53 protein-coding genes (1 of these 53 running past the window's edge) are annotated in these 57,671 nt (G+C 52.9%); 30 read left to right on the top strand and 23 right to left on the bottom strand.

The window, feature by feature from the left end; genetic code table 11:
• The 20 genes from ACYVRB_RS07290 to ACYVRB_RS07195 all read left to right on the top strand — a co-directional run.
• Nucleotides 1-700 carry the 3' portion of a DegV family protein gene (locus tag ACYVRB_RS07290; RefSeq protein WP_461214479.1) on the top strand. It extends 164 nt beyond the left edge of the window, so the window shows 700 of its 864 coding nt (coding positions 165-864); the start codon falls outside the window, past its left edge; it ends in the stop codon at nucleotides 698-700.
• Between the two features lie 59 nt (nucleotides 701-759).
• Nucleotides 760-1,320 (top strand): NUDIX hydrolase, encoded by a 561-nt coding sequence (locus ACYVRB_RS07285; protein ID WP_461214477.1) that lies wholly within the window; start codon nucleotides 760-762, stop codon nucleotides 1,318-1,320.
• 394 nt (nucleotides 1,321-1,714) lie between these two features.
• Entirely contained in the window at nucleotides 1,715-2,845 is a 1,131-nt protein-coding gene (locus ACYVRB_RS07280) for an ATP phosphoribosyltransferase regulatory subunit (RefSeq protein ID WP_461214475.1), read from the top strand.
• Entirely contained in the window at nucleotides 2,842-3,474 is a 633-nt protein-coding gene (gene hisG / locus ACYVRB_RS07275) for an ATP phosphoribosyltransferase (RefSeq protein WP_461214474.1), read from the top strand. Before ACYVRB_RS07280 ends, hisG begins: the two co-directional genes overlap by 4 nt.
• Nucleotides 3,471-4,748 carry a histidinol dehydrogenase gene (gene hisD / locus ACYVRB_RS07270; protein WP_461214472.1) on the top strand — a complete coding sequence of 426 codons (1,278 nt, stop codon included), beginning with the start codon at nucleotides 3,471-3,473 and terminating at the stop codon, nucleotides 4,746-4,748. The genes hisG and hisD overlap by 4 nt, the downstream gene beginning before the upstream one ends.
• 198 nt (nucleotides 4,749-4,946) lie before the next feature.
• Nucleotides 4,947-5,531, top strand: coding sequence for an imidazoleglycerol-phosphate dehydratase HisB (hisB, locus tag ACYVRB_RS07265; protein ID WP_461214471.1), 585 nt, complete (start codon nucleotides 4,947-4,949; stop codon nucleotides 5,529-5,531).
• Entirely contained in the window at nucleotides 5,531-6,157 is a 627-nt protein-coding gene (gene hisH / locus ACYVRB_RS07260; RefSeq protein ID WP_461214470.1) for an imidazole glycerol phosphate synthase subunit HisH, read from the top strand. The genes hisB and hisH overlap by 1 nt, the downstream gene beginning before the upstream one ends.
• On the top strand, nucleotides 6,135-6,854 hold the full coding sequence (gene hisA, locus ACYVRB_RS07255; protein WP_461214468.1) for a 1-(5-phosphoribosyl)-5-[(5-phosphoribosylamino)methylideneamino]imidazole-4-carboxamide isomerase: 720 nt from the start codon (nucleotides 6,135-6,137) through the stop codon (nucleotides 6,852-6,854). Before hisH ends, hisA begins: the two co-directional genes overlap by 23 nt.
• Nucleotide 6,855: 1 nt before the next feature.
• Nucleotides 6,856-7,614, top strand: coding sequence for an imidazole glycerol phosphate synthase subunit HisF (hisF, locus tag ACYVRB_RS07250; RefSeq protein ID WP_461214467.1), 759 nt, complete (start codon nucleotides 6,856-6,858; stop codon nucleotides 7,612-7,614).
• On the top strand, nucleotides 7,611-7,943 hold the full coding sequence (hisI, locus tag ACYVRB_RS07245; protein ID WP_461214465.1) for a phosphoribosyl-AMP cyclohydrolase: 333 nt from the start codon (nucleotides 7,611-7,613) through the stop codon (nucleotides 7,941-7,943). Before hisF ends, hisI begins: the two co-directional genes overlap by 4 nt.
• On the top strand, nucleotides 7,936-8,271 hold the full coding sequence (gene hisE / locus ACYVRB_RS07240) for a phosphoribosyl-ATP diphosphatase (protein ID WP_461214464.1): 336 nt from the start codon (nucleotides 7,936-7,938) through the stop codon (nucleotides 8,269-8,271). The genes hisI and hisE overlap by 8 nt, the downstream gene beginning before the upstream one ends.
• 8 nt (nucleotides 8,272-8,279) lie before the next feature.
• Nucleotides 8,280-9,368, top strand: a complete 1,089-nt coding sequence (hisC, locus tag ACYVRB_RS07235) for a histidinol-phosphate transaminase (protein ID WP_461214463.1) — start codon at nucleotides 8,280-8,282, stop codon at nucleotides 9,366-9,368.
• Nucleotides 9,369-9,417: 49 nt separating this feature from the next.
• Nucleotides 9,418-10,218: an HAD family hydrolase gene (locus ACYVRB_RS07230; protein ID WP_461214461.1), complete on the top strand. Its 801-nt coding sequence runs from the start codon at nucleotides 9,418-9,420 to the stop codon at nucleotides 10,216-10,218.
• Nucleotides 10,219-10,354: 136 nt separating this feature from the next.
• Complete coding sequence (locus ACYVRB_RS07225) at nucleotides 10,355-10,879, top strand: hypothetical protein (protein WP_461214460.1); 525 nt, start codon at nucleotides 10,355-10,357, stop codon at nucleotides 10,877-10,879.
• A 104-nt stretch (nucleotides 10,880-10,983) separates the two neighbouring features.
• Nucleotides 10,984-11,388 carry an SRPBCC family protein gene (locus tag ACYVRB_RS07220; RefSeq protein ID WP_461214459.1) on the top strand — a complete coding sequence of 135 codons (405 nt, stop codon included), beginning with the start codon at nucleotides 10,984-10,986 and terminating at the stop codon, nucleotides 11,386-11,388.
• Nucleotides 11,389-11,851: 463 nt separating this feature from the next.
• Complete coding sequence (locus tag ACYVRB_RS07215) at nucleotides 11,852-12,214, top strand: hypothetical protein (protein ID WP_461214458.1); 363 nt, start codon at nucleotides 11,852-11,854, stop codon at nucleotides 12,212-12,214.
• A gap of 32 nt (nucleotides 12,215-12,246) precedes the next feature.
• Nucleotides 12,247-12,813, top strand: a complete 567-nt coding sequence (locus tag ACYVRB_RS07210) for a hypothetical protein (RefSeq protein WP_461214457.1) — start codon at nucleotides 12,247-12,249, stop codon at nucleotides 12,811-12,813.
• 181 nt (nucleotides 12,814-12,994) lie between these two features.
• A complete protein-coding gene (locus tag ACYVRB_RS07205; RefSeq protein ID WP_461214456.1) occupies nucleotides 12,995-13,510 on the top strand; it encodes a hypothetical protein in 516 nt (171 codons plus the stop codon).
• A gap of 271 nt (nucleotides 13,511-13,781) precedes the next feature.
• Nucleotides 13,782-14,540: a lysostaphin resistance A-like protein gene (locus tag ACYVRB_RS07200; RefSeq protein WP_461214455.1), complete on the top strand. Its 759-nt coding sequence runs from the start codon at nucleotides 13,782-13,784 to the stop codon at nucleotides 14,538-14,540.
• Nucleotides 14,541-14,572: 32 nt separating this feature from the next.
• A complete protein-coding gene (locus ACYVRB_RS07195; RefSeq protein WP_461214454.1) occupies nucleotides 14,573-14,863 on the top strand; it encodes an LPXTG cell wall anchor domain-containing protein in 291 nt (96 codons plus the stop codon).
• A gap of 291 nt (nucleotides 14,864-15,154) precedes the next feature.
• Here the strand turns inward: ACYVRB_RS07195 and ACYVRB_RS07190 are convergent, their stop codons facing one another.
• Nucleotides 15,155-16,366, bottom strand: coding sequence for an RNA-guided endonuclease TnpB family protein (locus tag ACYVRB_RS07190; protein WP_461214453.1), 1,212 nt, complete (start codon nucleotides 16,364-16,366; stop codon nucleotides 15,155-15,157).
• A gap of 1,062 nt (nucleotides 16,367-17,428) precedes the next feature.
• The gene (locus ACYVRB_RS07185; protein WP_461214452.1) at nucleotides 17,429-18,196 is read right to left on the bottom strand and encodes a DeoR/GlpR family DNA-binding transcription regulator; all 768 of its coding nucleotides are present in this window, start codon (nucleotides 18,194-18,196) and stop codon (nucleotides 17,429-17,431) included.
• Nucleotides 18,197-18,406: 210 nt separating this feature from the next.
• Between ACYVRB_RS07185 and ACYVRB_RS07180 the strand changes: the two genes are divergently transcribed.
• Genes ACYVRB_RS07180 through ACYVRB_RS07140 form a run of 9 tightly spaced genes read left to right on the top strand, consistent with a single transcriptional unit; the run spans nucleotide 18,407 to nucleotide 28,438 of the window.
• Nucleotides 18,407-19,843: a sugar porter family MFS transporter gene (locus tag ACYVRB_RS07180; RefSeq protein ID WP_461214450.1), complete on the top strand. Its 1,437-nt coding sequence runs from the start codon at nucleotides 18,407-18,409 to the stop codon at nucleotides 19,841-19,843.
• A gap of 36 nt (nucleotides 19,844-19,879) precedes the next feature.
• Nucleotides 19,880-21,346 (top strand): CoA-acylating methylmalonate-semialdehyde dehydrogenase, encoded by a 1,467-nt coding sequence (locus ACYVRB_RS07175; protein WP_461214448.1) that lies wholly within the window; start codon nucleotides 19,880-19,882, stop codon nucleotides 21,344-21,346.
• A 5-nt stretch (nucleotides 21,347-21,351) separates the two neighbouring features.
• Complete coding sequence (gene iolB, locus ACYVRB_RS07170) at nucleotides 21,352-22,167, top strand: 5-deoxy-glucuronate isomerase (RefSeq protein ID WP_461214446.1); 816 nt, start codon at nucleotides 21,352-21,354, stop codon at nucleotides 22,165-22,167.
• 13 nt (nucleotides 22,168-22,180) lie between these two features.
• Complete coding sequence (gene iolC / locus ACYVRB_RS07165) at nucleotides 22,181-23,158, top strand: 5-dehydro-2-deoxygluconokinase (protein ID WP_461214445.1); 978 nt, start codon at nucleotides 22,181-22,183, stop codon at nucleotides 23,156-23,158.
• The gene (iolD, locus tag ACYVRB_RS07160) at nucleotides 23,155-25,074 is read left to right on the top strand and encodes a 3D-(3,5/4)-trihydroxycyclohexane-1,2-dione acylhydrolase (decyclizing) (RefSeq protein WP_461214444.1); all 1,920 of its coding nucleotides are present in this window, start codon (nucleotides 23,155-23,157) and stop codon (nucleotides 25,072-25,074) included. The genes iolC and iolD overlap by 4 nt, the downstream gene beginning before the upstream one ends.
• 11 nt (nucleotides 25,075-25,085) lie before the next feature.
• Nucleotides 25,086-26,117 (top strand): Gfo/Idh/MocA family protein, encoded by a 1,032-nt coding sequence (locus ACYVRB_RS07155; RefSeq protein WP_461214443.1) that lies wholly within the window; start codon nucleotides 25,086-25,088, stop codon nucleotides 26,115-26,117.
• A 2-nt stretch (nucleotides 26,118-26,119) separates the two neighbouring features.
• Entirely contained in the window at nucleotides 26,120-27,160 is a 1,041-nt protein-coding gene (iolG, locus tag ACYVRB_RS07150; RefSeq protein ID WP_461214442.1) for an inositol 2-dehydrogenase, read from the top strand.
• Nucleotides 27,160-28,047, top strand: a complete 888-nt coding sequence (iolE, locus tag ACYVRB_RS07145) for a myo-inosose-2 dehydratase (RefSeq protein ID WP_461214441.1) — start codon at nucleotides 27,160-27,162, stop codon at nucleotides 28,045-28,047. Before iolG ends, iolE begins: the two co-directional genes overlap by 1 nt.
• A gap of 1 nt (nucleotide 28,048) precedes the next feature.
• Nucleotides 28,049-28,438 carry a tautomerase family protein gene (locus ACYVRB_RS07140; RefSeq protein WP_461214440.1) on the top strand — a complete coding sequence of 130 codons (390 nt, stop codon included), beginning with the start codon at nucleotides 28,049-28,051 and terminating at the stop codon, nucleotides 28,436-28,438.
• Nucleotides 28,439-29,779: 1,341 nt separating this feature from the next.
• Here ACYVRB_RS07140 and ACYVRB_RS07135 read toward each other — a convergent pair.
• From ACYVRB_RS07135 to parE, 8 genes are all read right to left on the bottom strand, one after another.
• The gene (locus ACYVRB_RS07135) at nucleotides 29,780-30,145 is read right to left on the bottom strand and encodes a hypothetical protein (RefSeq protein ID WP_461214438.1); all 366 of its coding nucleotides are present in this window, start codon (nucleotides 30,143-30,145) and stop codon (nucleotides 29,780-29,782) included.
• A 164-nt stretch (nucleotides 30,146-30,309) separates the two neighbouring features.
• Nucleotides 30,310-31,236, bottom strand: coding sequence for a manganese-dependent inorganic pyrophosphatase (locus ACYVRB_RS07130; RefSeq protein WP_461214437.1), 927 nt, complete (start codon nucleotides 31,234-31,236; stop codon nucleotides 30,310-30,312).
• A gap of 38 nt (nucleotides 31,237-31,274) precedes the next feature.
• Nucleotides 31,275-32,243: a LysR family transcriptional regulator gene (locus ACYVRB_RS07125; RefSeq protein WP_461214435.1), complete on the bottom strand. Its 969-nt coding sequence runs from the start codon at nucleotides 32,241-32,243 to the stop codon at nucleotides 31,275-31,277.
• Nucleotides 32,244-32,350: 107 nt separating this feature from the next.
• Entirely contained in the window at nucleotides 32,351-33,184 is an 834-nt protein-coding gene (gene pflA / locus ACYVRB_RS07120) for a pyruvate formate-lyase-activating protein (RefSeq protein ID WP_461214433.1), read from the bottom strand.
• Nucleotides 33,185-33,388: 204 nt separating this feature from the next.
• The gene (pflB, locus tag ACYVRB_RS07115) at nucleotides 33,389-35,650 is read right to left on the bottom strand and encodes a formate C-acetyltransferase (protein ID WP_461214432.1); all 2,262 of its coding nucleotides are present in this window, start codon (nucleotides 35,648-35,650) and stop codon (nucleotides 33,389-33,391) included.
• 339 nt (nucleotides 35,651-35,989) lie between these two features.
• A complete protein-coding gene (locus tag ACYVRB_RS07110; protein ID WP_461214431.1) occupies nucleotides 35,990-37,159 on the bottom strand; it encodes a 2-isopropylmalate synthase in 1,170 nt (389 codons plus the stop codon).
• A 401-nt stretch (nucleotides 37,160-37,560) separates the two neighbouring features.
• Nucleotides 37,561-40,011 carry a DNA topoisomerase IV subunit A gene (gene parC / locus ACYVRB_RS07105; protein ID WP_461214430.1) on the bottom strand — a complete coding sequence of 817 codons (2,451 nt, stop codon included), beginning with the start codon at nucleotides 40,009-40,011 and terminating at the stop codon, nucleotides 37,561-37,563.
• 2 nt (nucleotides 40,012-40,013) lie between these two features.
• A complete protein-coding gene (gene parE / locus ACYVRB_RS07100; RefSeq protein ID WP_461214429.1) occupies nucleotides 40,014-42,029 on the bottom strand; it encodes a DNA topoisomerase IV subunit B in 2,016 nt (671 codons plus the stop codon).
• A 223-nt stretch (nucleotides 42,030-42,252) separates the two neighbouring features.
• On the opposite strand from parE, the gene plsY reads away from it, so the two are divergent.
• Nucleotides 42,253-42,876, top strand: a complete 624-nt coding sequence (plsY, locus tag ACYVRB_RS07095; protein ID WP_461214428.1) for a glycerol-3-phosphate 1-O-acyltransferase PlsY — start codon at nucleotides 42,253-42,255, stop codon at nucleotides 42,874-42,876.
• Between the two features lie 397 nt (nucleotides 42,877-43,273).
• Here the strand turns inward: plsY and ACYVRB_RS07090 are convergent, their stop codons facing one another.
• From ACYVRB_RS07090 to ACYVRB_RS07030, 13 genes are all read right to left on the bottom strand, one after another.
• Nucleotides 43,274-44,155 carry an aldose 1-epimerase family protein gene (locus tag ACYVRB_RS07090; RefSeq protein WP_461214427.1) on the bottom strand — a complete coding sequence of 294 codons (882 nt, stop codon included), beginning with the start codon at nucleotides 44,153-44,155 and terminating at the stop codon, nucleotides 43,274-43,276.
• A 56-nt stretch (nucleotides 44,156-44,211) separates the two neighbouring features.
• Nucleotides 44,212-45,612, bottom strand: coding sequence for an ATP-dependent protease ATPase subunit HslU (gene hslU / locus ACYVRB_RS07085; protein WP_461214425.1), 1,401 nt, complete (start codon nucleotides 45,610-45,612; stop codon nucleotides 44,212-44,214).
• Between the two features lie 341 nt (nucleotides 45,613-45,953).
• Nucleotides 45,954-46,478 (bottom strand): ATP-dependent protease subunit HslV, encoded by a 525-nt coding sequence (gene hslV, locus ACYVRB_RS07080; RefSeq protein WP_461214424.1) that lies wholly within the window; start codon nucleotides 46,476-46,478, stop codon nucleotides 45,954-45,956.
• 70 nt (nucleotides 46,479-46,548) lie between these two features.
• On the bottom strand, nucleotides 46,549-47,445 hold the full coding sequence (xerC, locus tag ACYVRB_RS07075) for a tyrosine recombinase XerC (RefSeq protein ID WP_461214423.1): 897 nt from the start codon (nucleotides 47,443-47,445) through the stop codon (nucleotides 46,549-46,551).
• Nucleotides 47,446-47,530: 85 nt separating this feature from the next.
• Nucleotides 47,531-48,835, bottom strand: a complete 1,305-nt coding sequence (gene trmFO, locus ACYVRB_RS07070; protein WP_461214421.1) for a methylenetetrahydrofolate--tRNA-(uracil(54)-C(5))-methyltransferase (FADH(2)-oxidizing) TrmFO — start codon at nucleotides 48,833-48,835, stop codon at nucleotides 47,531-47,533.
• A gap of 306 nt (nucleotides 48,836-49,141) precedes the next feature.
• Nucleotides 49,142-51,223 (bottom strand): type I DNA topoisomerase, encoded by a 2,082-nt coding sequence (gene topA, locus ACYVRB_RS07065; protein WP_461214420.1) that lies wholly within the window; start codon nucleotides 51,221-51,223, stop codon nucleotides 49,142-49,144.
• Between the two features lie 123 nt (nucleotides 51,224-51,346).
• Nucleotides 51,347-52,186 carry a DNA-processing protein DprA gene (dprA, locus tag ACYVRB_RS07060; RefSeq protein ID WP_461214419.1) on the bottom strand — a complete coding sequence of 280 codons (840 nt, stop codon included), beginning with the start codon at nucleotides 52,184-52,186 and terminating at the stop codon, nucleotides 51,347-51,349.
• A gap of 51 nt (nucleotides 52,187-52,237) precedes the next feature.
• Nucleotides 52,238-52,999, bottom strand: coding sequence for a ribonuclease HII (locus tag ACYVRB_RS07055; protein WP_461214488.1), 762 nt, complete (start codon nucleotides 52,997-52,999; stop codon nucleotides 52,238-52,240).
• Nucleotides 52,980-53,846, bottom strand: coding sequence for a ribosome biogenesis GTPase YlqF (gene ylqF, locus ACYVRB_RS07050; RefSeq protein WP_461214418.1), 867 nt, complete (start codon nucleotides 53,844-53,846; stop codon nucleotides 52,980-52,982). The genes ACYVRB_RS07055 and ylqF overlap by 20 nt, the downstream gene beginning before the upstream one ends.
• Nucleotides 53,847-53,959: 113 nt before the next feature.
• Nucleotides 53,960-55,198 carry a tyrosine-type recombinase/integrase gene (locus ACYVRB_RS07045; RefSeq protein ID WP_100908487.1) on the bottom strand — a complete coding sequence of 413 codons (1,239 nt, stop codon included), beginning with the start codon at nucleotides 55,196-55,198 and terminating at the stop codon, nucleotides 53,960-53,962.
• Nucleotides 55,199-55,274: 76 nt separating this feature from the next.
• A complete protein-coding gene (locus tag ACYVRB_RS07040) occupies nucleotides 55,275-55,523 on the bottom strand; it encodes a DNA-binding protein (RefSeq protein WP_075760678.1) in 249 nt (82 codons plus the stop codon).
• Between the two features lie 81 nt (nucleotides 55,524-55,604).
• Nucleotides 55,605-56,849, bottom strand: coding sequence for a replication initiation factor domain-containing protein (locus ACYVRB_RS07035; protein ID WP_100908486.1), 1,245 nt, complete (start codon nucleotides 56,847-56,849; stop codon nucleotides 55,605-55,607).
• 445 nt (nucleotides 56,850-57,294) lie between these two features.
• On the bottom strand, nucleotides 57,295-57,671 hold a 377-nt coding region (locus tag ACYVRB_RS07030; protein WP_461212776.1), incomplete at its 5' end, for a transposase.

Genomic DNA, 57,671 nt, shown 5'->3' with positions numbered 1-57,671 from the left:
CAAGACTTTTCCCAACACCTCTCAGCCCCCGCTAGGTGAAGTGTTGAAACTCTACGAAGATTTAGCCCATGAAGGCTACGACACTATCTTGAGCATTCATCTGGCCAGCACGATCTCAGGCTTCGTCAATACCCTGAAGGCTGCCGCCAGCGAAATTCAAGACGCCAACGTCGTGGTTTACGATTCGCAGATCACCGTGATCTTGATGGGCGAGCTGGTGTTGACCGCGGCCCGAATGGCCCAAGCCGGCGCCAACGTCGACGCCATCGTCAAACAGATGGACGAATTGCGCGCCACAACCGGCGAATACTTCCTGGTCAACGACTTGCAAAACCTTGTGCGCGGCGGGCGGCTGTCCAACGCCGCCGGCTTCATCGGCGGAATGCTGAAGATCAAGCCGCTGTTGACCTTTGATGAACACAGTCATAAGATCGTCGCCTTCGAAAAGATCCGCTCGCTGAAAAAAGCCTACGCGCGGATCGAAGACTTATTCCAACAAGAACTCGACCGCGTCGACTACCCGATCAAAGCCTGGGTGATCGACGCCAACGATCCGGAAGCCGGGGATAAGTGGCAGGCGGAACTCGCCGCCAAATTCCCACAAGTCAAGTTTGAACGCTCGTATTTTGGCCCAGTGATCGGGACTCATCTCGGCGAACGCGCCATTGCCCTGGGCTGGATCCGCGACTTACAAGCCTGATTGCCAACCATTCGCAAATCTGCGGGTGGTTTTTTGCTAGCAACAAGAGGAGGAAAATCATGTTTATTGAAGAAAAAACCGCCAAAGGCGAGATTCAATCGGCGTCGACCAAGTATTCTGGCCATATTTTTGACGTTGTCCAACAGGTGATCAAGACGCCTGACGGCTTGACGGTGCAACGCGACTTGATCAAACACGCCTCGGCCGTGGCGTTGCTTGCGCTCACCGCAGACGATCAGGTGCTGATCAACCGCGAGTATCGCGTGGGCATCAACGCAGAGGCCTACGCGCTACCGGCGGGGTTGATCGATGACGGCGAAACCGTGATGGCCGCCGCCAAGCGAGAGCTCGAAGAAGAAACCGGCTATCTCGCTCAAAGCCTCGAGGAGATGGTCGCGATCCGCTCCAGTGAAGGGATGACCGATGAAGTCGTGCACCTGATCTTGGCGCGGGTCGATACGAACAAGCGCGCCCAGCAACATTTTGACCGCGACGAATTCGTTACCAGCCGCTTCGTGCCGCTACAAGAGGTGATTCAAGCCGTGCGTGACGGGCGCATCGGCTCGGCGCAAAGTGTCGCGGCAGTGAGTTACTACCTGGCATTCTTACGGAAAAAATAACTTTTTTGGTGGAGCCCTTGACTTCTGTCGCGTATGCGCTATTATGATAGTCATATTAAACAAACATTAATCAAATGAAGTTGTGATTAGAAACCGCGTGTTGTTCAGGGTGAAAAGAGAGTCCCGTTGCTGTGAAGGGATCACTACCCAATGCGTCCACATCTATGAACTTGGCCGCTGAATCAAGTAGGCGGTCACGCAGGAATTGCGTTATCATAGCTACACTGAGTTGATCGCTTCGGCCGCCAACTGGGTGCAGTGTGAGGCTGTCTTTGCAAGAAGGCAGTAAACAGAGGTGGAACCGCGGTCAAACAAATCGTCCTCGATGAGCAGTAGCTCATCGTGGGCGATTTTTTGTCTTCTCATGACAGATTGATGTGAAAGAAGGGGCAACATGTCTAAACGAAATTTACCCTATGGCACGCGCGACGAATTCGGTCCACTGGCCGAGCGTAAAACTAAGCTGACGCAAACCATCACGCAGCGCTTCATGCAACAAGGCTTCAATCCAATCAAAACACCAGTACTTGAATACCGCGCCGTGTTCGGGGCGATGGCACCGACACCGGAAAACGCGTACCAGTTCCTTGAAGACACCGGCGAAACGCTGGTTCTGCGGCCGGACTTGACCTTGCCAATCGCGCGGGTGATGAGCACCACCGGCATCACGCCGCCGACGAAGTGGTGTTACACCGGGGATGTCTTCCGGATCAAGAAACGCCACTCAGGCGGCTACAATCAGATCACCCAAGCCGGCGTCGAGATCATCGGCTACAAGAGCCTCAAGGCCGAATGGGAATGCCTCGATCTCGCCGCAGACATCTGCCAGACGCTTGGCCTCAACGACGTCACCTTGGAGCTGTCAGATGCCAGCTTCGTCGATACCGTCTTGGCCCAACTGCCGGCAGGCGACCGCGACGGGCTCAAACAGGCGCTGTTTGCCAAAGACCTGACGACTTATCAAGCCAAGCTGGCGCGGATGACGGAAACGCCGCTTACCCCGTTCTTGCGGCAATGGCCATGGCTGTTTGGGCCCGCGCAAGGCGTGCTGGACGCGCTGCCGGACATCCCGGCACTGAGCACGATCGTCACCAACTTGAAGCAAACCGTGGCGTTCTTGCAGGCTAACTGCCCGCAACTGGCACTGACGATCGACTTATCCAGCCCGTCACCGCAGCCTTACTACACCGGGTTGGTTTTCCACGCTTACCGCAGTGAGTCTTCTGACTATCTGTTTTCCGGCGGACGCTACGATCGCTTGTTGTCGAGCTTTCAAAAGACCTTGCAGCCGGCCGTCGGGTTCTCGTTTGATCTCGACGCATTGGCCGCAAGTGTCGCGCCGGCGCCGAAGACGCAGCCCGTGTTGATCTATTTTGACCCATCGCAGTGGCAAGAAGCCCGAGCGCTGGTCGCCAAAACGCCTAACGCCAGCTTGTGTCTGCGCGATACTCGCGCACAAGCCGAGCATCTGGCCACCACGCTAGGGGCCAAGTTGATCGATCTGAGTCAGGAGGTGGGTTCATGAGCTTAAACATCGCATTGACCAAAGGCCGCACGGAAAAACAAGTCTTGCCGTTGCTTGCCAAAGCCGGAATGGACATTACCGCCATTCAAAATAAAGGCCGTCGTTTGATCTTCAACGACGACCCGCGTTACCACACGATCTTGGCCAAAGGCCCCGACGTGTTGACCTATCTCAACCGCGGGGCGATGGACATCGGGATTGTCGGTTCAGACATCTTGTTTGAACAACGCAATCCGCAATACGACATGCTCGATCTGGGCACCGGGCGTTGCCATTTTGTCCTTGCGTCCACCGCGGATTTTGATCCCAACCAGACAAGACGCAAGATCATCGCCACGAAGTATCCCAACGTCACGCAAGATTATTTTGCCACGATCGGCGAAGACGTCGAGATCATCAAGATCGAAGGTTCCGTCGAGCTGGCGCCGCTGGTCGGTTTAGCCGACGCGATCGTCGACATCGTCGAAACCGGCACCACGCTGAAAGAAAATCACCTGCAGGTTTACGCAGAGTTGCAACAAGTCTCGACGCACTTGGTCGTCAACAAGCTCGCGCTGAAACAAAAGCGCGACGAAGTTTATTACTTAATCAGTCAACTACAACAAGCCATTCAGGAGGCCGCATTATGAAAATTCTTACCGGAAGTTATGAAGAACTCGCAGCACAAGTCACCAAGCGCGAACAACAAGCCGCAAGCAAGCCAGAAGTCGAAGCCGCCGTTGCCGCCATCATCGACAACGTCCGCACCAACGGCGATGCCGCGTTGAAGGAATACTCTGAAAAGTTTGATAAAGTGCAAGTCGACGATTTCCGTGTCGACCAAGCGACGATCGATGCCGGCTACAACAGCTGCAAACCAGAGTTGATCGATGCCTTGAAACTCGCCAAGAAAAACATCATCAGCTACCACGAAAAAGAAGTCAGCCGCGGCTTCATCGACGGCGAACAACCCGGCGTCATTCGTGGCCAAAAGCTCACCCCATTAGCCGCTGTTGGCTTGTATGTGCCAGGTGGTACGGCCGCATATCCTTCCACGATCATGATGGCGGCATTGCCGGCCAAGATCGCAGGGGTCAAGAACATCGTGATGGTGACACCACCACAAACTGACGGCATCAATCCCGCCGTTTTAGCCGCTGCTAAGCTCGCCGGTGTGGACGCTGTTTACCAAATCGGCGGCGCGCAAGCCATCGCTGCGTTGGCCTTTGGTACCGAAAGCATTCCGCGGGTCGACAAGATCATGGGTCCTGGGAACATTTTCGTTGCCACGGCCAAGAAGCAGGTCTTCGGCCAAGTCGCCATCGACATGATCGCCGGCCCTTCAGAAATCGGCATCATCGCCGACAGCAACGCCAAGCCAAAGCAAGTCGCCGCAGACCTTTTGTCCCAAGCCGAACACGACAAGCTCGCCCGGCCGATGTTGGTCACCCCAGACCTCGACCTCGCCAAGGCCGTGTCTGCAGAAGTCGACAAGCAGCTTGAAACCTTGCCACGCCAAGAAATCGCGTCGGCCAGTGTCCAAGACGAAGGCTTCATCGCCGTCGTTGCCAGCCTCGACGATGCCTTCAACTTGATGAACCTGATCGCGCCAGAACACTTGGAAGTCCAAGTCGACGAGCCGATCACCTATCTCAACCAGATCCAAAACGCCGGCTCTGTCTTCTTGGGCCGCGCCGCTTCAGAACCACTGGGTGACTACCTCGCCGGGCCTAACCACATCCTCCCAACCGCCGGCACCGCCCGCTTCTTCTCACCACTTGGTGTAGAAGACTTCGTCAAGCGCATCCAGTTCATCCAATACACACCAGAAGCACTGGGCAAAGAAGCCAAAGCCATCACCACCTTGGCTCGTACAGAAGGTTTGGAAGGCCACGCAAGAGCGATCGAATCTCGGTTCAATTAAACCAGAGCGAAGCAAGGCGGTTTTAGCTGGGAGTCTACGATGGCTTCTTGGTGCGGCGGAGCCGTGCCATGACCGAGACAGCTTAGACAGCTTAGACAGCTTAGACAGCCCAGCGTTGCCTTGCGGAGCTCAACGACCAAACCCTTCACTCTATCTCAACCTGCCACTTCAAACTCATCCCAAGGAGGAACTTGCACGATGCTCCAAGCCAAAATCACACGTAATACGAAAGAAACTAAAATTACCGTCGCCTTGAATCTGGACGACTACTCTACTATTGATATCGACACCGGCATCGGTTTTTTCGATCACATGTTGAACGCCTTTGCCAAACATGGGCGCTTCGGCTTGGTCGTCAAAGCCGACGGGGATCTTGATGTCGATCCGCACCACACGACCGAAGACGTGGGTATCGTCTTGGGCGAATGCTTCAAGCAGGCGCTAGGCGACAAGGCCGGCATCGAGCGCTTCGGGACAGCTTTTGTCCCGTTAGACGAGACGCTGTCACGCGTCGTGATCGATTTGTCCGGCCGGGCTTATCTGGTGTTTGATGCTGAGTTCGACAACCCGAAGCTCGGCGGCTACGACACCGAGGTCACCCAAGACTTTTTCCAGGCCTTCGCCTTCAGCGCTGAGTTGAACTTACACGCCAGCGTCTTGTATGGGCGGAACACCCATCACAAGATCGAGACCTTGTTCAAGGCACTCGGCCGGGCAATGCGGGCCGCTGTCACCATCAATCCAGAAGTTCACGGCATTCCATCGACCAAAGGGGTGATTTAATGCTTGCAGTCATCGATTATGATACCGGCAATGTCCGCAACGTCAAAAAGGCGCTGGACTATCTCGGCATCGACAACGTCCTCACCGCAGATCCTGCGGTGATCCAAAAAGCTGACGGGCTCGTGTTGCCAGGCGTTGGGGCCTTCGCCAAGGCGATGGCAGAGCTCGCCAAACGCAACCTCGTTGGCGTCTTGCAACAACAAGCCGCCGCCGGCCAGCCGATGCTTGGCATCTGCTTGGGCATGCAACTGTTGTTCGACCGCTCAGAAGAGTTTGGCGACAGTACCGGTTTGGGCTTGTTGCCAGGCGCGGTGGTGGCCATCCCCGAAAAGGCCGGCCTGAAGGTGCCGCACATGGGCTGGGACACCAACAACGGCAAGGCTAATAACCGTTTCGGCCAGGTCTTCGATCAAGAAGCGACTTACTTCGTGCACTCCTTCTATGTCCAGACAGCCGCAAAAAACATTGCCGCCACCTGCGACTATGGCGTGACGATCCCTAGCGTCGTCCAGCAAAACAATGTCGTGGGCATGCAGTTCCACCCAGAAAAAAGTGGGCGCGTCGGCCTCAATGGCTTGCGCGCGTTTAAGGAGATGTGTGACGATGCAGCTTTTTCCAGCAATTGATCTGATCGACGGCCAGTCGGTCCGCCTGTATCAAGGCGACTATGACCAGGTCTCAACGATCAACACCGACCCGATCGCCCAAGCCCAAAGCTTCCAGCAAGCCGGCCTGCACCATCTCCACCTCGTCGACCTCGACGGCGCCAAAGCCGCCAAGCCGCAAAACCTGGAAACCATTCGCCAGATCCGCCAAGCCTGTGATTTGTTCATCGAAGTCGGCGGTGGCATCCGCACGATGGCGACGATCCGCGAATATCTCGCCTTGGGCATCGACCGGGTGATCCTGGGCTCGATCGCGTTGAAAGACCCTAAGCTGGTCGCAGACGCCATCAAAGAATTTGGTGCCGCGCATATTGTGATCGGCATTGATGCCAAAAACGACCACGTCGCCACTGAAGGCTGGTTGGAAACATCAAGTGTCACCACCGCCGAACTGGTCGCAGCGATGGCTAAAGTCGGCGCCACGACGTTCATTGTGACCGACATCGCCAAAGACGGCACGCTGGCGGGACCCAACGTCGCCATGCTGGCGGGATTGCACGCGCAATTCCAAAACCTGACCTTTGTCGCCAGCGGCGGCATGCGTACCCCAGAGGACCTACGCCGCTTAGACGCCGCCGGGATCGACCATGCCATTATCGGCAAGGCACTGGCGGCAGGCTCAATCACGTTGGCTCAGCTCAAAGAATTGGAGGGATAAGATGATCACCAAACGGATCATTCCATGTTTAGACGTCGACCACGGCCGCGTCAAAAAAGGCGTCAACTTTGTTGATCTCACCGACGTTGGCGATCCCGCCGAAATCGCGGCGGCTTACGAACAACAAGGCGCAGACGAGCTGGTGTTTTTAGACATCACCGCCACCAAAGAACATCGTGAGGCAATGGTCGACACGATCGAACAAGTTGCCAGCCAGGTCTTCATGCCGCTCACTGTCGGTGGGGGCATCAATTCTGTCGCCGATATGCAGGCGCTGTTACGGGCCGGGGCAGATAAGTGCTCGTTGAATTCCGCTGCGGTGCGGCACCCAGATCTGATCACGGCAGGCGCAGAGAAGTTTGGCCGCCAATGCATCGTCGTTGCCATTGACGTGCGCTGGCAAGCCAGCCAGAAGCGTTACCAAGTCGTGATCGACGGCGGCCACACACCGGTCGACCTAGACGCGATCGAATGGGCAAAACAGGTCGTCGACTTAGGTGCCGGCGAGCTGTTGGTTACCTCCATGGACAAAGACGGCACCAAAAACGGCTTCGATTTGCGCTTATACAACCTGCTGACGGACGCGGTGAACGTGCCAATCATCGCCAGCGGTGGTTGTGGGGCGATCCAGGATTTTATCGACTTGTTTGAAGACACCACCGTCGACGCCGGCTTGGCCGCATCGGTGTTCCATTACGGCGAGCTGACGATTCCCGAAGTCAAATCAGCGCTTAAAGAAGCCGGGGTGAGTGTCCGATGATCGCGTTAGATTTTGCCAAAGGCGACGGGTTAGTCACCGCCGTCATCCAAGACGCAACGACCAAGCAAGTCTTGATGGTCGCCTATATGAACGAAGAATCCTGGCAGAAGACGCTGGCCACCAACCAGACCTGGTTTTGGTCACGCTCGCGCAAGGAACTGTGGCACAAAGGTGAAACCTCTGGCAACACCCAAGTCGTCAAAGCCATCAGCGTTGATTGCGATGCTGACACGGTGTTGATCACTGTCGACGCCGCAGGCCCGGCTTGTCACACTGGCCATACTAGCTGCTTCTACCGTAACCCGCAAGGAGATGAGATCGATGGCTGATAAACAATCATTGCGCGAACTAGCCGCCGTGATCGCCGACCGCAAGGCAAATCCGGTCAAAGGCTCGTACACCGACTATCTGTTCACCAAGGGGCTCGACAAGATCTTGAAGAAGACCGGTGAAGAAGCGACCGAGGTGATCGTTGCGGCCAAAAACGACAGCGATCCCGATTTCATTTTGGAAGTCGCCGATCTGGCCTACAACGTGCTTGTGTTGATGGCCGAGCGCGGGATCTCGATCGACCAGATCGAAGAAGAGCTTGCCAGCCGCATCGGCCCCAGCGACGCCAAGAAGCTTAAGGAGCGCCCGGCGGTCAAGAAACTATAGGAGGATCTATGCTCAAAAAAACCATTGCTAACCTCAACCCATACGTGCCTGAAACCCCATTACCAGACCTGGAAAAGCAAATCGGCGTCAGCCCGATCATCCGCTTGTCCGCCAACGAGAACCCTTTTGGCACCTCGCCTAAGGTCAAAGAAGCCGTGCAAAACTTCGACTTCACCACGACCCGCGAATACCCAGACGGGGATGCCAACAAGCTGCGCCAAGCCGTCGCGGATTTCTTGCATGTCGATGGCGATCAATTGCTGTTTGGCTGCGGCCTCGATGAAGTGATCGAACTCACCGCCCGGACGTTCCTAGAACCCGGCGACGAAATCGTCGAACCTTGGCCGACGTTCTCAGAATACAAGCTGCACTGCCAGATCGAAGACACCAAGATCGTCGACGTACCGGTGAAAAATGACGGCAGCTTCGACGCAGACGCGTTAGTCAATGCCATTACTGACAAGACCAAGCTGATGTGGCTGTGCAACCCGAACAACCCGACCGGCAGCTACATGCCGCTGGCTGAGTTGCGCGCACTGTTGAAGCGCGTCCCAAAGCACGTCTTGGTCATGATCGACGAAGCGTACTTCGAATTCGTCACCCAAGAAGACACCTCTGCGATCAACTTGTTGCCAGAGTTCGACAACATCGTCGTCATGCGCACGTTCTCCAAGATCTACGGGCTGGCGGGGATGCGTGTGGGTTATGCGATCATCCCCAAGGCCTTGATCTCGGCGATGCAGGCGGTGCGTCTGCCTTACAACCTGAACTCGGTGTCCCAAGTTGCCGCCTTGGCGGCCTTGGCCGATCAGAACTTCGTCAAAGGCATCCAGACCCGCGTGGCCGTTGCCCGCAAGCAGTTCACCGATTTCTTGGCCAAGCAAGGCCTTGAGTTCTACCCGACGCAGGCGAACTTCGTCTTCTTCCACGCACCACACGGCCAGGCCTTACACGACTACCTGTTGCACCACGGCTACTTGTTGCGTGACGGCTTGCGCCCGGACTGGTTGCGCATGACCTTTGGCAGCAGCAAGCAAAACGCCGAGATCCAACAGTTGATCAAGGCCTTTTACGCGCAACCGCTTCCGGAAAAGTAGGCTATGCGGTATAATGGCGCATAGCTACTAAGATAAGGGAGGGCGACAATTGCAAGACGTACAATTAATTGCCACTGATATGGACCACACACTGCTGACAGAGGCCGGCGAATTACCGCCAGACTTCGGGCACACACTCGACCGCATCGAAAACGCAGGGATCCAATTTGCCATCGCCAGCGGGCGGCCGATCTACACGCTCCGTAAACTTTTTCCCGAGCATTACCAAAAACTCGTGTTGATTTGTGACAACGGCGGGGTCATCATGGACCGCGGCGAGATCGTCGCCAAGAACCTGTTGCCCAACGACGCGATCCAGGCCATGTGTGCCGCAGTATTGGCGCATTCTGACGGCCGGCCGATGATTTGTGGGATCGACGGCGCCGTCGCGTCCACTGCCGATCAGCAATACGACGACGTTTACCGCGAGTTCTACCATGAACTGCGCTACGTCGACGACCTGCGCACCTGGCAAGGGGAAGCGGACAAGTTAACGATCTATCTACCTAACCGCGATTCGGAACAAGTGTTCGAAGACGTCGTTAAACCTCAATTTGGGGACCAATTCTCGACAGCCGTCTCCGGCCCCGACTGGATCGACATCATGCCTAAACACGTCAACAAAGGCACCGCGATGGCCGCAATCGGTCGCCGCCGCGGCATCGGCGCTGACGCCATGATGGCTTTTGGTGATACCTTCAACGACGCGCAGATGTTGAGCTACGTCAAATACGGCTACCTGGTCGCCAACGCCAACCCGGGGATGCGCCAATACGCGCATCTACATACCGCCAGCAACGACGAGTACGGGGTGGTCAAGGTGATCGACAAAGTGCTCGCCGCCCAATAACAACCTGAAACCGTGAGTCTCGCCGGAGACTCACGGTTTTTTTCGGATTCTGGGCACACAATCGCCATATTTGCCGCAGAATCTCGCCATGACTGCTTGTTATGCTGAAGACACAATATCAGAAAGCAGGTTAGTCATGACTTATTCAGCTCTTATTCCTTATCTTCCCACCTTGATCGGCGCGCTATTGTTGGTGATGTATACCTTCATGCGCCGCGAAGTTGCCAAAAGCCTCCCAAAGCCGGCGGACAAAGCGACCTTGCCCGACCGGCTCAAGGCGTTCATTCGGCTGAGTGCCAGCAAACCGGATCTGGCACAGGCGACCAAGCGCGTCTTAGTTGCCTGTTGTTCGACAGCCTTGGCCTACGCCGCAACTTTTGGCGCGTGGCTGCCAGAAGCGACCGGCTGGAGCGGCTTGTTTGCCACGTGGTGGTGGTTACTGCTTGCGTTGGCGTTGAACATCGCAAGCCTGGTGCTGCGCCAACGTGAACTCGGCTTGCGCGCTCACGCCATCAACGCGCTTGATGCCAACGACCGTGAGACACTCCACTTGAGAGGAGATGCGCGCTGGTACGCCCAGCTGCAAGCCACCGGCAAATATGTGATTGCGGCACTAGTGTTTTTCATGATTGTTGTCGGGTGTGCCTTGATCTTGTGGTGAGAAAGATGCTGCGGTTCACCAAAATAATCGGTGAACCGCATTTTTTTGTGGTTTGTTTGGCGAATCCTATTAGTTAAGTCAGCCACCAGAAAGGGGAATCTCACATGCAAGTCCTATTCGTGAATTTCGCCGACGTCGACACAACGCCTGAGCGTTTGATCCAACTTCTCACCACACCCGAAGAATGGCCGCAATGGCTGCCGTACATCGATCGCGTGATCACAGAGCCAGACGGTTACAGCGTGATCCGCCACAACTCGTTTTTCAACCCGACCGAACACGTCCGGATCGATGTCGGCCCCGACTTGATCCGCTACCTCAGCAGTGACGGGCTGATCGAATACCAGCTCTTATTCCGTCTCAACCCGATGCCCCACGCCACGGCCATCTACCAGTTCATGGTGCTCACTCGCCAACCAACACTACCCATGTCGCTGGTCACACCATTGCTCCGCAGTACGTTTGCTACTAATTTGAAAGCGCTTGCGCAACTTGCCAGCGAGACGTAGCGCCATCGACAGCAGGCGACCCCACCTGCTGCTAAACATATCAACTGGCTTCACCAGGGATTGGGTATAATCAAGGCAACGTCGAACCCATGAGACCAAGACGTAAAAGGGGATGCTGATATGCTCGGTTCAATGCTTAGCTTGGTGTCTGCCGTCGTGTTGCTTGCGTTTGGCCTCTTTTTCATTGCCTTTGCGGCGTCATCTGGGCGATTCGAACACTGTCAGACGACGATCTGGCAAAGATTCGGCGAGACAAGTAATCATCAATGGTGGTCGCAGATCAATTCATGAGATCGTTCCAGGGTTTGCGTGGCTCTGGATTTTTTTGTGCTGGCGACCTGACCGACTCATTGGGCGCCTGGATTGTGTTGCAAATTGAAAGGGGTTACAATTTGAATGAACAGCCATCATCTTAATAGGTAGTCGGTAGACGATCACAACTTAAACCATTCGGAGGTACCCAATGGCCAAACAACACAAGACTCATCGCATCGATTCGCTTGTTAGCGGCTTGACGGCGATCGATATGCCCTTCGTCACTGGCGTTGTCGTTTTGGCAAGCGCGATCGTTGTCCCAGCCGTGACGGTCACCAAACACCAGCAAGCAAAACGGGAATTGATCGGCGTCTGGCAATTAGCCGATCGCCTAAGTTATTCCGGTGCTGATCTGAAGCGGCTGTCAGGGCGTTTTGATTATGGCGCCATCGACTGGGACCTGACGCGGCCAGGCAAAGGCCAAAGCATTGCACCGTCGCTCGACGCGATTCAGCTGGTCCACGCGCGCCTGAAAACAATCAGCGAGGAACAATCAATCCACGGGAAATGACACACAGCCAATATTGAATAGGGAGAAAAGCGATGACAAAACAACACCGCTGGCTGGCATTAGCGTTGGGGATGATCGTGGCCCTGGTAGGGAGCGTTGGCTACTTTTTGATCAAACGCACCGATCGAAATTGGAGTTCGTCGGCTGTTTTTACCTTATATACGATTCCAGATGATCGACGCGCGCCGTGGATCCGTACTTATCGGCAAAGTGAAATCGACCAGAAGACGCCTAGACAGCGCCAGGCGATTAAACAGTCCGTCCTCAACTTAGATGGCGCCGGTCCGCTGCTGGAATTCAACGGCAAGCCGCAGACGCTTAAGTTCCGCTTTTTCGCCAATAAACAGCCCATCGTCTTGGAAGGTAATCCCACGCTACGCTTGATCGCCACAGATTACGACAACCGGGCGAAGGCAATCACCAGGCGCTATCGCTTATCGAGGATAAGCGCCAATCAGTACCAAGTCCGGTTGACTGATCTATTTGCGGCGAAGAAGCTGACCAAATATAATGTTGTCGCAAATGACATGCTTGAGATCCACTTTACGGCCAACCGCGTGCGATACGTGACATACACCGCATTCACCACTGGACACTAAGCCGGACTATGAGCATCTAACCCAACCGAGAGCATGTGAGATAGAAATTGTGATTAGCCGGTACCATGATGCAGAAGGGGCGTTTATACGCAAACATGTGATGCTGAAATCGGCTTAACTCACCGAAGCGGAATGTTGTGCTCGCCAAGTAACTAATCCTTGAGGTTGAAAGGGGATGCTCATGAAAAAGTGGGGTTATCGTTTTATTTTTGGTCTACCAGTGCTTAGCGACGAAGCACTGGCACACGCAGATTCTGTCCTAGGATGGCGGGCAATGCTCCTTCCACTGTGTATGCTACTAGCGTTTTGTCTTTCACCGTTCGTAATCCCGATTTCACTGCTTCCCGCGAGCGGTGGCTTGCTCATATGGTTGGGACTCTATGCACTCTCGCTAGTTTGTTTTCTGCGAAAAAAACGTGTGGGTGAAGTCACCGAAAAGTTACCAGTTGCAACTTTTCCCAGCGTCAAAAAACAGATCCAACGCTGGAGCTGGGGATTCGGCATTTTTGCTGCACTGATCATCGACGTGGTCATGTCTGCCGTCCAATATCGCATTTATGGTCGAGCAGATTTCTGGACGCACGGGATCGCAAATACACTTTTCAATATGGCTTGGCAGATTGCACTGATTGCCTGGCTTCTCGAACACACGTGGCGAGTCGCGCTACAGTCGCGCCTAACCGTACGTTCCAGATAACCGAAACAACCGAGTACCGCTTCCGAGTTCTCTCACATCAACAGGCGAGGCATGAAAATGAAACCTAATCGAGAACATTTTATATACAAAGTGGCGACTGCCTTTCCGTTTTTTGCGGCAATTAGCTTCTTGCTTCTTTTCTCAATATCGATTTTAGAGCATGATTCCTTTATCCACGCTATGCTTATGCTTGGGCTCTCGCTGGTCTCTTTTGGCGTAGCTTTGGAAGTCCACAGCAAGCTTCACTGATTTCTATACTGGAGGAAATTCAATGAAGAAGAGCATCGGCAAAATCATACTGTTTATTGCATTTGAGTTTGGCATTGACACGATTATAATTTCTTTACTGATCTGGGGACTTAAACTGCCACCAGTCTTACACTTAATGGTCTACAAGGCAGCGACTGTGGTTACCGTCTTGGTGTTAAATCACGTGATTATTCATCAGAGGTTTGGTTTCAAGCGACTGTCGAAGTTAGGCCTCCTTGTGCTGATCCTTTTGCTTGGTTTAGATGTGTTTGCGCGGCTCAAAAGCCCGCGTTTTGTTAGTGATGCCTTGGCTGTCGGGATATTTGCCGCGGTCCCAGAGGAACTGATGTATCGTGGTGTATTTTTCGGTGTATTATATGATTCTTATCAGGAACGCTCGGACCATCAATGGCAGAGACTGGTACCCCTTACGCTTTCAGCGGCAATTTTTGGCCTGGCACATCTGATCAATTTACAGACCCAGGCATTTTTACCAACCCTCATGCAAGTCATTCAAGCTTCGGGGTTAGCATTGGTTCTGGGTGCAGCTTATTTACGCACACAAAATTTAATGTTGCCATTCGCAATTCATTTTTCACTCGACTTCCTGATGACACTTCGTTCTGGCTATGCGATATCACAAGATAAGCATCCAAGCTTGATGATGACACTGACAATTTTCGCCATATATGTGTTTATTGCGTGGTTAATTTTGTTGCGTCAGCCAGTCCAAGATAAGTTTGCTAATCTCATACATAACCATCATTTGGTAAAACGCTAAATACAATTTGCATCGTAAAGGAGAGGAATACCATGTCAGTAATTCCCGCAACACTATCCAGAACCGTTCTTGCTTTCGGATTACTTTGCTTTTCCGCATTAGCACTAATACTCTGCAACGTTCTGCTGTATCGCACGATTAAGGGGAAGGATAGGCATATGCTCTCTGGGTTCAGGGCCGTGAGTGTGCTGGTTGTTCTCGTCCAAATCATCATAGCTGGCGTGGCCAGTCAGAACTGGTGGTTCACATTAGTTGGTCTAGCATGCGCGTTGGTGTTATTTGGGTACTTGTTGGTTACGTATCGGAAACGGACCCTTAAGTAACCGCGCAAACTAATGCCTAGCGCCAACACGATCAACCGATGCAAGCGTGACACCGTTGCAAAAATAAAAAGCGGCCATTTCATAATAAGACTAAGACATAGAAGAGTCGTGGACATTAGGTCCATGGCTCTTCTATTGTTTTGGGGGGCAAGTTTAACGTCAACTACCACCGAATAAATTCAGTGGCTTGCAGCTCGCGTGTCATTGACACAGTGGTCAAACACCCTACAGGCTCCCACTTTATTGCGACTGCATCGTCGGGCAGTTGACAATGCCCGTCAATTATCAGGTTTACCCGATAACTTCTTCTGTAAAGTGTGGATGGTTGTTACCAGCCACGTACTGCTGACCCAGAGTCACTAAGTTCATTGCCGCAATCCGGTCGTCATTACTTTGGTAACCACACGCGACACAGCGATATTCATGGTGCTGGCGATCACGCTGGGTCTTATCGATGCGTCCACACTTTGCGCACCGCTGACTGGTATATCGAGCCGAAACCGTAATAACTTCGTGACCTGCTAAGACCGCCTTGTAGCGAAGGTCTTGTTCCAGTTCAAAGAACGCCCACGAATGGAGTTCTCGTTGCGCTTGTGCTTGGCGTCTGGATTGTTGACGGACGCCTGTAAGGTCTTCGACAACAAATAACGTCTTAGGTGCTACATTTGAGACGAGTGTCTTTGACAAGCAATGATTGACATCGCTCATCCAGCGGTTCTCTCGTCCTGATAGTCGGCCTAGGCGCCGTTTAGCAGATTTCGTGTGCTTGCGTTGCAGTTGTCGGCGAAGGCGGTCGTACTTGGCTCGCTTATTTGCAATTGCCTTGCCAGAAACAAAGGTGCTTTTCCCAGCAGAATCATGGGTGACCAGCACAAAGCGTAAGCCGCGATCGATACCAACAATGTTTTCAAGCTGTGTCCGATCGACAACAGGCAGTTCCTTGGTGGCTGCAATATGCAAGAAATAATGGCCACCAGTGTGCACCACTGTCGCTGTACCAAGTTGCCAGTCAGGCGTCAAGTACTGTTCAAAGCCCTGCACATACGGGGTGACACGCACGCGTTTGGCCAAGGTGTTCAGCGACAGGCGACCGTCTTTCAACCACGACCAGTCCCGGTTGCGCACTAACTTGAGTTGCGGTTTATGGTACTGTAATGGCCGTCGCAACCAAGTGAGGTCTCGTGGGCATCGCGTCCATTGACCTGTATAGCAATCCTGAAAGACATATGGTTCATCCTTCATCTGGGTTTGTACTGTCTTATAGTTGCCAACAACGTGCCGGATAGCAGACTGCGCCATCTGAGCTTTTAACCCAAGCTTTGCGCGCAATTGGCGATACAGTGCCTGATTCAAGGCATATTGATCAAGGACAAATTCGTGGTCGAAGACGTACTGTGACACCAGTTGGCAACCCAACGCAAACTGGTTCATCGTTTCTTGTAACAACAGCGCATCCTCAGCAGTGAGTGTCATGCGCAACTTTAGGGTGACGGCTTGTTTCATGGCTATCCCTCCACAGAAATCATACCAAACACGTGTTCTCGTGTAAAGATATTAAATAACAAAGGAGAAGCAGGTATAGGACGGCATTCCTCCCCTGATTAAAATCAGGGGTTTCCTGCTCAAACACTATCAATGAAACTTAGTAAGAATAAGCAAAACCTAGAACATGCGGCGCAATTATGGCATATAAGCCGCGGTCAAATTGAAGTCTTATGGCGTCAAGGTAAGACGCAAGCTGAAATCGTATGTATCCTGCATCCTAGCCACAGCACGATCTCACGCGAAACATCGCGTAGCCAAGAGTTTCAAGACTACAAAATATTCAAGCCGCGCCAGCGGGATCTATCTTGCAATAATGCAATGATCGCTGAGAATAACGCTCGGTTGCGTAATCCGTAGATTGGCTGTAAGCCCCTTTGTGGCACGACGTATGACCGACATGAAATTTGTTGCGGATGAACTGAATACACGTTCGAAAAAAATGCACGGTTGGAAAATATGTGCAGAGGTATTTGCCGATAACATTAGCAAAGCAAAAAATGCATAAATATGAGGAGAGGTTGTTGCACTTTAACTTGATCGCCGCCTTCTGCCGTCGTAGAAGCCAACATAGAGTGCAACAAACGCGCCGCAAGCCCTTATCCGATAGCAATTATTACCTTAGAAATCTTATGTAGCAAGCATTATTGGCTGCTTGGCGGACTTTGATAAATGCATATTAGTGTATGAAAATTCTCGTAACATTCATCGTACGGTATTTGGATTGGCATCTGGCTGAATCCTTCCAAATCAGCTAGGCATACATGATTCAAGAAGGATCGTTTATGTATGTCACGGCCACCAAGGCCAACGGTACCGGAAATGGCTATAAACTAACGTTTACCAGCATGGGTCAGACATACCTATTATCTCAATACAAGCTATGCAAGAATGGGTATCTTAACCTGAAGCTCACTCACATAGTCAATTATATTCAAACATGAAAAACAAGTTGATATCAGCTTTTGTCTTGACTAGGCGTAGAAAAAGACGCTGGATCATAATCTTAGACTGTTTGTATACTCAGGCATCAGGTGTGAAGAGTTGAATATCGTGTTCTTGCGCGAATTCTTGATAGGCAGGGGGAAAAGCGGCGTCACAAACAATGCCACTGAGGTCTTGAACATGACCATAAGACAACAAAGAGACCCGTTCAATCTTAGTGTGATCGATCAACAAGAAACTCTCAGTAGCGCGAGCTAAGATATCGCGCTTGATCAAGAACTCTTCGTATTCAGAATTTGATAGGCCTTGGGTCAAGGAAATTCCGGTGGCAGCCATGAACGCTTTTTTAACATTCAAACGCGCGAATAACGTTGAGCGGTCAACGCCGATGAAAGATTGGGTACGGCGATCAAACGTCGAGCCGATCACCATTAAACGAATATTCGTGAGCGGCGTGGCGGCGGCAAGAAGGGGGAAATTGTTCGTAACTAATGTGAAGGGAAAACTGGTCGGCAAAAAATTGCCCATTTGCGCGGTTGTGGTGCCAGAATCGATGAAAATCATGTCGCCTGGGTCGATCAGTGTTGCTGCCATTTGCGCGATGCGCCGCTTGGCACGTTCAGCGTGGTTGTTCCGTTCTTCAAAAATGGTCAGCTTGTTATTGGGCTTGACGCTAGTGACACCACCATAGATTTTTTTGACGCGTCCTTCAGCAACCAGTTGGTCGAGGTCGCGGCGCAAGGTGTTCGTGGAAATCATGAATTTACGAGTTAATTCGTCAATCGTGGCAGTACGCATTGTATCGACGTATGCAGCGATCGCGTTGATTCGTTCTGCTTTAAGCATAAGCAAGGACCCCCTAGTTTCCCCATATTTGATTGGCTTTATTTTACCACAACCATCGGTGTTTGGGTAACTATTTGGGACAAATTGGTGATATTCTGATAATCTGTTGGACAAAAAAGTTGACGTATGGTGACAAGTGGGCTTATGATGTCCCCATCACATGTGCATGTGCAGTGTTGTTATGGTGAACTTGTGAAATGGAGGAAAGTCATGGATAAAGAAGTGCTCACCAAGCAGGCGGTTTTGCCGCCTTCAGCACGGAAACGCTTACGGACGATTTCCGTTGTGGCGACGTTCGGCGGTTTGTTGTTCGGTTACGACACTGGTGTGATTAATGGCGCGTTGCCGTTCATGACGCGAGCTTCTGAGTTGAATATGTCCCCAGCAATGGAAGGCTTTGTTGCGAGTTCATTGACGCTTGGGGCCGCTTTTGGGGCGATTGCGACTGGTCGTATTTCAGATAAGCAAGGGCGCCGCAAGACGATTATTGGCTTGGCGATGTTGTTCGTCTTGACGACAATCGCTTCGGCATTGTCGCCAACTGCGCCGATTCTTGGCACAGTGCGGTTTATTTTAGGCTTAGCCGTTGGTGGTGCCTCTGTGATCGTGCCAACGTTCTTAGCAGAAGTGGCGCCTTCTGAACTACGTGGCCGGATCGTCACGCAAAACGAGGTGATGATCGTCTCAGGACAGTTGTTGGCGTTCACCTTCAACGCAATTCTAGGGACGACGTTAGGGCATATTCCAGGAATCTGGCGGTGGATGATCGTTTTGGCAACGATTCCTGCGATTATCTTGTGGATCGGAATGAATTTCGTCCCGGAATCGCCGCGGTGGTTAGCAGCTAATGGTAAAGTCGATCAAGCCCTTGACGTGATGCGCCAGTTGCGGACGGAGGCGCAAGCACAAGACGAAATGCAAAAGATCAAAATCGCGTTGAAGTCTGAAAACGAACTTGACGCTGCGTCTTTCAAAGATTTGAAGGTCCCTTGGATCCGGCGGCTCATATTGATCGGGATCGGCTTAGGAATCATGCAGCAAATCGTCGGCATCAATGTGATGATGTATTATGGCACGACAATTCTTGAAACCACCGGTTTTGGTCAAAATGCGGCCTTGATCGCTAATATCGCCAATGGGGTCACATCTGTCGTGGCGACCTTAGTGACAATGCATTTGATGGGGAAGTACAAGCGGCGGCAGATGTTATTGACGGGGATTACTGGCACGATGTTTGCGGTGGCTGGCATCACGGCTGTGAGTCATTTCTTGGTCCATTCACCTCTGTTGCCTTTTGCCACGATCTTCTTCACGGTTATCTATCTGGCCTTCTTCCAAGGCGCTGTGGGCCCATTAACTTGGCTATTGCTGTCTGAAATCTATCCGGCACGAATTCGCGGCTTGGGGATGGGTTTTGCCACGTTCTTCTTGTGGTTTGGCAATTTCTTGGTCGGGTACTTCTTCCCAATCTTGCTAGCTTATATCGGCATGACCAATACGTTCTTGGTATTCTTAGGGATGAACGTGATCTCACTGCTGTTTGCGATTAAGTTCGCACCTGAAACGGCCGGTCGGTCGCTTGAAGAAATCGAGTTGGATAACAAGTTTGATACCAAGTTTCCAGAAGACAGCCAAATCAATAAGTAAAATGTAACCGCTTAATCCAAGAAGAGAGGCATAAAGATGGCACAAGCAGAGCAATTACAGAATTTTATCAATGGGCAATGGGTCCCTTCCCAAACAACTACTTTTGAACCAGTGTATAACCCAGCTAATGGTGATGTGATCGCCCAAGTTCCTCATTCGACTGTTGCTGACGTCGACGCTGCTGTGCAAGCGGCGCAAGCAGCGTATGCATCATGGCATGCCACATCAGTTACCAAGCGTGCGAAGATTTTGTTTCGGTATCAACAATTACTGATCGCACACCAAGAAGAACTTGGCCGTTTGATCACGTTAGAAAACGGTAAAGCATTGCCTGAAGCCATTGCTGAAGTCGGCCGTGGTATCGAAAACGTGGAATTTGCGGCAGGCGTGCCGACGCTGATGATGGGCGATTCGCTCAGCACTGTGGCAACAGATGTTGAAGCGACCAATTATCGTTACCCATTAGGCGTGGTTGCAGGAATCACCCCGTTTAATTTTCCATTGATGGTGCCTTGCTGGATGTTCCCAATGGCAGTGGCGACAGGCAACACGTTTGTTTTAAAACCATCAGAAAAGACGCCGCTGACAAGTCGTCGACTGGTGGCGTTGTTCCAAGAAGCGGGCTTGCCAGACGGCGTATTGAATTTAGTTAATGGCGCAGTAGATGTGGTCAATGGCATCTTGCACCATCCAGACATTCAAGCGGTTAGCTTCGTGGGCTCAGAGCGCGTGGGAGAATATATCTATAAAGAAGGCAGTGCCAACCTCAAGCGGGTGCAGGCCTTGACCGGTGCGAAGAACCACACGATTATTTTGCAAGATGCCGATTTAGATGCAGCGGTCAAAGCAATCATTGGTAGTGCTTTTGGGTCAGCTGGAGAGCGTTGCATGGCGACTTCAGTGTTGGTGCTTGAAGACGCAATTGCTGATCAGTTCATGACCAAGTTCACCCAAGCCGCCCGTGATATCAAGATTGGTGACGGTATGGTTGCTGGCAACTTCCTAGGTCCGGTGATCCGCAAAGAAAACCAAACACGGACTTTGAACTATATTCAACAAGGCGTTAAAGAAGGCGCTAAGTTGACGTTAGACGGCAGCGCCCAAGCGCAAGGCGCGGGGTATTTCGTCGGACCGACGATTTTTGAGCAAGTGACTGAAGACATGACGATTTGGCAAGACGAGATGTTTGCACCGGTCTTGTCGGTGATGCGGGCGCCGGACTTGCCCGCCGCAGTGAAAATTGCCAATGATTCTGAGCTGGCCAATGGGGCGTGCTTGTTCACTGATTCCGCTGCTGCGATCCGGTATTTCCGCGAGCATATTGATGCTGGAATGTTAGGAATCAACCTTGGCGTTCCAGCGCCGATTGCCGTATTCCCATTTTCAGGATGGAAGCACAGTTTCTTTGGCACCTTGCATGCAAATGGTAAAGACAGTGTCGATTTCTACACGCGTAAGAAAGTAGTCACCGCGCGGTATGATCAACGCGAATTTGCGGGGTGAAGCAGATGCAACTTTATTTTCCTAGCCAATCATTCAGTGTTGCGCCAGGTGTCGCTTGTATCCAACAAGTAGGCCCAGCCAACGCGCCGGTGACGGTTACTGGCTTGTCGGTGTACACCTTCGATGAAGGTAGCCAAGCGGAATTCACCTTGGCTGGTCGCGAAGTCGCAATCGTAGCGTTGTCTGGACGCATCATGGTGCAAACTGGTGATGACACATTCCGCGATGTTGGTACACGCACGTCAGTGTTTGCGCGCATTCCTACTGACAGTGTGTATGTGACCACTGGGCAGCCGTTCACGATCACGGCGCAAACGGTGGCTAAAGTGGCGATTGCGACAGCCAAGACGACGGTCGCACATCCGAGTGTATTTCTGCCGGCGGATATTCAAGCCATCGAACACCGTGGCAAATACAACAATAAACGCCTGGTGCATAATATTTTGCCAGACACGTTGCCTGCTGCAGAGCGCTTGTTGGTGGTCGAAGTCTACACGGATTCAGCCAATTGGTCCAGCTACCCGCCGCACCGCCATGAACGAGACGATCCGCCACGGGAGTCCCAACTAGAAGAGCTTTATTATCATGAACTAGACCCGGCTAACGGGTTTGTCTTGCAGCGCGTGTATACGGATGACCGTACGCTTGATGAAGCGATGGCAGTTGCGCATCAAGGTGCCGTCGCAGTGCCGAGAGGTTATCATCCGGTTGGAGTCCCTGATGGCATTGACTCGTATTATCTCAATGCCATGGCAGGCAGCCGGCGGGTGTGGCAGTTTGTAGACGATCCGGATTTTGCTTGGTTGCGTAAACGTCGCTAAGAAGGAGGAGGCCATGACAACACCATTGGATATGATTGCGATCGGACGTGCAACGATCGATTTGAATGCCAAAGATTATAATCAACCGTTGACTGACACCACGACGTTCGCTAAGTTCGTCGGCGGCTCGCCAGCTAATATTGCCATTGGTTCAGCGAAGCTGGGCCGCAACGTCGGGTTCATCGGCAAGATCGCAGATGATGCCTTCGGCGAAACCATCCGCCATTATTTTGCCCAACTCGGTGTCGACACAACTCAGCTGCAAGTCGATCACGCCGGGCATCGTACCGGACTGACCTTCACGGAAATCATCAGCCCGACGCAAAGTGACTTGTTAATGTACCGCGAGGCGGTGGCTGATTTATATTTGACGCCAGAAGAGGTGGATGCAGACTATCTGCGTACCGCTTCGTCGTTATTGATCTCAGGCACTGGTTTAGCCGCTAGCCCAGTGCGCGAAGCGGTGTTACAAGCATTAGCAATCGCCAAAGCTGCCGGAATCCAAGTGATTTTTGAACTAGACTATCGCCCATATACCTGGCGTAAGCCACTGGATACGGCAATTTATTATCAGTTAGTCGCCGCCCAAGCGGATGTGATCATTGGCACGCGTGATGAATATCGTGTCTTAGCTGGCGGTGTTCAGCGGCGCGATGAAGAAACTGCTGCGGCATTATTTGCCGGTAGTGCAGAATTGGTCGTGATCAAAGCCGGACAAAGTGGGGCAACGGCTTATCGCCGCGACGGGGAGCTTGTGCACAGCGGCATCTACCGCACGCGCGTGTTGAAAAGCTTTGGAGCCGGGGATTCGTTTGCTGCTGGGTTCTTGTATGCGTACGCGCATGACTTAGGCTTGGCCCAAGCGTTAGCGTATGGTAGTGCGGCTGCTTCAATTGTGATCAGCCAACTAAGTTCTAGCGACGCAATGCCGACGTTATCTGCGCTAGAAGGTTTCGTGGCGACGCATACGCTAGAGGGGGTGGGCGAATGACTGCAACAGCGCAAACGGTCCACTTGACCACCGCCCAGGCGCTAGTGCGCTTCTTGAATGCGCAATATCTGCAAGTAGATGGCGTCCAGACCCCGTTTGTTGAAGGAATTTTCACAATTTTTGGTCATGGTAATGTGTTGGGCTTAGGAGAGGCGTTGACCCAAGCGCCTGGGCATTTACAAGTGTATCAAGGTCATAACGAACAAGGCATGGCCAGTGCAGCAATTGCCTACAGCCGGCAGCTGCAACGGCGCAAAATTTTTGCTGTGACGGCTTCGGCCGGTCCGGGATCGGCGAACTTCCTGACCGCGGCTGGTAACGCGTATGTTAACAGTATCCCTGTTTTGTTCCTGCCTGCTGATACTTTTGCTTCGCGACAGCCTGACCCAGTGTTGCAGCAGATCGAAATCGCTCAGAGCGCTGCAACCACCACCAACGATGCGTTGCGGCCGTTGTCGAAGTACTGGGACCGCGTGGAGCGGCCGGAACAGTTGATGCGCGCATTGTTGAACGCGTTTGACGTCTTGACAGACCCTGCGCAAGCCGGACCGGTGACGATTGCTTTGCCGCAAGACACGGAAGCCGAAGCGTATGACTATCCGGTGAGTTTTTTCGCCAAGCGTGTGCATGTGATCAAGCGTCTGTTGCCTAGCGCAGAGGAGTTGGATGCCGCGGTTAACGCGATCCAACACGCACGCCAGCCGGTCATGATCGTCGGCGGGGGAGCAGCATATAGCGACGCAGGGGATGAAATTGCCGCTTTTGCGCATGCGCTAAACTTGGCAATCCTTGAAACGCCAAGTGGTAAGTCGACTGTTCCGGATGCGGTGGCAGAAAATCTTGGTGGTGTCGGCGTCTTAGGGACTGGCGCGGCCAACGCCGCTTTGGCCAAAGCTGACTTGGTGATTGGGTTGGGCACGCGCTACACCGACTTCACGACCGCTTCCAAGACAGCTTTAGATCCCAACCAAGTCGCAATGATCAACATCAATTTGAATCGGACCCAAGCCTTGCGGTTCAACGCGCTGGGTATCCAAGCAGACGTCAAAGCGACTTTGCCGCTGTTATTAGCACGACTGCAAGATTACCATGCCGCTACTAGCCCTACACCGTTGAAGCAGGCTTGGTTGAAAGAACGGGCGCGTCTTGCGGCAATTAATCCCAGTGCGGCAACATTCACACCAGAAATTGCGGCACATTTTGATAAGGCGACTTTAACCGCTTATCAAACCGCGTTGCGCACGCACTTGGCGCAAACAACGGCGCTGATGATGATTAATCGACTGATTCCATCAGACGCGATCATTGTTGCTGCTGCCGGTTCGCTGCCAGGCGACTTACACCGGCTGTGGTGCACGCAAGTGGCACACACGTACCACATGGAATATGGCTACTCAATGATGGGGTATGAAATTGCTGGCGCATTAGGGGCTAAGCTAGCAGCCCCCACACAAGAAGTCTATGCGCTGGTTGGTGATGGTAGCTTTATGATGCTGCACTCGGAGCTGGTGACGGCGCTGCAGCTTGACCGTAAGATCAATATTCTGGTGTTTGACAACGCTGGTTTTGCGTCAATCAATAACTTGCAAATGAGCCAAGGTAACCCCAGTTTCCTTACTGAGTTCCGCAACGCGGATGCATCGATTCACACGACTGATTTTGCCCAAATTGCCCGTGGATATGGCGCCGTGGCATACACTGCGACCACTCAGGCAGAATTGGAAACCGCCTTGGCCGAGGCACAACAACAAACGCGTAGCACGTTGATCGATATCAAAGTGCTGCCCAAAACGATGACGCATGGTTATGGGCAGTCATGGTGGCATGTCGGTGTACCAGCGCACAGTGAGAATCCGGATGTACAAGCAGCGTATGCTGCGATGCAAGCGGCGTTAGATGCGGCGTTCAAATATTAGGAGGGGTAATGATGACGATCAACATTGGGGTCATCGGAACCGGCGCCATGGGGCGTGCGCACATTCAACGGCTGCAACAGCGGCTCAATGGCGGTGAAGTGATCGGGGTGATGGATATCGACCAAGCAGCAGCGACCAAAGCCCGCGATGAGCTGGCACCAGATGCGCGTGTTTATGCCGATGAAGCCACGTTGCTGGCTGATCCCGCAATCCAGGCAGTATTCATCGTCAGTGCTGGCTTCGCTCACGCAGCAACGATTCAGCAGGCATTGGCGCAAGATAAAATGATTTTTACCGAAAAACCATTAGCCACCACAGCAGATACTGCGCGCGCAGTGATCGAAGCCGAACAACAACTGTCTGGCCGCCGGATTCAAGTCGGGTTCATGCGTCGTTATGATCCCGCAATCCGAGCGCTTAAAGCCCAGCTGGACAGCGGTGTGATCGGCCAGCCACTGGCGGTGCTGGCGGCGCATATCAACTTGGAACAAGCGCCAAGTTACACCAACGAAATGGCCGTGACGGATACTTTGATCCATGAAATCGATGAGATGCATTGGCTGTTAAATGATGATTATCAAGCTGTCCGCATTGAATACGGCCGCCAAAGCACCCAGCCTGTCAACCCTACGCTACACGATCCGCAACTGGTGACGTTACTCACCCAACGCGGTGTGCCGATCCAAGTGCTCGTGCACCTGACCGCCACTTATGGTTATGAAGTGCGTACCCAAGTGATTGGAGAAATTGGCGAGCTGTGGCTACCGCTTGACGGGGTGGCACCAGAAACCCGCCATGCCGCACAAGTTGCACGCGGTGTTGAAGTGAACTGGGCGCACCGTTTTGAAACGGCTTATGACTTGGAAGTACAGGCATTTTTGGATGATCTCAACGCTGGACGCCCATTACGTGGGCCAAGCAGTTGGGATGGCTATATTGCCGCGACTGTCGCAGATGTGGCGATTCGCTCACAAACTTCACACCAGTTGGAACCAATCACTTTGCCGGTTCGTCCGGCATTCTATCAAGAAATGGAGGGTTAATCATGACACAAGCACAAGTACGCGTCGGCATCGTCGGCTTAGGCCGTTTAGGCAAGACCCACGCCCAGAACTTAGCTAAACGCATTCCGCAAGCCCAACTGGTCGCTGCGACCAGCGTGGTTCCTGATGAACTGGATTGGGCTAAGTCCGCGTTAGGCGTTGAACAAACCTTTGATGATTATGATCAAATGATCGATGAGGGGAATATCGACGCGGTGGTGATCGTCTCACCATCAGGTTTTCACCCGCATCAAATCGAATATGCCTTGACGCATGGCAAGCATGTATTCAGTGAAAAACCGATCGGCTTGTCCTTAGATGAAATCAAAACAACCCAAGCCGTTGTGGCCGCTCATCCTGAGTTAAAATTCCAACTCGGTTTCATGCGCCGTTTCGACCCATCCTACCGTTATGCCAAAGCATTGGTGGACGAAGGCAAACTGGGTGAGTTAACCGCCATTCGTGCTTATAGCATCGACCCGGCCGCGGGGATGCCAAGCTTTGTGCAATTTGCCCGTTCAGCTAACAGCGGGGGCTTGTTCTTAGACATGGCGATACACGACATTGACTTGATGCGCTGGTTCTCCGGTCAAGAATTCAGCAAGGTCTGGGCCATCGGCGTCAACCGGGCATACCCAGTGCTGGATGAACTTAATGAGTTGGAAACTGGCGCAGCGTTGGCGCAATTGACAGATAAAACCATGGGATTGTTTTTAGCCGGCCGCAACGCTGCACATGGGTATCATGTTGAAACCGAATTGATCGGCACTAAAGGCATGCTGCGCGTCGCGCAAGTGCCGGAGAAGAATTTGGTAACGGTGATGGATGAAACTGGGATCGTGCGGCCGACCTCGCAGAACTTCCCAGAGCGTTTTGCAGAGGCGTTCTTGGCTGAAACCACCGCCTTTATCGATAGCATTGTGAACAATACCGATACAGGCATCACCGCAGAAGACGGGTTACAATCGGTACGTGTGGCGTTGGCACTACAAGAAGCGTATACCAACAACGCCTTGGTTAGTTTGGCAAAGGAGGGGAACTAATGAGCATTCAACTGGGAATCGCCCCAATTGGGTGGACGAATGATGACATGCCAGATCTGGGTAAAGAGATTCCTTTTGCCCAAGCGATCGACGAAATGGCCTTAGCCGGTTTTAGCGGCACTGAAGTCGGCAATAAGTACCCCAAAGACCCAGACGAACTCAAGGCGGCTTTGGCTATGCGGCATCTGCAAATCGCCAGTGCGTGGTTTTCAGCATATTTGACCACTAAGCCATACGCTGAAACGGAAGCGGCGTTCATCAAGCATCGTGATTTTCTGCATGCGATGGGTGCTAAGGTGATCGTAGTGGCGGAACAAGGCCACAGCATTCAAGGTATGTTGGATAAGGCTGTGTTTGACGATAAGCCGACTTTCACTGATGACGAGTGGGAAGCGTTAGCGCGAGGATTAGAGCGTTTAGGCGCACGTGCTCATGAAGTCGGCATGCAGATTGTCTATCACCATCATATGGGCACAGGCGTCCAAACCACGGCTGAAATCGACCGCTTGATGGCGATGACAGATCCAGACAAGGTGTCGCTGCTGTTTGATAGTGGGCATCTGGTATTGTCTGGCGAAGACCCACAGGCAATTTTGACGCACTATTTTGACCGTATCAAGCACGTTCACTTCAAGGATGTGCGGCCAAGCATTGCGGCGCAAGTTAAAGCTGAACACATGAGCTTTTTGGATGGGGTACGCGCTGGAATGTTCACCGTCCCAGGTGACGGCGAAATCGATTTTGCACCGTTGTATCACGCCTTAGTCAGTGGCGGCTATGCCGGTTGGATCGTGGTCGAAGCCGAACAGGACCCGGCTAAAGCCAACCCACTGGCTTATGCGCAAAAAGCTTACGCTTATCTACAAACAGTGATGAAGGAGGGGTAAAATGCCGCTTGTGCGGGTTGATTTAAACCGCGGGCGTTCACCAAAAGAGCTGCACCAGTTACTGGATATTATCCACGCGGTGATGGTGGCTAGCTTCCATGTGCCTGCGCGTGACCGCTATCAGATCGTGCATCAGCATGGACCTGGTGAGTTGGTGATCGAAGATACTGGGTTGGGCTATACGCGCAGCGACCGCGTGGTGATTTTGTCACTGGTGAGTCGTGAGCGAACCGTAACGCAACTGCGAACCTTTTATCGGGAACTGGCCAAGCAACTGGCCGCTGCCGGTTTGGTGGCGCCGGATGACTTGGTTATCAATGTGAGCATTAACACCGACCAAGGCTGGAGCTTTGGTCGTGGGCACGCTGAGTTCATCGACGGCCCCTTATAACAGAAACAGAATCGAACGCCTCGTGCCGGTCGCAGGTTATCACGAGGCGTTTTTGATGTGGCTGGCGTCAAAGTTAACGATTGCGTTGATGAGTCGACGCGCAGCATCTGCCGGCGGTTAAAAATAGCAGCCATTGAAAGCGCGCTAGTCGTTGTTATCATCTCGCTGGTAGTTTTGAATAAGTAACGAATATACTGGTGCCAGTTACAATACAGGGAGATCATCATATGGAATTTGCAACTGTCTTGAATCATTGGGAATCGATACATTTATATCGCTGTTATGTCGCTGTACAGTGAGCAGGCATTGTCGTTAACGTGTGATCATGCTGCAGAGTTCGCGAACGCGACACTGATCGACAGAATTGAGAATACATACCACAAAGAGCTGTATTTTGAGCATTCGTATGCGCCTGAAGAACGAACAACAACGGGCTGGTTCGTGCGTTTCTGCCTAAGAAGCGCACGTTTGAGACCAAGACTCAATCCGACATGAAATTCGTTGCGGATGAATTGAATACACGTAGGAAAATGCACGGTTGGAAAACGTGTGCAGAGGTATTTGCCAATGAAATTAACAAAGCCAAAACTGTATAAATACGAGGGAAGGTTGTTGCACTTTATCTTGACATCCGCCTCTCCTATTCTAGTTTACATAATATATATTATGCGAAGTAACGCCAACGGAATTTATCTAAGCCCAATACCGGCTTAGATCCACTTTCACGTTAATTCCACGCAATCTTGCATTGTAGCCGGCTGTCCAGCCGCTCACACACGCTCATTCGGCAATCAGTACCGTCAACTCCAACTCACTGTCGCCAATTTGTCTGACTGATTGCGCCACTGCTACTGTCGTCGACTTGTACGAAAAAATTGCACTGATCTCAGACTTCATCGTGGTGCACGGTTCAACACCAATTCTCTGGCCAAACGTAGAGAAAGCTTGTCAAAGTCTTCGTAGCATACTAAATCAGTGGAATCGACGCTCAAGCTGATTTGTCAGGCCTTATGATTTTACAATTGCGAGTTTACACCATACTTGCTACCAGCCACATTTTGGCGCATGTTCGGCATAATAAACTCGATCGAGCTACGACCCCAAGTAGCCGATTTTACGGCTTGATGATATTGCTACGTTAGCCCGATAAGCAGTACTAAACCTGCGATTGCCAATCGTGACGTCAATCATGCTAACGCCAATGAGCCAACAATCGAATTCTTGCTAGCTTTAGACGCTTTCGGCCGCTTACAGGTGCTTTCACAATAGGTTGTGTACAATCTTATCCCACAATTTTCCGACATCTTCTGCCGTGAACCATTAACGGTAGCCACAGCATGACTATTTTGAGGACAATTCGACCTTAAATTGCTGTACCAACTCGTCAACGACCTTATCGCTTGGGTAAAACTTTAATTTTTCTGGTCGAGAAGCTTCCCAGTCAAAGATGCCATACTGCGGTACACGTTGCTTCAGCTCAGCCGGGCCATATCCCAGCTTGTCAGCATAGGCCCACATTTCGATGAGATGCTTTGTTCGCTGACGATTATTGTGATTGCCGAGCGCGACAAATAGAATCGCCGCGAAAGCAAAAACGATAATCTTTGCGATTCGCCCGTTAAAGAAATAGTCGGCAACCGCTGTGACAACAATTAGGCTAACCACCAAGAGAATGGCTTGACCAATGATCATCGTCATCTTCTTCATATCGCTACCCCTCTCAACAAGTTGATTACCCTGTCGTCTAATCGATGCACCAATAGAATACCAGAAAAGGTAGCGGTTACACCACCCCGTATTTTGCCTGCTCATTGCCTTCTTCCCAAAGTGCACTAAAAAAGCCGCGATCAACTCGCGGCTTTTCGTTATGCTTAGGCTTCAAAAGCCTTCTGCAATGGTGGGACAACTTGCTTCTTACGGGAAACGACACCTGGCAATGCCAGACGCTGGTTGGCGTCAAACTTTTGGCCGAATGCGGCTTCCAGCTTGTCGAAGCCTTCGCCGTATGCCAGCCCTGTTGAATCGGAGTTCAAGATGTCTGTGGCGATCAGCAAGAACAAATCGTAGCCGTTCTTGTCGCTTTCGGACTTCAACGTGGCTTCAATGTCAGCTTGGCGCGCATAGATCTCGTCAAGATCGACAACGTTGACCTGGCCGATACGAACGGTCTTGCCGCCCATGTCGAAGGTCTTTGCGTCGCCTTCAGCGATGTCTAAGTCGGACTTGGCAGCCAAGTTGGTGCCGGCTTTGAGCATCTTCAAACCGTAATCTTCAAGGTCGATACCGGCAATCTTAGCGAGTTCTGGCAAGATCTCGCGTTCCAGATCGGTCGTGGTTGGGCTCTTGAGCAACAACGTGTCACTGATGATCCCAGACAACATCAAGCCCGCGATCTTAGCAGAAACCGTGAAGCCGTTCTCCTTGAACATCTTGTAGATGATCGAGTTGCAGGCGCCTACTGGTTCTGCACGGATGAACAGCGGGGCTGCGGTCTCAAAGTTGGCAAACCGGTGATGGTCAACGACCGAAACGATCGTCGAGTTCGCGCGGTCAGCAACGGATTGCTGGGCTTCGTTATGGTCGACCAGCATCACGTCAGCGCCGTTAGCAGCGTCGATCACGCGTGGCGTGTCTTGCTTGAAGAAATCCAAGGCAAACTTGGTTTCGTCGTTCGGGTTGCCTAAGGCTACGGCCTCAACGTCGGTGTTGCCGGCTTGGCGTTGGAACTCTGCCCATGTGATAGCACTGGTGATCGCATCAGTGTCGGGATTTTGGTGTCCAAAAATCAATGTCGTCATGTGTCAATTGCTCCTTTAATTGGTTGCGCGAATGCGCATTACTTAATCAGTTTAACACGGTTTTCGGCAAGCCGCGACAGATAATCTTGAGTTCCAAAATATTCGTCAAACGCCTTCAAAAATTGGGCGATACGCGGGATCTGATCCTTGCCTTTGCGGTAGACAAACGAGAGCTCAAAGTTGATCCCGGGCTCAAACGCCGCTGCGTACGCGTGGATATAATCCTTGTGCGCCTGATAAAACGTGTTGGGCAGCGCTGTGTTGACGCCGGTATGATTGGAAAACTGGGTCAGCTGGTACGGCGTCGTGAACTGGGCGACAGAATGTGGCGCGTCGACCATGCGGTTTTTGTACGCCTCTTGCAGCGTCTGGCTCAAGAAATAGTCTTCTGGGTAAGTGACCCAAGGCTGGCGGATCGTGTCTGCCAGCCGCACGCGCTTGCGCTTAGCCAGCGATTCGTCGTGATGCAGGAAGACCAGCGATTCGTCGATGATCTTCTTGGTGGCATAAGGCTTCCAGTTCTTGATGGTCGCGTCAGGTAGATACATGATCGCCAGGTCGACCTGGTTGTTTTCGAGCTTCTCCCAGATCTCGTGGCGCGTCATCATCCGCAACACCACTTCGACCTCTGGGTTGTTCTTGTAATAGTCAGCGATGAACGTGTTGAACGCGAGATCTTCCACCGACGCCAACAGCGCGATCTGAATTTTGCCGTTAGACGCGTCACTGGCTTGCTGAATCTGGTCGGTCGCGACATTCAAAACCTCGTAAATTTCTTGCGTTGCTTTGAGCATCGTCCGCCCTGCTTCGGACAGATGGAGTTTCTTGCCGATCGAATAAAACAAGGGTGCGCCGACTGTGCGTTCCAGTTTTTTGATCTGCTGCGTCAACGCCGGCTGCGTGATCCCAAGCAGTTGGGCCGCCTGCGTGTAATTCATCGTCTCAGCCAGTTGCAGGAAATAGGTCAACGTCTTCGACGAGAAAATGCTTTCTTGCGTAGTCTTCATGGCGTTTAGTCTCCTCACCGTTTTCAATTTATCTCATTTAATAATAAGTTAAAACAAAAAAAGAAGCAACGTTTAAGTTGCTTCTAGCTTATCGTTTTTCTAAGCGCCTACTTAGCTGGCTTCCAGGTCTTGTAACCGGTGTAGTCTGCGGTGTGCAAAAGATTTTCGGCATTCTTGATCCGATCTTGTGTCGGTGGCTCGATGCCTTCAAGCGGATAAGCAATCCCCAGTTCGTGATACTTCTTGACCCCTAAGGTGTGATAAGGCAAAACCTCGACCTTTTGCACAGACTTCAAGGTCTTGATGTAATCGCCGAGTTCCTTAAGATAGTGGTCATTGTCGGTGCGCTGTGGGACCAGCACGTGGCGGATCCACATGTCACAGCCGTGATCTGACATCCATTCGATCATGTCGAGGATGTTTTCGTTGCCAAAACCGGTCAGCTTCTTATGTTCTTCGGAGTTGATGTGCTTGATGTCGACCAACGAAATGTCGGTGACGGCCATCAGCTGCTTGAACTTGCTGAACCAAGGTTCGTCGCGGGTGAACGGGTTACCACTGGTATCTAGGCAAGTCGAGATGCCACGGGCCTTGGCCTTGGTGAACAGGTCGAGCAGAAAGTCGATTTGAACCAGTGATTCACCACCGGAGCAAGTCAACCCACCAGTCTCACCCCAAAACGCCTTGTAGCGCTCGCAATCGTCCAAGAGCTCATCTGCAGTCATCTCTGTGCCGACACCGATGTTCCAAGTATCAGGGTTGTGGCAGTACTGACAGCGCATCCGACACCCTTGCAAGAACGCGGTGAACCGAATGCCAGGACCATCGACGGCCCCGAAGCTTTCAACGGAATGAACATAACCTTTAACAGGACCTTGGTTCTCTTTTTTTGCTTCTTCGGCGACGTTGACCGGCGCCTTTGTGCTATCAAAAAGTTTCATGACGGATTCCCCCTAATTGCCGCTGCGCCAATGGGTTGAGCGCTCTGCGCTCACTGCACCGGCGTTTGCAACTTCTGCCTAAAAGCGCGAAATGGTTTCGCGCCTTTAGGCAAAACGGGAGCCGCAAAGCGGCTCCCGCTGCATGACTGTGAGATTATGATTCTGATCGTCTGACGTCTCAGATCATGATCTGAGTGCCGATTGTTACATTTCTTCGAAGAAGGTACGAGCGATGACATCGTCTTGTTGTTCCTTGGTCAGATCTGCGAAGTATACGCAGTAGCCAGAAACACGGACGGTCAAAGTAGGATATTCTTCTGGGTGCTTTTGGGCATCGATCAAGGTCTCCTTGTTGAAGACGTTGATGTTCAAATGCATCCCGTTGTTAGCCATGTAGCCATCAACCATGTTGACAAGGGTATCCTTACGGGTCTCGTCATCGTGGCCAAGGGTGTTAGGCGTTACGCCGAAGGTATTGGAAATCCCATCAGTTGCATAGTGATAAGGGATCTTCGCAGTGGACATCAGAGATGCCAAAGCACCGTTCTTTTCAGCACCGTATGCTGGGTTAGCACCAGGTGAGAATGGTTCGCCCTTTTGACGGCCGTTAGGTGTGGTACCAGTGTTCTTACCATAAACAACGTTAGAAGTAATGGTCAAAACAGAGGTAGACAACTTAGCGTTGTGATACAGGTGATGTGTGTTCATCTTGCCATAGAACCACTTGATGAGCCACTTAGCAATGTTGTCGGCCCGATCGTCGTTGTTACCATAGCGTGGGTAGTCAGGGTTTTCAGCCTTGAAGTCGACCGCAACACCGTTTTCGTCACGGATTGGGTGAACCTTGCCGTACTTGATCGCGGAGATGGAATCAACCGCATGGGAGAAGCCAGAGATCCCGGTTGCAAAGGTGTAATCGAGCTTGGTGTCCTTCAATGCCAGCTGTGCAGATTCGTAGTAGTACTTGTCATGCATGTACTGGATAGCGTTCAAGGCGTTGACATAAACATCAGCCAACCAGTCAGCTTGGACGTTGAACTTCTTCATGAATTCATCGTAGTCGATGACATCGGAAGTGATTGGTTCAGTAGCTGGGCCAACCTGCTTTTCACCGATTTCATCAACACCACCGTTGATGGCATAAAGCAATGCCTTAGCCAAGTTAGCACGTGCACCGAAGAATTGAACCCCACCGGCGATTGGTTGTGCGGAAACACAGCAAGCAATGCCATAGTAATCAGTGCCCCATTCGGTCCGCATCAAGTCATCGTTTTCGTACTGAATGGTGGAACTGGTGATGGAAACTTCAGTAGCGTAGCGCTTGAAGCCTTCTGGCAATGCGGAAGACCACAGCAACGTGATGTTTGGTTCTGGTGCAGCACCCATGTTATCAAGCGTCTTCAAGAAGCGGAAGGCAGTCTTGGTAATGTGGTGACGACCGTCGAAGCCAACACCACCCAAGGACAAGGTTGCCCAGATTGGGTCGCCAGAGAACAAGTCGTTGTATTCGGTCGTCCGGATAAAGCGAACCATCCGCAACTTCATAACCAAGTGGTCAATCAGTTCCTGTGCTTGCTCTTCGTTGATAACACCGCGCTTCATATCGCGTTCGATGAAGGCATCGATCGTGGTATCGATACGGCCAACAGACATCGCAGCCCCGTTTTGGGTCTTGACCGCTGCCAGGTAGCCGAAGTAAATCCACTGGATCGCTTCTTGAGCGTTGGTAGCAGGCTTGGAGATATCATAGCCGTAAGATGCGGCCATCTTCTTCATGTCGTTCAATGCCTTGTATTGGTCATTGATCTGTTCACGCAGACGGATAACATCGTCGGTCATTTCGCCATCGCCGGTGTGTGAGAAGTCATAGAACTTCTCTTCCATCAACTTGTCGATCCCATAGATCGCGATCCGTGGGAAGTCAGCAACGATACGGCCACGAGCATAAGCATCAGGAAGGCCAGTAACGATCTTGTAGTGACGAGCCTTGCGCATATCAGGGGTATAAACATCGAAGACCCCTTGGTTATGTGTCTTATGATATTCGGTGAAGATCTTGTGCATTTCTGGATCTGGCTTGTAGCCGTAAGCTTCCAGCGCATCTTCAGCCATGCGGATACCACCAAATGGCATGAACGCACGCTTGAATGGCTTGTCAGTTTGCAAACCAACAATCTTTTCAAGATCCTTGTTCAAGTAACCAGGGCCGTGGCTAGTGATGGTTGCAACGACGTTAGTATCAGCGTCGAGCACGCCACCCTTGGCACGTTCTTGCTTCTTCAGGTTCAAAACCTGATTGTTCAAGATCGTGGTTGCTTCAGTAGGACCGGCAAGAAAACTCTCGTCCCCATTGTATTGGGTCAGGTTGTTTTGGATGAAATCACGGACATCGATTTCGTCCTGCCAGCGACCACCGTTAAAACCTTCCCAGTAGTCCTTGAGCTGCTTCTTATCAAGCTGTTCCATATGGAATGCCTCCTAAAATGTGATTACCATGTCACAGATTTTACACTCTTAGTATAACACGTCACTTGAAGGTTGCAAGCACTTTCTTTCGCATTCTTCTGCGAATACGCATTCTTTTTGGAATCAATTGGGAAACCGGTTGTCCGTTCAGCATTTCACGGATTTTTTTCGGGATTTGGTGGAATGCGCTACCAAAATTTCACCTGTACTCATCGTTCCACGTTGATACAGTTTTTGCGATTTTGTGGTAATACAGACGTTCCCTGTTTTCGGGTCAGTTCCGCCAGAATCCAGATACAGCAAGCAAAAAGGCGACCGTCCACATGGTCGCCTTCGTCGTTAAGCCTGCTTCTTCTGTTGTGTCTTGTACTGGTTCATAATGCCCACCATATCGTCGTCATGGACCAAATCGGTGGCATCGGCGACGTCTTTGAAGATCGGGAAGATTTGTTTCATCATGTCGCGATCAACATGGTAGCCCATCTGCGTCAGCTTGTTCATCACGGCATGGGAACCTGACAGTTTGCCCAGTGGCAGGCGAGAATGCATGCCCACGGCTTCTGGTGTCAGGATCTCGTAGGTCTGGCGGTTCTTTAAGAAGCCGTCTTGATGGATCCCGGATTCATGTGAGAATGCGTTGGCGCCGACGATCGGCTTGTTCGGGCCGACGGCAATGTTGGAATCTTCTTCGACGACCTCGGAGATGTGTTTCGTTTCCTTCATATTAATGTTGGTCTTGGCATCGTAGTAATCGCCACGCACGGAAATCGCTGCGGCGACTTCGATCAAATCGACGTTGCCGGCACGCTCGCCCAGCCCGTTGATCGTGCCTTGGATCTGGGTGGCGCCGTTTTTGATAGCGGCCATGGCGTTGGCCATCGCCATGCCCAGGTCGTTGTGGGTGTGAGCGGCCCATTCAATCTTGTCGAAGTCTGGAATATTGGCCTTGAGGTTGGCGAAAATCGCGCCAAATTCTTCAGGATCGTCGTAGCCAACGGTGTCCGGAATGTTGATGCAGTTGGCACCGGCGTCGATGGCCGCTTGGACGGCCTGGACCAGGAATTCTGGTTCCGTCCGGGAAGCATCTTCTGGTGAGAATTCAATGAAGTCGACCTTGGACTTGGCGTAGGCCACGTCGGACTTGATCTGGGCGATCATCTCTTCTTTGGACATGTGGAGCTTGAATTCACGATGGATCGGGCTGGTGGCGATGAAGGTGTGAAGCATCTTGTGCGGGGCCGGTTCGATCGCGGCGGCCACTGCGTCGATGTCTTTGCGAACCAGCCGCGCCAGGCCGGTGACGGTGGTGTGCTTGATCGTCTTGGCAATCGCGTTGACCGCCTTGAAGTCTTCCGGGCTGGCAACCGGGAAGCCGGCTTCGATATAATCAACGCCCCAGCTTTCGAGCGCCTTGGCGATCTCAACTTTTTGTTCCACACTGAAGTTTACACCGATGGTTTGTTCACCGTCACGCAGGGTCGTATCGAAAAACTTAACTTGTTTGGTCATAATAATTGCCTCCATTGATATATGTATGTATGAAACAAAAATAGGGACCAGCGAATCGTCAGCAGACGTTTTGCTAGCCCCTATTGGCTAGCCATCGAAAAGCCTTCGATGGCGTTGCAGCCACCGGTTAAGTCGATGGCCGCATGTCAAATGCCGCGATCGACTAAATCAACAATCGACCACGCAACAACGCAGATACAAGTAACATGTTTGTTTGACTGGTTTTAATCATGATGTTTGTCCTCCGCGTGTTTTGATTTGATGTGACTAAGATTAAACTATTTTAATCTTAGTGTCAACCTTTTAATTAAATTCTTTTTATACACAATTACAATCCCGCGCAACCGGCATTCCTGAACACAAAAAAACCCGCGAGTCAGCACAACTCGCGGGCCTTTTTTCTAATTATCGGCTAATGCTTCGGTGTTCTCTTCGGCATGAACGTACACTGGGACGCCTTGGGTCTCGGTGTCGATCACAAACGAACCGTTCGAGTAGCGATCGCCGTCTGGATTGTCCGCCGGCGTCAGTGCCACCAGCTCATCGGTGTCGGTCAACACGGTCAATGCGGTGTTGGCATCGACTTTCACCATCGCGACGATGCGGTGTGGGGCCTTCTTAAGCTCACGCAACACCAGCAACCCGCGCCGGGCGCGACTGCCGATGCCCATTTCCTTCAGGCGCATCTTCTTGAACGCCCCTCGCTGGGTCAAGATCCCAACTTCGGTGTTTTCCGGATCGTCGGCCAAGATGAAGTTGACCACCACATCCCCGTCCTTCAAGTCGACGCTCTTCACGCCGGTCGCCCGGGCGCCGATCACCGACACCTCGTTCAGTGCAAACTGCAGACCATAGGCGTGGTTGGTGACGGCAAACACCGTCTGCGGGCTGCCTTGCGGGACAAAATAGGCGTTGGTAACGACAGCGTCTTTGGACTTAAGCTTCATCCCCACCATCGGCCGGCTCTTGTAGTTGCGTTGTGGCTGCATGTCTGCCAGCGCGGTTTGCTTGATGTAGCCGTCGCTGGAGCCTAACACGAAGTTGCCACTTTCGTCGAGGGTGGTGAATCCGAAGGCTGCGATCACTTGTTCGTCTGTGGCGATGCCGACCGTTTGGCTGAGATGTTCGCCGGCATCTTTCCAACGCGCGTCGGTGATCTCATGCACCGGCCGGTAGATCACGTTGCCGCGGTTGGTGACGATGTACAAATGCTCAAGCGTGCCCATCTCTTGGTTGAAGATGGCAAAATCGTTGTCCTTCAGCCCGTTATCTTCTGCATTGACGGCCTGATAGCTACGCAAAGAGCTCCGCTTGAGGTAGCCGTCCCGCGACACCAGCACCATCACCTGTTCGTCGGCCACGGTAACCGTGGTGTCGACTTCAAGCGTTTCGATCTCGGCTTGGATCGCAGACTTGCGATCATCCCCATAGGTCTTGGCAATCGCCGCCAGCTCGGTTTCGATCACATGGTCGCGTGCCGCCGGCTGGTCTAAGATCTTGTGATAACCCGCGATGTCTTTAGCCAGTTGCGCCGCTTCTGCTTCCAGCGCCGTGATATCGGTGTTGGTCAAGCGGTACAGCTGCAAGGACACGATGGCTTCGGCCTGGGCCGTCGAAAAGTCATAGGCAGACACCAGGTTTTGTTTGGCATCCCCCTTGTCTGTAGACGCCCGGATGGTCTTGATGACCTGGTCTAAGATCGAGATCATCTTGATCAGGCCTTGAACAATATGCTCGCGCGCTTCGGCTTTTTGCAGGTCGAATTGCGTGCGCCGAATGATGACAGAACGCCGGTGTTTGATATAGGCTTCCAGCATCGGCTTGAGACCCAGTTGTTTGGGCTTCATATCGGCGATGGCGACCATGTTGAAGTTATAGGCGATCTGCAGGTCGGTGTTCTTGAACAAATAGGTCAAGATGCCGTCTGCGTTGGCGTCTTTTTTCAGCTCAATCACTACACTGAGGCCAAAGCGGTCGGATTCGTCACGGACTTCCGCGATGCCATCGACCTTCTTGGCCACGCGCAACTCATCGATCTTCTTGACGAGCTCAGCCTTGTTGACTTCATAAGGCAACTCAGAAACGACGATCTGCTGCTTACCGCCGCGCAGCTCTTCGGTATGGGTGCGTGAGCGCACGACGATCTTGCCGCGGCCGGTTTCATAGGCCTTGCGGATCCCGTCGACCCCTTGGATGATGCCGCCGGTCGGGAAGTCAGGACCTTGGACGAAGCCCATCAGCTTGCTGAGGTCGGCATCGGGATGCTTTAAGAGGTACAAAATGGCGTTGATCACTTCCCGCAGGTTATGCGGTGGGATCTCGGTGGCGTACCCGGCAGAGATCCCAGTGGCACCGTTCACCAACAGATTGGGAAAGGCCGCCGGGAGAACGGTCGGCTCTTGGGCCGTGTCATCGAAGTTCAACACCATGTCGACGGTGTCTTTGTCGATGTCTTTGAGCATCTCCCCGGAGATCTTCGACAGACGCGCTTCCGTGTACCGCATGGCGGCAGGCGGATCGCCGTCCATCGAGCCGTTGTTCCCGTGCATCTCGATCAAAGGCGCCCGCAGTTTCCAGTCTTGCGACAGGCGGACCATCGCTTCATAGATCGACGAGTCACCATGGGGATGGTAGTTACCCATGACGTTACCGACAGACTTGGCAGACTTGCGGAAGCCATGGTCGAAGGTGTTGCCGTCTTGGTTCATCGCAAACAAAATGCGGCGTTGCACCGGCTTCAAACCGTCGCGGACGTCGGGTAAGGCCCGCTCTTGGATGATGTACTTCGAATAGCGGCCGAAGCGCTCGCCCATGACTTCTTCTAAGGTGAGTTCTTGAATTTGATTGGCCATGGCTACTTCTTAGCTCCTTTCCGCAATTGTTTCTTGATCTGTTGGGCACCAAACTGCATGTCCGCATGATCGACCGTCTTGGTTTCCAGGATCGACCCGTCGTCGTCGAGATCAAACTGGACGTTATTTTCGATCCATTCCCGCCGTGGTTCGACGCGGTCGCCCATCAAGGTGGTGACCCGGCGTTCTGCCAGCGCCCCGTCTTCGACCCGCACACGGATCAAGGTCCGCGTCTCGGGGTTCATCGTGGTTTCCCACAACTGATCGGCGTTCATTTCGCCAAGTCCTTTGAACCGGGTCAAGGTGTAGCCTTTGCCCATCTTCTTGACTTCTTTTTCCAGCTCTTCATCCGTCCAGGCATAAGCGATCTTGATCTTGGCGCCTTTACCTTTTTGCAATCGATACAACGGTGGCAAGGCGATATAGACCTTGCCGGCATCCATCAGCGGCCGCATGTAGCGGTAGAAGAAGGTCAACAACAGGATCTGGATATGGGCGCCATCGGTATCCGCATCGGTCATGATGATGACTTTGTCGTAGTTGGCGGCATCGATATCAAACTCTGCGCCGACGCCGGCGCCGATCGTGTAGATCATGGTGTTGATTTCGGCGTTTTTGACGATGTCTGCAAGCTTGGCCTTTTGCGTGTTCAAGACCTTCCCCCGCAACGGTAAGATCGCCTGGAACTTCCGGTCGCGGCCTTGCTTGGCAGAGCCGCCGGCAGAATCCCCTTCGACTAAGTAGAGTTCGTTCTTCTTGGCGTTTTTGGACTGGGCTGGGGTCAGCTTGCCGGAAAGCAGGCTGGTGTCTTTCTTGCGGCGCTTGCCGTGGCGAGAATCGTCTCGGGCACGACGGGCGGCTTCACGAGCTTCCCGCGCCTTGATCGCTTTTCTGACGAGTTCTTGGGCGCCATCCCCGTTTTCCATCAGGTAGAAGCTCAACTGCTCGTAGACGACCGCATCGACCACAGAACGCGCCTGAGGCGTCCCCAGCTTGCCTTTGGTCTGGCCTTCAAACTGCAAGATCTCTTCAGGGATCCGGACCGCCAAGACGCCGGCGAGTCCTTCACGCACATCAGAGCCTTCCAGGTTCTTGTCTTTGTCTTTCAACAGGTTGACTTTGCGGGCAAAATCGTTGAATGCCCGCGTCATCGCTGAGCGCAGGCCGACTTCATGGGTCCCGCCGTCAGTCGTGCGCACGTTGTTGACAAACGAGATCAGGTTCTCGGAATAGCCGTCGTTGTATTGGCCGGCGAAGTCGACCACGATACCGTCTTTGTCCCCTTCGAAGTTGAAGACTTCGCTGAGCGTGTCTTTGTCTTCGTTGAGGTATTTGACGAAGCTGACCAGCCCGTCTGGATAATGATAGACTTCTTCACGTTCCGTGCGCTCGTCAGTCAAAGTGATGGTGATGTTTTTCAACAAGAACGCCGACTCGCGCAGGCGCTCTGCCAAGGTGTCGTAGTTGTACACCGTCGTTGAAAAAATCGTCGGGTCTGGCTTGAAGGTGACGGTGGTGCCGTTGGGTTCGTTGACCTTGCCCAATTTCACCAAGCCACCATCGGGATGCCCACCATTAATAAAATGCTCTTCAAATGCGTGCTTGTCGCGTACGACCCGCACCGTGAGGGACTCACTCAAGGCGTTGACGACCGACGACCCGACCCCGTGCAAACCGCCCGAGGTCTTGTACGAGTTCTGATCGAACTTCCCACCGGCGTGTAACACCGTCAGGATCACTTCGATCGTCGGTTTGCCAGAGGGATGCATCCCCGTTGGCATCCCGCGGCCATGGTCTTGGACCGTGATGCTGTTGTCTTGATGAATCGTCACCGCGATCACGTCGCCATACCCGGCCAACGCTTCATCGACCGCGTTGTCGACGATTTCATAGACTAAATGGTGCAGGCCCCGGGCATCTGTAGAACCAATGTACATCCCCGGCCGTTTGCGCACCGCTTCGAGGCCGTGAAGCACCTGGATCGATGAATCCGTGTAAGCTGAACTTTGCGTATCCATTCAATTCTTCCTCTCCAAATTACATACTGGTTTAGCGTACACCAACTAACCACCAAACCACAAAGAAAATCTCGATTAGAAACGAGCCTCAACTATTTTACGCGTTGGCGGCGCAAGCGTCAAAAAAATGCTACAATTACACATACGTCGGCGGTTTACGTACCGCCTGAGCGAGGCAGAACTCGCAGCACACGCCTCGCCAACAACGAAAGGAGTGGCTAGTTTGCTTATAGCCTTATGTTTCATCTTGGCCTATCTGATCGGCTCGATCCCGAGTGGCGTTTGGGTCGGTCAGTGGTTCTTCCACCAAGACATTCGCCAAAAAGGCAGTCACAACATTGGCACCACCAACGCGTATCGGGTCTTGGGCCCCATCGGCGGTACCATCGTCTTGGCGATGGATATCCTCAAAGGGACCCTTGGCGCCAGCCTCCCGATGCTTTTCAACGTCGGGCAACACTGGCTGGTCTTGATCGTCGGCCTCGCCGCGGTCGCCGGGCACACCTTCTCTATCTTCATCGGTTTCAAAGGCGGCAAAGCCGTCGCCACCAGCGCCGGCATCTGCCTGGCCTACAACTGGCATTTCTTCTTGATCGCCTGCGCCGTGTTTATCAGCCTCGTGATCTTGTCCAGCATGGTCAGCATCGCCTCGACCGTCGGCATGGGGATCTTGACCGTCTGGAGCCTGTTCTACCATGACTGGTTGTTGACAGTCGTCTGCGCGGTCTTATGGCTCGTCTTCTTGATCCGGCACAAAGACAACTTTGCCCGCATCAAAAACGGTACCGAGAACATGGTGCCGTTCGGACTGGGTATCTATCTCCGGCACCGCAAACAACACGCTTAATATGTACGCAAAAGCCGCCTGAAAAGGCGGCTTTTTTCGTGGAACGACACAGGGGTGGCTAGCTACACAACCGCACTCGGGGCCAAGACCGCCCAAAGCACGATTGTTAGGCTACCCGACCCGCTAAGTGCACGCCGTTTCGCTCTGGGTATCGTCGAGCTACTCAAAGCAACGCTGGGCTGTCTAAGTTGTCTCGGTCATGCACGGCTTCGCCGCACAAGCCCAAGCTAGCTTAGACTTCCAGCTAAAACCGCTTTGTTTCGCTCTGGGTTTTTCGTCGAGCTACACGGCGCAACGCGGGTGCAGCTAGCTACACAACCGCACTCGGGACCAAGACCGCCCCAAGCACGATTGTTAGGCTACCCGACCCGCTAAGTGCACGCCGTTTCGCTCTGGGTTAGAAGATCGAGATACTGTACCCGTGATCGAAGACTTCTCCCGGCTGCAAGGTGTTGATGCCTAGCTTCTTGGTGAAGTCACCGTCTGCGTCTGTGGTGTCAGCGATGCCCCACCATGGTTCGATGCAGACAAAGTTGGCTGTGGTCGGATATGGGCTCCAGACACCCAAGAACGGGGCGTCGCCTGTCGAGACTTCAACGCCGTGACGAGTTTTTTCAGAACGGATCGACAAGATCGTCTGGCCCTTGAGTTCGTAAATCACTGCGTCATTTTTGAACAATTCGTGGGACAATTGTTGGTTGACGTCTGTGCCGGCCAGTGTCCGGTGGGCATAATCGATGCCTTCACCGGCGATCAGCGGGATCTGCACGCGAGACTTGCGCGGCTTGAACTCCAGATAATAGTCTTCGAACGTGGTGTCGTCGCTCACTGGCACGACAAAGCCAGGATGGCCGCCAATGCCAAACAACAGCGGCGCGTCTGTGGCCGGATTCTCCACGCGGTAGTTGACCCCCAACGTGTTGTTTTCCAGCGTATAGGTCAGGCTGAGCTTGAAGGCGAACGGATACTGGGCCCGGGTCTTGTCGTCATCGACCAAGGTGAAAACCACCTTGGTGTCGCTGGCAGATTCGACCGTGAAGTCACGATCGCGGGCGAACCCGTGTTGGGTCATGTGGTAAGTGTTGCCGGCATAGCGATATTCATCATTCTTCAAGGCGCCGACGATCGGGAACAACACAGGCGCATGCCGCTTCCAGACGCTGGGATCCGCCTGCCACGTATGCTGTTGCCCGGTGTGGTTATTCACGATGCTGGTGACCTCGGCACCGTGTTCTGCGATGGTGACGGTGAGAAAATCGTTCTTCAAAATCTGAGCCATGCTTACAACTTCCTTTACGTGTATAGTATCCGCCGATTCAAGCTAGCGGGATAAGCTTACAAAATGAATCGTGTCATGTCCTTGTCAGCGGCAATGTCGCCGATCTTATCTTGGACATACTGTTCGGTGACTGTGACGTCACCCATTTGCATATCGGGGCCTTCATACAAAACGTCTTCTAGCAGTTTCTCAAGGATCGTTGCCAACCGCCGAGCCCCGATGTTGTCAGTGTCGCGGTTGACGCGGATCGCGATCTGGGCAATTTCTTCAATCGCCTCTTTGGTGAAGGTCACGTGCACGCCATCAGCCCCGATCAAAGCGATATACTGCTTGACCAGCGCGTTGTCTGGCTCTGTCAGGATACGCACGAAATCTTCTTCCGTCAAGTCGTTGAGTTCTACTCGGATCGGGAAACGGCCTTGAAGTTCTGGAATCAAGTCAGACGGCTTGGCGGTGGCAAAAGCCCCTGAGCCGATGAACAAGACGTGATCGGTATTCAACGGCCCGTACTTAGTGTTGACCTGCGAGCCTTCGACGATCGGCAAGATGTCGCGCTGCACGCCGTCACGAGAAACTTCGCCGCTAGTCTTCTTGTCGCCACTGGCGATCTTGTCGATTTCATCGATGAAAATGATCCCGTTGTTTTCGGCGGACTGGATCGCGTCATGATAAATATCCGCGTGGTTGACCAGCTTGTCAGATTCTTCTTTAATGAAGACTTCTCGCGCTTCTTTGACGCTCATCGTCCGCTGTACACGCTTTTGCGGCATCAAGTTACCCAGCGTCTCGCCGAGATCGATGCCCATCTGTCCGTACATGTCGTTCATGCCGCTTTGCTTCTTGGCATCGGCGACAGTCACGGTGATCTCACGGTCTTCAAGCAAGCCTTTTTCCAGTTGCTCTGCGACGCTCAAGCGCTGATTGCGGATCTCGTCGGTGACTTCGCCGTCGTCTTGTTGTGGCGTTGGCATCTGTCCGTTTTGCATGTTTTGGAACATGTTCATCATCTCGGCCATCGGATTGCTATTTTTCTTTTCCTTCTTGATGGCCGGTACCAGCAACTTGACCAGGCGCTTGTCGGCTTCACGAGTCGCGCGGGCGCGGACGTTTTTGAACTGCTTTTCTTCTTCCATCGCCACAGCGACATCTGCGAGATCACGCACCATCGATTCAACATCCCGACCGACGTAACCGACTTCGGTGAACTTGGTCGCTTCGACCTTCACGAACGGGGCGTTGACGACTTTCGCCAAGCGCCGCGCGATCTCAGTTTTACCAACCCCGGTAGGCCCGATCATCAAAAGGTTCTTCGGGGTGATCTCGCGTTGCATCTTGTCGGAAAGTTGCATGCGCCGGTAACGATTGTACAAGGCCACGGCGACTGCCCGCTTGGCATCGTCTTGACCGATGACGTAACTATCTAGTTCCGCCACGATTTCTTTTGGGGTTTTTACCATTTGAACATTCTCCTTGATTAACATGTTGCAGGTTTGGTTGGAAGTGGTGGATATGGATGTTCAACATCCAAACCCGTCTTATACTTCGAGATCATCGTCGAGCTACGTGGCGCAACGCGGGTACGGCTAGCTACGGTATCGCACTCGGAACTAAAACCTGTCCCAAGCACGATACCTAGGCTACCCGACCCGCTAAATGCGCGCCACTTTGCTCTGGTTTTTTCGTCGAGCTTTTTGCGGCAACGCGATTGCGTGTAAGGCGTTCCGGTCTCGCACGGCTTTGCCGCACAAGTCCAGACCACCTTACACCCATCGCTAAGAACGCCGCAAAAAGCTCTGGTTTAGCTAAAGCTTTCGACGATAATATTGTGGTTCGTGAAGATGTCGATAGAGCCGGCGATGTCGATGGCGGCTTTGGCGATGTCTTCTGCCTTCATGTCGGTGTGTTGGATCATTGCCATTGCGGCGGCTTGAGCGTAGTTGCCGCCGGAGCCGATGGCCACGACATCTGCGTCGGGTTCGATGACTTCACCATTACCAGAAACCAGCAACAAGTCGTGTTCGTCCATCACGATCATCATCGCTTCAAGTTTTTGCAACGTCGGGTCTTTGCGCCAGTCTTGGGCGAGCGCGACGGCGGCACGGCGGAGGTTACCGGCGTGGGCTTCGAGCTTTTTTTCGAACCAGTCTTGCAAGGTGAACGCGTCGGCGACACCACCGGCAAAGCCGATCACGACCTTACCGTTAAAAATCCGGCGAACCTTTTGCGCGTTACCTTTCATGATGACTTTTTCACCAAGGGTCACTTGGCCGTCACCGGCGATGGCGGTTTTACCGTTCTTGCGCACTGCTGCGATTGTTGTCATATTGTGCCTCCAAATTGAGTAATGAGACTAGTCTAACGTGACAAGCTGTCACATGCATCAGACTTGGGTCCTAATTATGTTTCGGAAAATACTTCATGTAGTCTTTTTTAAGGTGTTCCGTGGTCATATGTGTGTAGATCTGCGTCGTCGATAGGCTCGCATGCCCTAACAGCTCCTGCACCGAGCGCAGGTCCGCCCCGTGATCGAGCAGGTGCGTGGCAAACGAATGCCGCAACATATGCGGATGGATCCCGCTGGTCAGACTCGTTTTTTGGACCAGCTGATCCAAGATATATTCGATTCCGCGAGACGTGATCGGTCGGCCGTGCTGGTTGACGAAGACCCGGTCGTGGTTCTGGTCGAGCTTAGCCATCAACACCTGGCGCCCGTCATCTAAGTAAGTATGCAAGGCGTCTTTGCAATAACTACCAAAAGGCACATAGCGGTCCTTGTTGCCTTTCCCGTGCACCAGCAACAGCTCCAGGTCAAAATCGATTTGGCTGAGCGTTAAGTTCGCACACTCGCTGACCCGGATACCAGTGCCGTACAGCACCTCGAGCAACGCGCGGTTGCGCTGATCGAGCGGCGTGTCACCGTCGACGGTGGCAAACAGACTTTGGATCTCTTCTTCATAGAAAAACTGCGGGAGGTGGTGGTGACTCTTGCGCGTTTCTACCAGCTCGAAGGGATCGACTTTGGCCTGGCCGGTTCGGATCAAGTAGCGGTAGAAGCTGCGCATGCTGCTCATCTTACGCGCCACGGTGCTGCGGGCGAGATGACGTTCAGACAGATCACTGAGATATGTTGCCACATCGAGGTGATCGACGGCGTTGAAATTAGTGAAGCCACCGTTGGCCTGCAAGAAGCTGACGAAGTCTTCGATGTCTTCTTGATAGGCCTTCTTGGTCTCGGCGGAATAATGCCGCTCGACCAAGAGGTATTGTAGGAACTCCTTGACGACCTGCATGCGTTTTCCCTCCCGCAAATACCTTAACACATTTTCACAAACGACACCAAAAAAGCGCCTGTAACCAGGCACTTCTCACCGTTGCTTAATCTAGTGTCGGCTGAAATTCCGCCAGCGAATCCAGCGCGCGCGTCGCGATGGCCGTGTTACGCTCAAGTTTGTTTTTGATCCGCACCGGTAGCCCCGGCATGATGCCAAAGTTGGCGTTCATCGGCTGGAAATGCTGCGGACTGGCGCTGGTGATATATGTCGCCATCGCCCCGATCTGGGTGTCATGCGGGAAAACGACCGGTTCCTGGCCGCGTGCCAGACGGGCCGCGTTAATGCCAGCGACCAGGCCGCTGGCGGCTGATTCGACATAGCCCTCCACCCCGGTCATCTGCCCAGCAAAAAACAGATCCGACCGCAGCTTGCTTTGATAGGTCGCTGCCAACACTTTTGGCGAGTTCATGTAGGTGTTGCGGTGCATGACGCCATAACGGACGATCTCTGCGTGTTGCAGGCCTGGGATCATACGGAACACACGCTTTTGCTCGCCCCACTTCAGATGGGTCTGGAAGCCGACGATGTTGAACAGGCTGGCCGCCGCGTTGTCTTGGCGCAGCTGCACGACCGCATACGGATCTTTGCCGGTGCGCGGATCCGCCAACCCGACCGGCTTCAGTGGCCCGAAGAGCATGGTTTTGACGCCGCGCTTGGCCATCACTTCGATGGGCATACAGCCTTCGAACACTTCGAGCTTTTCAAAATCATGGCCTTCTGCGACTTCCGCGTGCACCAAGGCATCGTGAAACGCCATGAACTCATCGCGGGTCATCGGGCAGTTGAGGTAAGCGGCCTCGCCTTTGTCATAGCGCGACTTCTTGTAGACGATGTCGCGATCGATGCTTTCCGCATCGAGAATTGGCGCCGCCGCATCGAAAAAGTGCAGGCCTTCCGCACCGTTGAATTCGGCGATCTTATCCGCTAACCCAGGGGCTGTCAGCGGCCCGGTGGCAACGACGGTGATGCCTTCTGGAAAAGTCGTCAGCTCTTCGTTGATGACGTGCACGCGGGGATGCGATTGCAAGCGCTCGGTCACCAGCTGGCTGAACGGTTCCCGGTCGACCGCCAAAGCGCCGCCGGCCGGCACCGCCGTGGCATCTGCGCTGGCCATGATCACAGAATCCAGCTTGCGCATCTCCTCTTTCAGCAAGCCGACCGCGTTGCTGATCTGGTTGGCGCGCAGGGAATTCGTACACACGAGCTCAGCAAAATTGGCTGTGTGGTGCGCTGGGGTCGTGCTTGTCGGCCGCATTTCATATAGGTCAACATCAACACCGCGGTTGGCGATCTGCCACGCGGCTTCACTGCCGGCAAGGCCGGCGCCGATCACGTTTACTTTAGGCATAAAGAATTCCTCCATGTTGTCTATTATAGCGCTTTCTTTCTGATTCAAAAACACGGGGATCACTGGTAAGTGGTCCCTGTGTTGTGGAAATGGTGAAGTGTATTCATGAAGTTGCGAGACATAACGCGGGTGCGGCTAGCTAGGCTACCCGACCCGCTAAGTGCACTTTGCTCCGCTCTGGCATCCTCGAGCTTTTTTGGGCAACGCGGGTGCGGCTAGCTACGCTATCGTACTCGGGGCCAAGACCGCCCCAAGCACGATAGCTAGGCTACCCGACCCGCTAAGTGCGCCCAAAAAAGCTCTGGTTTACTTTTGTACCGCTTCGTTATAATCGCCGTTCGGGCAGAGGACTTGTTTGCCGCCGCGGGATTTCTTTTCGATCAGGTAGTGGCCGCACTTCGGGCAATCGCGGCCGACTGGTTTGTCCCAGGACACGAAGTCGCAGTCTGGGTAGCGGTCGCAGCCGTAGAAGATGCGGTTCTTCTTGGATTTGCGTTCGACGATCTGGCCTTTGTGGCACTGTGGACACAAGACGCCGATTTCCTTGACGATGGCCTTGGTGTTACGGCAATCCGGGAAGCGGGAGCAGGCGTAGAACTTACCGTAGCGGCCGAGCTTGATCACCATTGGGGCCCCGCAGATGTCACAGTTAAAGCCGGCTGGTTCGTCTTTGATCTGGATCTTCTCGATGCCTTCTTCGGCGTGCGCCAGTTCTTTTTCAAAAGGTTGATAGAACTGGTCGATAACCTTGACCCATGGCATCTGGCCTTCTTCGATGCTATCCAGCTCGTCTTCGACCGTCGCCGTGAACTTGATGTCAACGATGTCCGGGAAGAACTCCGTGATCAAGTCGTTGACGATCTCGCCAAGTTCGGTCGGTTCAAAGCGTCGGGCGTTGAGTTTCACGTAATAGCGTTTCTGGATGGTTTCGATGGTTGGCGCGTATGTCGATGGCCGACCAACGCCGTTTTCTTCCAAAGCCTTGACCAAGTTGGCTTCGGAATAGCGCGCAGGCGGCTGGGTGAAATGCTGGGCCGGGTCGGTTTTGACGAGGTTGACCTCATCGCCAACGGCAAGGTCTGGCAAAACGTTGTCCTTCTGGTCTTGATCCCGGCTGGAAACATACAGCGTGGTAAAGCCTGGGAACTTGGTTTGACTCCCGTTGGCGTGGAATGTCGTGCCGTTTTGGTCGATCGTCATGGCGACCGTATCCATCACCGCCGGCGTCATTTCGCTAGCGACAAAGCGGCTCCAGATCAGGCTGTAAAGCTTCATCTGGTCTTTATCCAACACGCTTTCCAAGCTTTTCGGCGTGCGCAAGGTGCTGGTCGGGCGGATCGCTTCATGGGCGTCTTGGGCGCCTTCTTGAAGCTTCCCTTGGCGGATCTTCACCGCGGCGTATTCTTCACCGTACTGTTCATGAATGAACTTGGACGTCTCGGTTTTGGCGATGTTTGACACACGCGTCGAGTCCGTCCGCATATAGGTGATCAAGCCGACCGTGCCGAGCTTGCCGCCTAAGTTGATGCCTTCATACAGCTGCTGGGCGAGCATCATGGTCTTGCGGGTCCGGAAATTCAGCTTGCGGTTGGCTTCTTGTTGCAGAGAACTGGTGGTAAACGGCGGCGCCGGATAGCGCTTGCGTTCTTTCTTGACCACTTTGGTGATGGCAAAAGGCGCCTTGCGATCGATGCCCTTGAGCACCTCTTGGACGGCGTCGTTGTTTTTCAGCGCCATCTTCTTGTTGTTCATGCCGTAGAAGCTGGCGCCAAATTTCTTGCTGGTGCCTTTTTTGAATTCAGCATCCAGTGTCCAATATTCTTCCGGAACAAAGGCGCGGATCGCGTTTTCCCGATCGATGATCAGCTTCAAGGCGACACTTTGCACCCGCCCGGCGGAAAGGCCTTTTTTGACCTTCTTCCACAACAGCGGCGAGATCGAATACCCCACGAGCCGATCGAGCACCCGCCGTGCCTGTTGGGCATCGACGAGGTTCATATCGATCGAGCGCGGCGTCTTGAAGGCGTTCTTGACGGCGTCTTTGGTGATTTCGTTGAACACCACCCGGTTCTTCCCCTTGGGGTCGAGATCCAGGATGTGGCTGACATGCCAGGCAATGGCTTCCCCTTCGCGATCCGGATCGGCTGCCAGGTAAATGTGTTCGGCCTTTTTGGCGTTCTTCTTGAGGTCTTTGATCACATCCCCCTTGCCGCGAATAGAGATGTACTTCGGCTGATAATCATGGTCGAAGTCGATCCCCATCTGACTCTTTGGCAAGTCTCGGATATGCCCAAGGCTGGCAACCACCTTGTAGTTGCGGCCGAGGTATTTTTCTATGGTTTTGGCTTTTGCTGGCGATTCCACGATGACCAAATTCTTGGCGGTCATGCTCGCCCTCCTTTCACTGAGCGGTTTGCTCGAAAACACAAGCTATCATATTCTATGGCGCAAACCTTTGTCAAATCGATTCCGTCCAAGTATCACCCACCAATTGCCCCAGCGCAACTTTTTTTAAGGATAAAAGCGGAGTTCTTCCATTATATTGTCACCAGATAGCACCGGTTTGGCGCCTGCTTGAAGCAGCTGATTCGTGCCCATGCCAAGCGGCGCGTCGATGCGGTTGGGAAGCGCAAACACCTCGCGATTCGCCTGCAACGCCAGGTTGGCGGTAATCAGACTGCCTGAGTGGCTGGCGGCTTCAGTCACCAACACCCCGTGCGCCAAGCCGGCGATGATGCGATTGCGGGCGACGAAGCGATACGGCTGCGGCCGCACGCCCAAGGGATATTCACTGAGCACTAACCCCGTGCGGGCGATCGTCTGTTGCAGCGTCAAGCTCGCCGCCGGATACGCCACGTCTAGGCCGCTGGCGATCACCGCCACCGTCGGCCAGCCGCGGCTTAGCGCAAACTCATGCGCGAAGGTATCCGCACCTGCCGCCAAGCCACTAACCACCGTCACCGGCGGCATGCTCGCGCCCAGACGCTTCAACGCCAGCTCGGTATATTTGCCTGCACGCCGGGCACCGACAATCGCCAGGCAGATCCGATTCAACACCGTCCAGTCACCGCGATAAAACAACACGTTGGGCGGCTGGAAGCTTTCTTCAAGCCGCGGTGGATAGGCCGCATCTAACCGCGTCATAAACCGCGTCTGCGCGTACTGTTCCCGCGCGAGTCGGCGCAACGTCTCATCGGCCAGCAACCCGCGCTGAGCAGGCGTTAACCACGCCAGATCTAAAGTCTCATCCCCGCGGTGTTCTTGCAGCTGGCGCCAGGCGTCGGCTTGCACCTCGAAGCCTTTGGTATAGTTAGCCAGATGCCAATAAAATAAAAAATCGCGTACTTGCATCACCACACACCTCCTGTGGTGATACATACGCGATTCATGCAAAGATTCAGATCAATTCATGGCGGCTTGACGCACTGGTGCAAAACTCATCCGGTGGATCGGGGTGACGCCATATTCAGCCAACCCTGCCAGATGTTTGGCCGTGCCGTAGCCCATGTTGTCTGCAAAGTCATACCCGGGATAGATCCGGTCATACATCACCATCAAGCGGTCTCTGACGACCTTAGCCACGATACTGGCAGCGGCGATACTGATGCTGTTGGCGTCGCCTTTGATCAGCTTGCGTTGCGGCGTGGCCGTCGGAACAGTCATGGCGTCGACCAGCAAGAAGTCTGCCGGCACCCGCAGGCTCGCTGCCGCCCGCCCCATGGCCAGCTCGGTGGCGTGGTAGATGTTTTCCCGATCGATTTCATTGTTGTCTGCCACGCCTAAGCTGACGGCAAGCGCCTGGCTGATGATCTGGGGAAAAAGTGCTTCCCGACGGTGGGCGCTCAGCTGCTTGGAGTCATTCACCGGCAACTGGCAGTCTTGCGGCAAGATCACCGCGCAAGTCACCACCGGCCCTGCCAGCGGACCGCGGCCGACTTCATCGATACCGGCGATGTGCGGGTAGCGCGCCCAGAGCTCGTGCTCAAAGCGGCTGCGGTATTCTAACGCCAAGGCCTCAGATTCCGCCGCGGCTTGTCTGCGCTCGTACTGTGCGAGTAGGCGCTGAGCACCCACGCGCGGATCTTGGGCCAACGCCGCCAACAAGTCAGCAGAAACCGGCGCCTCTGCCAACAATGCGCGGAGTTCACTCAGCGTCTTGGGCATCGCCATCATCTCCCGGCACTTCCAACGTGTAGCGCCCGAACTTGCCTTGACGGGCGTCGAAGATGATCCGTTCCGCCATCCGGTTGTAGTTCTCACCAAAACCGTTCTTCTGGCTGAGGTGCACCATCAGATCCGCGTCGTTCAGCGCCAGATCATCCGCATTGAGGCCATACGCCCGCCGGAACGCCTCGGTGTAATGCGTCCGGAAAAAGTTCAGGCCGTACATCCCCACGACGTCTTCTTGATAGACGGAATCCGCGATCGCACCGGTCAGCGCGAGCTTTTTGCCAATTGACTCGTCATCAAATTTTGGCCACAAGATCCCAGGCGTATCCAACAGCTGCAGTGTGTCGCCGGCTTTCAGCCACTGCTGGTTCTTGGTCACGCCGGGACGGTTGCCAGTCACCGCGATGTTTTTATGGATCAAGCGGTTCAAGATCGTCGACTTGCCGACGTTGGGGATGCCAATACACATCGCGCGGATCACCGGGTTCCTAATCCCGCGGGACTTCTGCTTGGCGATCTTGGCGGCCATCAGCTGTTTACCCATGGTCGGGATCTGGTTGAGCCGCTTAGCGTGCTGCGCGTCGATCGCCAGCGCTTCATAGCCTTGGCCTTGATAATAAGCCACCCACTGCTTGGTTTTCTCAGGATCTGCGAGGTCTTGTTTGTTCAACACCATGATGCGCGGCTTGGCCCCGACGATTTCGTTCATCATCGGGTTACGGCTGGCCTCCGGGGTGCGGGCATCGACGATTTCGAGAATGAAGTCGACCTGCTTGAGTTTTTCTTGGACTTGGTTACGCGCCTTGGCCATGTGGCCGGGGAACCATTGAATTTGTGCCATATTGTGTCACTCCTTTAGTACCAAGGGGTTGAGGCCCTTGGGTTGTCATTTTTTCGTAAACGTGGGCAAAACGTGGGCAACGTGGCGAAATTACCAAACGCTACCGTGCAACTTCACCCGATTTTTTCAATGAACCGCGTGATGGCTTCAACCGACTTGTCTTGATTTTCATCAAGGGTATGCGTGTAGCCATCCGTAGTTTCGGCCCGAACATGCCCAACTCGCTTCTGCACTTCCTTGAGCGAAATCGACGGGTCATCGCGAAGCACCGAAATGTGAATGTGGCGGAAGCCGTGAGGAATCGCGTTCTTCGTCCATTCAAAACCATACCATTCTTGGCAATGCTTCGTCAGCGACTTATTGATTCGCGTCAGAATCTCACGGAAGCTGTGCGAGGTGATCGGTGAGCCATACTCCGTCCTAAACAGCGACTTAGAAGCATGAAAGGCGTCCGCCGGAAAGTCAGCCATGTGTTCGTCGAATGCCTTGTTACGGGCAATGACGCGCTTTAACGCATCAATGGCAAACTCTGGCAGTTCTTCCACCCGTTCACCAGCTTCGGTCTTGGTGGTATCCTCGTAATACTCATCAACGCGCAGGTCATGATATTGCAAGGACTTGTCGATGGTCACCAGCAGGTTCTCGAAATCAATGTCAGCTTCCGTCAATGCGGCCGCTTCACCGATCCGACAGCCCGTCCCAATCATGAATAGCGCCAAATCGTAGTACGACTGATGCCGCCGCTTGCGCAGCTCTGCCAACAAGGCGTGAACCTCGTGCTCGTCAAGAAACTTGGCTTCTCGGCGCAGACGCTTCTCGCGCTTCTCTTTTGAACTCGCGGAGAGTTTGATCACACGCGTTGGTGAGAACGGAATCGCGTTGTGCAGAACGCCATAGTCGAAGATTTTGTTGAGCGAGCACTTGATATGCTGCATCGTCGAGTGGGTCGAGTGATACTTCTTCTTGTAGTCGTTCAACAGGTTTTGAATTAGCAATGGTGTAATCACTTCTAGTAAGACGTCATCTGCCATTAGCTCCGCTATGCGTTTCAGCACCATTTTCTCACGCGTGACGGTTGGCGGCTTGACCGTAGTCTGCCAAGTTTCCAACCATTTTGCTTTCAGCTCACCGAATGTCACCATCGCGGCGCCGTTGAAAGCACCTTGTTTCACCGCAATCTGCTCCTCAATCTTTGCCGCTAAGTCGCGTTCGGCCTGCTTGCGGGCACGCGCCGTGTTCGTGGAGAACTTGACGACTTCCCGTTTGGCTTTGCCAGTCAGTGGATCAACATAGCGATCCACTGCATAATACGTTGACTTACCGCTCTTGCGTTTTCTTTCTTCAAAATACATGTTTTATCCTTTCCGGGTAAGGAAAAGGGCAAAACTGAATCTCTATTAGCAGATTCTATTTTAACATCCAAACCCCTTATTTTCTGCGTAATTTTGAATAGCCATGTGTCTTCCAGTATAGAAAGTCGGCGAACACCTCAAAATTGATGAAGACGAGCTTGTGCGTTGGGTTCAAGACCCCGTCACGCCATCGCTTGTTGTCACGCATCTCACATAGCCAACGATTGAGCGTGTATTTGTTTAAGCCGTCGTATCGGCTTAAAATAGCTTCCTTGTTGCCCCATTCAGCGTCACTATCCGACACTGGACTGTATCTGATTTTCATTCATTACCTCACTTGTTGTGTCTAGCATCTGTGTGAGATAATCAGCACAGATAGGACCCATATCTTATCTGTGAAGGGTGACTACTTGCTTTGGTCGGCGTGGTCATCCTTTTTTGATTGCTCACTTTCAGGTGTCATTGCTTCAAACAAACCATTTTCAAGTTGATCTGCGCCAACTGTGTACTGCTCAATGATTTGTCGATGTTTGTTTGTCAAGATTGCCCCGCGGATCGATTGCATCGTTTTCTGGTTACCCCAGTACGCGTCAATCTCGTGGAGCACTCGCTCCATCGGTGCAACTTGCTTATCAATCCACGCCCGTGTTCGATTGAGATCGAGCGGTTCTGGGGCGGTGGTCAAGCGCAGTGGCTGGCGATCATGACCAACAAATCGTTGCCAATTCTTGTTGAGCGGCCAATCCAACCGCGGCTTACCTTTTTGAGCATCGACAAAACGCAGGTACCGTTTGATAATGCCAAATATCGTGCGTTCCTCATCGCGGTAACAAAGCAAATCATCAACAGCCTTTTCCGCCCGGGTGTTCTTCAAGCGAATTTCAAAGCGGTTATAGATGTTGGTGGTTAAGCCTTTCTTGTGCTGCTCGGCGCCTTTCTCGTAGAGGCAAAAGTAAAGTTCGCTTTTGGTTGAACCAATGTATAATGTCGTGCCAGTCTCATCATCAAATTCTTCATCGTCTTCATGATAGATGTGGCCGGATACCGTGCCTTGGTACTCACGCATGACGGTGATGCACTCGTTGGCCTGAATCTTTTGAATCAGGTTTGGAATATCCAGCATATTGACCATATCGTTGACGGCTAAGTCCAGTCGTTTCATCACGCCTTTCATGTCCAGACACTGGTCAAGAAAGTCATACCAAGTTTCGCCACGCCCTAGCAGAATACTTTCCATTTGGCGACAACCTTGCCCGCGTAGTTCTACCAGCGTCCCCAGCTCCTTGTGTCCCGGATCAGAGCCGTAAACTTTAATCTGGCCTAGTGAGCGGGTAAATTGATAACCGAACGCCGCACGATCTTCTGACAGAATGCAATCCGTTTGCAAGCGTAAGAGAGCATCGACGATTTTGTCTATATCCTGTGTTGGAAACCGAATCCGGACATAGTCAATCAGCAGTTGCAGTTCTGGCTCATCTGACCAATTATTGAGCGTCTTATCAATGTACATTTGTAGGCCGCTACTACACGCTTCGCCATTTTCGATGCGACTAAGGTGGCGTTGTGTGATACCAATCCGGTGACACAACTGTACCTGCGTCAGGTTCAATTCTTTACGGCGCCTCCGTACTGAATCACTCCAGTAACCCAAATTGTCTACCTCCTAATCTTGTTGCCACCGGACATCAGCTTGAATTGTCCAGTTGGCAATTTCTGTGCTGTATCAACGTTTCTACCGGGAAATCAGGTAGATAGGTGTCATTTACGACCCCCCTGTTAGTACATGGGGGTCTAGGCGGCCGGCTACGCCGACCGCCGCCGCTCACGCTTGCGGCTTTCGCGCTGCACGCCGCGCGTGGCGGCGCAGGTTCGAGCACCCTTACACCACTTGTGAAATCGACTCTTGCCCTGTGTAAACAGCATAACACCTGGATTATTCACCTCGGTATTTGGGACATGAAATCGCATCTGGCCGGTCTGAAAGCAACGTTTGGAGCGTTGCGAATACTGACTGAGCGGAGAAGTTGGTGATCGATGCACCACGAACAGACCGACCCAGTTTTCGGCTCGACGCACGACCTATTCAGTTATTCAGTTCAGGTCGCCAACTGATGGACTTCGTCCATGAGCCGACTAAACCAGTTCTTGTAAACATAGTTAGAAGCAAGATGAATCACCACACGACGGGCGTGCCAAGTAATCCTACCGGCGATGTGAAAGAGACTGAACCGTAGCGAGGAGATGGTTGAACGACGGTCTTCCGAGACAAAGAGCTGTTTAAAGAGCTGAACCAGGTTATAGGCAATACCGGTGATCAAGGCTCGTGCAGTGTTCCGTGCAAAAGTTGAGCTGTCTGTTTTGTCAAAGCCAAACCCGCATTTCAGCTCCTTAATTTGGTTCTCAGCATTGCCCCGCTGTCTATAGGTCTTGAACAAAGTCTCTGGAGCCTCGGAGGCCAGGCTGGTCACTACGA

This window comes from Lacticaseibacillus boliensis, from assembly GCF_054784775.1.
The sequence above is the reverse complement of the archived record's forward strand: the minus strand, read 5'-3'. Positions and strand labels throughout refer to the sequence as shown.

What these genes read in the sequence shown, in the direction of transcription:
- ACYVRB_RS07215 (WP_461214458.1), top strand. Translation starts at nt 11,852, where the DNA reads ATGGCCAAACAACACAAGACTCATCGCATCGATTCGCTTGTTAGCGGC.
- hisD (WP_461214472.1), top strand. Translation starts at nt 3,471, where the DNA reads ATGAAAATTCTTACCGGAAGTTATGAAGAACTCGCAGCACAAGTCACC.
- parC (WP_461214430.1), bottom strand. Translation starts at nt 40,011, where the DNA reads ATGGCCAATCAAATTCAAGAACTCACCTTAGAAGAAGTCATGGGCGAG.
- ACYVRB_RS07285 (WP_461214477.1), top strand. Translation starts at nt 760, where the DNA reads ATGTTTATTGAAGAAAAAACCGCCAAAGGCGAGATTCAATCGGCGTCG.
- ACYVRB_RS07175 (WP_461214448.1), top strand. Translation starts at nt 19,880, where the DNA reads ATGGCACAAGCAGAGCAATTACAGAATTTTATCAATGGGCAATGGGTC.
- ACYVRB_RS07140 (WP_461214440.1), top strand. Translation starts at nt 28,049, where the DNA reads ATGCCGCTTGTGCGGGTTGATTTAAACCGCGGGCGTTCACCAAAAGAG.
- hisI (WP_461214465.1), top strand. Translation starts at nt 7,611, where the DNA reads ATGATCGCGTTAGATTTTGCCAAAGGCGACGGGTTAGTCACCGCCGTC.
- trmFO (WP_461214421.1), bottom strand. Translation starts at nt 48,835, where the DNA reads ATGCCTAAAGTAAACGTGATCGGCGCCGGCCTTGCCGGCAGTGAAGCC.
- iolC (WP_461214445.1), top strand. Translation starts at nt 22,181, where the DNA reads ATGACAACACCATTGGATATGATTGCGATCGGACGTGCAACGATCGAT.
- dprA (WP_461214419.1), bottom strand. Translation starts at nt 52,186, where the DNA reads ATGCAAGTACGCGATTTTTTATTTTATTGGCATCTGGCTAACTATACC.
- hisE (WP_461214464.1), top strand. Translation starts at nt 7,936, where the DNA reads ATGGCTGATAAACAATCATTGCGCGAACTAGCCGCCGTGATCGCCGAC.
- ACYVRB_RS07040 (WP_075760678.1), bottom strand. Translation starts at nt 55,523, where the DNA reads ATGAAAATCAGATACAGTCCAGTGTCGGATAGTGACGCTGAATGGGGC.
- ACYVRB_RS07280 (WP_461214475.1), top strand. Translation starts at nt 1,715, where the DNA reads ATGTCTAAACGAAATTTACCCTATGGCACGCGCGACGAATTCGGTCCA.
- ACYVRB_RS07135 (WP_461214438.1), bottom strand. Translation starts at nt 30,145, where the DNA reads ATGAAGAAGATGACGATGATCATTGGTCAAGCCATTCTCTTGGTGGTT.
- ACYVRB_RS07200 (WP_461214455.1), top strand. Translation starts at nt 13,782, where the DNA reads ATGAAGAAGAGCATCGGCAAAATCATACTGTTTATTGCATTTGAGTTT.
- ACYVRB_RS07110 (WP_461214431.1), bottom strand. Translation starts at nt 37,159, where the DNA reads ATGACCAAACAAGTTAAGTTTTTCGATACGACCCTGCGTGACGGTGAA.
- ACYVRB_RS07210 (WP_461214457.1), top strand. Translation starts at nt 12,247, where the DNA reads ATGACAAAACAACACCGCTGGCTGGCATTAGCGTTGGGGATGATCGTG.
- hisF (WP_461214467.1), top strand. Translation starts at nt 6,856, where the DNA reads ATGATCACCAAACGGATCATTCCATGTTTAGACGTCGACCACGGCCGC.
- hisH (WP_461214470.1), top strand. Translation starts at nt 5,531, where the DNA reads ATGCTTGCAGTCATCGATTATGATACCGGCAATGTCCGCAACGTCAAA.
- ACYVRB_RS07155 (WP_461214443.1), top strand. Translation starts at nt 25,086, where the DNA reads ATGACGATCAACATTGGGGTCATCGGAACCGGCGCCATGGGGCGTGCG.
- hisB (WP_461214471.1), top strand. Translation starts at nt 4,947, where the DNA reads ATGCTCCAAGCCAAAATCACACGTAATACGAAAGAAACTAAAATTACC.
- ACYVRB_RS07130 (WP_461214437.1), bottom strand. Translation starts at nt 31,236, where the DNA reads ATGACGACATTGATTTTTGGACACCAAAATCCCGACACTGATGCGATC.
- iolG (WP_461214442.1), top strand. Translation starts at nt 26,120, where the DNA reads ATGACACAAGCACAAGTACGCGTCGGCATCGTCGGCTTAGGCCGTTTA.
- hslU (WP_461214425.1), bottom strand. Translation starts at nt 45,612, where the DNA reads ATGGTAAAAACCCCAAAAGAAATCGTGGCGGAACTAGATAGTTACGTC.
- topA (WP_461214420.1), bottom strand. Translation starts at nt 51,223, where the DNA reads ATGACCGCCAAGAATTTGGTCATCGTGGAATCGCCAGCAAAAGCCAAA.
- hisA (WP_461214468.1), top strand. Translation starts at nt 6,135, where the DNA reads ATGCAGCTTTTTCCAGCAATTGATCTGATCGACGGCCAGTCGGTCCGC.
- ACYVRB_RS07125 (WP_461214435.1), bottom strand. Translation starts at nt 32,243, where the DNA reads ATGAAGACTACGCAAGAAAGCATTTTCTCGTCGAAGACGTTGACCTAT.
- hisG (WP_461214474.1), top strand. Translation starts at nt 2,842, where the DNA reads ATGAGCTTAAACATCGCATTGACCAAAGGCCGCACGGAAAAACAAGTC.
- ACYVRB_RS07225 (WP_461214460.1), top strand. Translation starts at nt 10,355, where the DNA reads ATGACTTATTCAGCTCTTATTCCTTATCTTCCCACCTTGATCGGCGCG.
- ACYVRB_RS07190 (WP_461214453.1), bottom strand. Translation starts at nt 16,366, where the DNA reads ATGAAACAAGCCGTCACCCTAAAGTTGCGCATGACACTCACTGCTGAG.
- pflA (WP_461214433.1), bottom strand. Translation starts at nt 33,184, where the DNA reads ATGAAACTTTTTGATAGCACAAAGGCGCCGGTCAACGTCGCCGAAGAA.
- xerC (WP_461214423.1), bottom strand. Translation starts at nt 47,445, where the DNA reads ATGCAGGTCGTCAAGGAGTTCCTACAATACCTCTTGGTCGAGCGGCAT.
- hisC (WP_461214463.1), top strand. Translation starts at nt 8,280, where the DNA reads ATGCTCAAAAAAACCATTGCTAACCTCAACCCATACGTGCCTGAAACC.
- ACYVRB_RS07220 (WP_461214459.1), top strand. Translation starts at nt 10,984, where the DNA reads ATGCAAGTCCTATTCGTGAATTTCGCCGACGTCGACACAACGCCTGAG.
- parE (WP_461214429.1), bottom strand. Translation starts at nt 42,029, where the DNA reads ATGGATACGCAAAGTTCAGCTTACACGGATTCATCGATCCAGGTGCTT.
- ACYVRB_RS07180 (WP_461214450.1), top strand. Translation starts at nt 18,407, where the DNA reads ATGGATAAAGAAGTGCTCACCAAGCAGGCGGTTTTGCCGCCTTCAGCA.
- ACYVRB_RS07205 (WP_461214456.1), top strand. Translation starts at nt 12,995, where the DNA reads ATGAAAAAGTGGGGTTATCGTTTTATTTTTGGTCTACCAGTGCTTAGC.
- ACYVRB_RS07045 (WP_100908487.1), bottom strand. Translation starts at nt 55,198, where the DNA reads ATGTATTTTGAAGAAAGAAAACGCAAGAGCGGTAAGTCAACGTATTAT.
- ylqF (WP_461214418.1), bottom strand. Translation starts at nt 53,846, where the DNA reads ATGGCACAAATTCAATGGTTCCCCGGCCACATGGCCAAGGCGCGTAAC.
- iolE (WP_461214441.1), top strand. Translation starts at nt 27,160, where the DNA reads ATGAGCATTCAACTGGGAATCGCCCCAATTGGGTGGACGAATGATGAC.
- hslV (WP_461214424.1), bottom strand. Translation starts at nt 46,478, where the DNA reads ATGACAACAATCGCAGCAGTGCGCAAGAACGGTAAAACCGCCATCGCC.
- ACYVRB_RS07185 (WP_461214452.1), bottom strand. Translation starts at nt 18,196, where the DNA reads ATGCTTAAAGCAGAACGAATCAACGCGATCGCTGCATACGTCGATACA.
- iolD (WP_461214444.1), top strand. Translation starts at nt 23,155, where the DNA reads ATGACTGCAACAGCGCAAACGGTCCACTTGACCACCGCCCAGGCGCTA.
- ACYVRB_RS07055 (WP_461214488.1), bottom strand. Translation starts at nt 52,999, where the DNA reads ATGCCCAAGACGCTGAGTGAACTCCGCGCATTGTTGGCAGAGGCGCCG.
- ACYVRB_RS07090 (WP_461214427.1), bottom strand. Translation starts at nt 44,155, where the DNA reads ATGGCTCAGATTTTGAAGAACGATTTTCTCACCGTCACCATCGCAGAA.
- pflB (WP_461214432.1), bottom strand. Translation starts at nt 35,650, where the DNA reads ATGGAACAGCTTGATAAGAAGCAGCTCAAGGACTACTGGGAAGGTTTT.
- iolB (WP_461214446.1), top strand. Translation starts at nt 21,352, where the DNA reads ATGCAACTTTATTTTCCTAGCCAATCATTCAGTGTTGCGCCAGGTGTC.
- ACYVRB_RS07195 (WP_461214454.1), top strand. Translation starts at nt 14,573, where the DNA reads ATGTCAGTAATTCCCGCAACACTATCCAGAACCGTTCTTGCTTTCGGA.